The following is a 56428-nucleotide window of genomic DNA, read 5'->3' as shown; positions in this document are numbered from 1 at the left end:
GGTCCCAGCCGATGAACCAGCCCACCAGCTCGCCGAGCACCGCGTACCCGTAGGTGTAGGCGGAGCCGGCCTTGGGGATCAGGCCCGCGAACTCCGCGTAGCTGAACGCGGCGGCGGCACTGGCCACGCCCGCGATCAGGAACGAGAGCAGTACCGCGGGACCGGCGGTGCCGTTCGCCACCGTGCCGGCCAGGGTGAAGATGCCCGCGCCGATGATGCCGCCCACGCCGATGGCCGTGAGCTGCCACAGCCCGAGCGTTCTGGTGAGCTGGGTGGCGACGTCCGCCGCGGGCCCTTTCTCGTCGATGTGCTCGATCGGCTTGCGGCGCAGTACACCCTCGCCCACTCGGAGCCTTGCCATGAGTCACCTCTCCGCTGACGGCTGTCCCTGACGGACGCTCATGATGGCCCAGGCGGAGCCGGTGCGGAGGACGGCGTGCCGTCCGGCGGAGCGGAGGATTCCGCGACGTCTACGGGACCACCGTGACGGGCCAACGGCCCGCCTTGACCAGCCGGATCGCCACCGAGCCGACGAACCGGTGTCCGGCCGACTCCGAAGCGCCCACGACCACGGCATCCGCCTTCAGCTCGTCCGCCGCGGTCACGAGCCCGTTGTAGGGGTCGCCGCGGAAGGTGTGGAACTCCCAGCGCACATCCCATATGTCCTTCATCCGCCGGGTCGCCTCCCGGATCTCGCTCACCAGCCCCTCCGCGACCTCGCCGGTCGTATCGGCGATCGGCGCGCCGAGCGCGGCCCCCGCGGGCAGCACCGGCTGGACGTAGACGAGGGCAAGCATGGCGCCCTGGCGGCGGGCCAGCCCCGCAGCGTAGGCCGCGGCACGCATGGAGGAATCGGACCCGTCGAGGCCTGTGACGATCACTTTCGGACCGTCAGTGCCACGTTCGAACTTATGAGGCTGCGGTTCTGTCACGGCAGTGAGGCTATCCGCTGTCCGGGCCGACTCCGGAGCGGGCCGGGGCACGTTCTCGGCCGGGGCTGCCGGATGCCCTGCCGGGGGTCCCTCCATCGGGTGCACATCCGTCTGCGGCCGGTGTCGATGGCGGGGCCGGGACCGGGACCGTGCGAGCAGTTGGTCATGAAATGTGATCAGAGGCTGCCGGGGCGCAGGACGCTGCTGCGACTGGCCGCCGGACTCGGTACGGCCGCCGCCGTGCGCATGATCGTCGCGGATCCGGCCAGGACGCCGGCCCGGTACCTCGACCCGCCCACGGCCGGGGCGGCAGGGCCTCCCCAGGCCGTCCGGGCCCGGCCGGCCGGCTACCGCCTCCAGCCCATGACGGCCGGTACCCCGAACCGCTTCCGCCCGGCGGCGCCGCCGGTCCGTACGAGGCCGATCGAGGAACTGCCCGAGATCGGCCAGGCCATGGTGCTCACCTTCGACGACGGGCCGGACCCGCTCTACACCCCGCACATCCTGGCGATCCTGCGCGAACACGATGTCCGCGCGATGTTCTTCCTCTGCGGAGAGATGGCCAACGACAACCAGGACCTGGTGCGGGCCATCGCCGAGGACGGGCACACCATCGGGAACCACTCCTGGACCCACCCGCTGGTCACCAAGCTCTCCCGGGCCGGTGTCCGCGACGAGCTCGGCCCCACCAGCGAGGTGATCGAGAAGATCACCGGCGCCGCGCCGCTCTGGTACCGGGCACCGTACGGAGCGTGGAACCGCAACTCCTTCGAGATCGGTGCCGCCATGGGAATGGAGCCCATGGCCTGGACCGTCGACACGCTGGACTGGACCGAACCCGGTGTCGGCACCATCGTCCGCCGGGTCCGGGAGGGTGCCGCCCCCGGTGTCGTCGTGCTGTCGCACGACGCCGGGGGCGACCGTTCGCAGAGCGTGACCGCACTGCGCCGGTACCTGCCCGAACTGCTCGACGACGGCTACCGGATCACGGTGCCCCGGCGTCGCTGAGCACGACCGGACCGGGCGCTTCGCCCCGGGCCTCGGCATGGTCGACGACCGCCGACGGGGAAGGGCGTACGGGTGGTGCCCCGGCGGCCCGGTCCATCGGGTGCGCCCGGCTGCGCAGGAGCCGCGAAATGCGCGGGGCCGACGATCCGGTGAGGGCCCGTCAGCGGCGGCGTTCCCGTCGATCCCGCCGGGACGGACACCAGCAGCCGGCCCGGCACGCCCGTCGCCCCGAGTCCCGTATCGGGACCCGGGGCGACTTCTCGGTCGGCACTGCCCCTGCCATCAGTGCGAACGGCTCTCCCTGCGACGGCGCGCCACCTGGACGGCGCCGGCGGCCGCTGCCACCGCCAACGCCGCTCCGGCGGCGATCTTCACGCCGTTCATCGTGCCGACGGCGTCGCCCGGCCCGCCTTGCGGACCGGCCGCTGCCACCGTGGAACGGGTGGTCGGTGCCGGAGCCGCGGCGATGGTGAGACCGGACTTCGCCGTGGAGTCGGACGACGTGCCGCAGTTGAACGTCACTTCGTAGGAGACGCCGGGTCTCGCGTCCCAGTCGACCGTGGCGCTGACGGAGCCACCCGCGGGAATGGTGACGGTGTCGAAGACGCCCGAGCCGGCGGTTGCGGTTGTGGAGCACCCCCGGGCGGCCAGGGTGACCTGGCTTCCCGGCGTGATCACCGACGGAGTGACGGTGAATCCGGTCGCGGAAGACGCGCCTCCTGACGTTTCGGCGTACGCGGTTGCGGACGGAGCGGTCAGGGCGAGAGCGGCGGCGCCGAGCAGGGCGACGGGTGCGACGCCTATTGCGCGCATGGATGAGTCCTCCGGATCCCCGAGGAGCACTTGCGGAACGAGTTTCCACAAAGCGTCAGAAATGCACCTCGACGCGCCAAACGCTAGGAGCCGTGCACAACGCTCGCGATCGGAGTGCGCCGCTCGGGCAACGGGTTCGCCCGAGCGGCGCACCGCCCGTGTTCCGGCGGACCGCTATCCGCCCGCCGCACGGGGGAACAGATCGAGGAACGGCGCCGCGGTGGCCGAGATCTCCCGGCCGAAGGGGGAGTCGAAGTCCCAGATCAGGAACAGCAGAAAGGCGATCAGAACACTGAAGAGGCCAGCCAGCAGGAGTTCGCGGAAGGTTCTGCGGATCTGCAGGGTGAACATCAGCCCCACGGTCACCAGGGCTCCGATGATCAGGCCGAACCAGACCACGCCCGGCATGGTCGCACCGGCGCTCTGCCCGCGTGCGCTGCGAGCGTCGTCGGCCGCGGCCACCTCGTCGACCAGTGGCTGATATGCCTGCCCCTCGTGGTCGTTCCTCGGCCGGTACTGGGTGACATCGGTGCGCACCTTGGCCAGTAGCCGGGTGCCCTCGTCGGTGAGGGCGCCGTGCTCGCTCATCGCCCGCCACTCGTCGTGGACGACGTGGTGGACGTAGGCATCGACATCGGCGCGGATGCGAGAGCGCACATCGGCCGGGTAGACGGCTGAGCGGACACTCACCTCGTGCAGTGCCTGGGCCTCCTGACGTACGTATTCCTGCGCGGCGCCGCGTCCCTCCCAGACGCCCGCGATGGCGAGGCCCAGCACGATCGCGTAGACCACGCCGATCATCATCGTCATGTACTCGATGACGTCAGGGGTCTCGGACGGGTCGTCGTCCTCTCCGATCCGGCGGTTGTTGAGCACGGCGATGGTCAGGACGACGGCGCTGGCCGCCGCCATGGCGAGGGCGAGAACAAGCCATTCCGACATGGTGATCCTCTGGAGGTCAGCGGGAGCGGGGACGCAGCACGGCGACGGCGAATACCGCGGGCGCCGTGATCAGCAGGGTGAGGTTGACCAGGGAGGTGCCGCGTCGCCCGACCTTGCGCGGTGGCTTGCGGTAGGTGGGCAGCGCCACGGGCCGGGGTGTGGGGCGTACGGACGGCGAGGGGGAGGGCGACGGAGGGGGTGTGGGCGACGGCGTGGGCGTGGGCGACGGGGCGGGCGGTGGCGGCACGGGCGCCGGTTCGGCTCGCGGCGGTGCGGGCGGTGCGGGCGGTGGCGGTGGCGGAGGCGGCGGGGGAGGGGGAGGGGGTGGCGGAGGCGACGGCCGTGGGGTGCGGGGTGGCGTCGGCTCGGGAATCGGGCCCGCGTGGCAACTGCCGTCGCCCGACGTGGCGACCGACGAACTGCCCCCGTTCTCACCGATGGAGGCGTATGCGCAGCTGTCCGCGACGGCGGGCGCCGGGGCGGAGAGCAGCCAGAGAAGGGCGACGGCTGCCGTGAGCCGTCCTATGAGTGATCCGTACACGACCGGGAGCATGTTCCGGCCGGTCGCGGGACACGCGGGCAGTGGGTGTGTTTCGCCTGATGGTGGGGACCTGGGGTGTCGGGTGTTTGCCGCCGGGAGAGTGCCCCGGACCAGCGCGGACCCGGCGGGGACGGGACGGGTGCCCGACGCCGTGGGCGGCGCAGCGCCCCCGCGCAACTGGTGTGAGCCGTACGGAGGTTGACGCGGATCCCGGCCGGAACGGTGGACCGGACCTGTGCCGGCTCCCGTTCCACGACGCGGCCGGTCACGCGACCGGTCGAGCGAACGATGAAGCTCCCGTTGAAGCGTCCGATGAAGCGCCCGATGAAGCGCCCGTTGAAGTGACCGGGCATTGCCTCATTGGTAAAGAATGCTTCCAAAGGCGTCACGGCCAAGGCATTTGTCACCATCAATCGACCCGGTGGACTCAACTGCCGGGACATCGGCCGCCATCCGGTCCAGACCTAATCCCTGATGTGAAACCGGCTGCGTCACCGGATTCATCAACGGCCGGTACTGTGACGGCGCCTGGTGCCCGGCATCACCTCCGCCGGACCCGTTCGGGCGTCGAATGTCACACGCAGCGACGGCCTGGTTGCACACGCCACTGGTGTGTGACCAATAACGGACGGCTAATTTCCGTTTCCGCTCGCTCTCTTGGCAGCCGATCAGTAGCCTCTGGTCAACACTGACCATGAACATGGCCGGATCGCCGTGGCGACTTGTTGGAGACATTGATGGAGCGTCCCGCCTGGGCACCGCAAGGCATAGACATTTCGGTGCCGAGCGTGTCTCGCATGTACGACTTCTATCTGGGCGGATCGCACAATTTCGAGGTGGACCGGGAAGCGGCGCGCAAGGCCATGGAGTTCATGCCTGGACTCCCCAAGGTCATGCAGGCGAATCGCGCCTTTATGCGCCGAGCCGTGCGTTACGCGGTGAGCCAGGGCATCAGTCAGTTTCTGGACATCGGTTCGGGAATACCGACCTTCGGCAATGTTCACGAAGTCGCTCAGGCGGCCGACCCGGAGGCCCGGGTGGCGTACGTCGATCACGACCCGGTCGCGGTCGCGCACAGCCGGGCCGTACTCGAAGGAAACGGCCGGGCGGTGATCGCCGCCGCCGATCTGCGCCACCCGCAGGAGATCGTGAAAAGCCCGGAGATCACCGGACTGCTCGACCTGGACCGCCCGGTGGCCCTGCTGCTCGTCGCGGTGCTCCACTTCATCGAGGACTCCGACGACCCGCAGAGCGCGGTCGCCGAACTTCGCGAAGCACTCGCCCCCGGCAGCATCGTCGTCATGACCCACGCCTCGTACGAAGGTATTCCGCTCACCCGGGAAGAGGCGGGCGGCACGGTCGAGGTCTACAAGAACATCCGCAACCCCCTGGTCATGCGGTCCCGCACCGAGATCGCCCGCTTCTTCGAGGGGTGCGAGATGGTCGAACCCGGCCTCGTGTCGATGCCGCACTGGCGGCCGGACGCTCCGGTGGTGACGGAGCAGGAGGACCCATTCGCGTTCTCGGGCTTCGCGGGAGTGGGACGCAAGGCGTGAGCATCCCCGCCCAGTCGTCCGGTGTGCCGGACACGGAACCCGACGGTCCCGAGGACCGGCTCCGGAGATTCGCCACCATATGGAGCCGGGCCATCTTCCCCTCGACGGCCACCTCCTTGACGCGCACCGAGTTCGAACAGCATCTGCTGCCGCTGGCCCGCGATCTCAGCGACATCCTGCACGCCCGGCCCTTCGACGCGGCATCGGCGGGCGAAGTGGGCGCCGCTCTGGTCTCCGCGCACTGCACCGATCCGGACGCGCTCAGCAGCACGCTCGGCGTGATCGACTCGTATCTGGTGCTCTACTGCGGAAGCAACGGCGTGACGGCGTTGTCGACCGAGGACAGCAGGGCCCGCTGCGCCCGGATCCAGCACACCCTCGCGGGTGGCTTCACCCAGGCGCTGCGCGAGCGCACCCTCGCCGAACAGGAGGCCATCGCGCGTTCCGCGCTGACCGCCCGCACCGACGCCGAACACGCGCTGCACGCGACCGAGGCACGGTTCCGCGCCGTCTTCAAGGACGCGGCCATCGGTATCGGCATCGCCGACCTGGACGGCAATGTGCTGGAGGTCAACGACACCCTCACCCGGATGTTCGGCGGGCTCGACCACCATGTGCGCAGCCACAAGGTCAACGAGTGGGTCCACCCCGAGGACTCGCCGCACGTGTGGAAGTACTACGACGAGCTGGTGCGCGGCGAACGCGAGCACTACCGGGTCGAGAAGCCGTACTACCGCAACGACGGCACCGTGCTGTGGACCAATCTGACCGTGTCGCTGCTGCGTGACGCCGAGGGCGAGCCGCAGTACCAGCTGGCGCTGATGGAGGACACCACCGAGCGCCGGCTGCTCAATCTGCGGCTGCGGTACGAGGCCACCCACGACGCGCTCACCGGCCTGCCCAACCGGACGCTGTTCTTCGAGCGGCTGGAGAAGGCACTGTCCGCCGAGGACGGCAGCCGCTTCGGCCTCTGCTACCTCGACCTGGACGGCTTCAAGGCGATCAACGACAGCCTCGGCCACGCGTCGGGGGACCGGCTGCTGGTCGAGGTCGCCGACCGGCTGCAGAGCTGTGCGACCGCGCCCGGCGAGATGGTCGCGCGGCTCGGCGGCGACGAGTTCGTGGCCCTGACCACCGGACGCGAGACCGAGACGGAGGTCGTCGAACTGGCCTGCCGCATCCTCGGCGTGCTCGGCACCCCGATCCGCCTGGACGGCCGTGAGCTGACCGTACGGGGCTCCATCGGGGTCGTGGAAGGGCCCGCCCGCGAACGCAACGCCGCCGAGGTGCTGCGCAGCGCCGACATCACGATGTACCGGGCCAAGTCGGCGGGCGGCAACCGGTTCGAACTCGCCGATGCCGAGGCCGACGCCCGCGCCATCACCCGGCACGGGCTGACCACCGCGCTGCCGGCCGCCCTGGAACGCGGTGAGTTCTTCATCGAGTACCAGCCGCTCGTCCACCTCGGCGACGGCACGGTGCACGGTGCGGAGGCGCTGGTGCGCTGGTGCCACCCGCAGCACGGGGTGCTCGGCCCGGACCGGTTCATCCCGCTCGCCGAGCACACCGGACTGATCGTGCCGCTGGGCCGCTGGGTGCTGGAGGAGTCCGTACGGCAGGCCAACGTCTGGCAGCAACGGCACACCGACGGCGGCCCGCTGCGGATCAACGTCAACCTCTCACCGACCCAGCTGCACCATCCGCGGCTGGTCGCCGAGACGGTCGACGTGCTGGAACGCTCGGGGCTCGAACCCGGGGCGCTCTGCCTGGAGGTCACCGAGTCCGCGCTCATCGGCGCGGACGACGACCTGCTCAAGCCGCTGCGACAGCTGGCCGAAATGGGGGTCGACATAGCGCTCGACGACTTCGGCACCGGGTACTCGAACCTGGCGAATCTGCGCCGGCTGCCGGTGAGCGTGCTCAAACTGGACCGTTCCTTCACCATGGGCATGCAGCAGCATCCGGCGGACCCGGTCGATCTGAAGATCGTCGAGGGCATCGTCTCCCTGGCGCACAGCCTGGACCTCGCGGTCACGGTCGAGGGCGTGGAGACCGGCGCCCAGGCCGAGCAGCTGCGCAAGCTGGGCTGCGACACGGCGCAGGGCTGGTACTACGCCCGGCCGGGCGCGCCGGACCGGATCCACTCGCTGCTGCTGGCCGACGCGGTGTGAGGCGGGGCGGGCCCCGCGCCCGCCCCGCTCCCGCTTTCGCCGGACGGGCCGGCTCAGGCCCGTCCGGCGGCGAGCAGCACCTTCTGCAGCTCGCGCGCCGCGCGCGGCGGAGCCACGTCGCTGCGGTGCGCGAGCGCGATCGTGCGCCGCAGCCCCGGACGGGCCAGCGGGGTGGTCCGCAGTCCGTGACCGGACCGGACGGCCACCATGCTCGGCACCACCGCGATCCCGAGCCCCGCCCGGACGAAGCCGAGCACGGCGTCCATCTCGCCGCCCTCCACCGTGAACGACGGCTCGAAGCCCTCGGCCCGGCAGGCGGCGACCGTCAGCTCCCGCAGGTCGTACCCGTGCCGGAACATCACCAGCGGTGCGCCCTGGAGATCGGCGATCCGTACGCTCCCGCCCCGGCCGGGCCGCGGGGCCCGCGCGGACGACACCACGACCAGGTCCTCCTGGAGCAGCTCCACCGTCGTGAGCGCGGGAGACGCGGCGGGCAGCGGCAGCACCACCAGCGCGAGGTCGAGCGCGCCGCGCGCCAGCTCCCGTACCAGGTCGAGCGAGCCACCCTCCTCCAGCAGCAGCTGGATCCCCGGATGCCGGTCGTGGAAGGCGCGCAGCACGTCGGGGAGCAGACCGGTGCAGAGGCTGGGGGTGGCACCGAGCCGGACCCGGCCCCGGCGCAGCTGCGCCAGCTCCTGCACCTCGTGGCGTGCGGTGTCCGCGTCCGCGAGGATCCGGCGGGCCAGCGGCAGCAGGGCCTCGCCCGCGTCGGTGAGCGTGATGTTGCCGCGCGCCCGGCTGAACAGCTCGGCCCCCAGCTCACTCTCCAGCGCCCGGATCTGCTGGGAGAGCGAGGGCTGCGAGACATGCACCTCCTCGGCGGCACGGGTGAAGTGCCGGGTCTCGGCCACGGCCACGAAATACATCAGCTGCTGGAACTGCATACGTCCACCTCGATCGGCCATGATAGTCCAAGCCTATGAACATGAGCCATTCCATGACTTGGACTGATGGGGTGGATCGGTCCTAGCGTCGTGTCCATGGCATTGGCAACCCGGACGGACCGACGGCCGTCCATGACGCGTACGCTCTGGGACTCGTCCCTCGGCAAGAAGACGGTCATGGCCGTGAGCGGCCTGATCATGCTCCTCTACTTGGTCGTCCACATGATCGGCAACCTGAAGATCTTCTTCGGGTCCGGCGAGTTCAACCATTACGCGCACTGGCTGCGGACCATGGGCGAGCCCTTCCTGCACTACGAGTGGGCCCTGTGGATCGTCCGCGTCGTGCTCGTCGCGGCAGTCGTGCTGCACGCCGTCTCCGCGTACCAGCTGAGCCGCCGCGACATCAGGGCGCGCCCCGCCAAGTACGTGCACAGGAAGCCACGCGCCGGCTATGCCACCCGCACCATGCGCTGGGGCGGGATCATCCTCGCCCTCTTCGTCGTCTGGCACATCCTCGACCTGACGACGGGCACCGCGCACCCCGGCGGATTCCAGTCCGGGCACCCGTACCAGAACGTCATCGACACCTTCTCCACCTGGTACGGCAACACCGTCTACATCGTCGCCATGCTCGCCCTCGGACTCCACGTCCAGCACGGCTTCTGGAGCGCCGCCCAGACCCTCGGCGCGGGCAACGCCACCCGTGACCGGGTCCTCAAGACCATCGCCAACGCCCTCGCCGCGGTGCTGACGCTGGGCTTCATCTCCATACCCGTCGCCGTCATGACCGGAGTCGTGAGCTGACATGACCGACTACTCGCACTACGAGACCGGCGCGCCCATCGCCGACACCAAGGCCCCCGAAGGCCCCATCGCCGAGCGCTGGGACACCCGCCGCTTCCAGGCCAAGCTGGTCAACCCGGCCAACCGCCGCAAGCACACCGTCATCGTCGTCGGCACCGGCCTGGCCGGCGGCTCGGCCGGTGCGACCCTGGCCGAACAGGGCTACCACGTCGTCCAGTTCTGCTTCCAGGACTCGCCCCGCCGCGCCCACTCGGTCGCCGCCCAGGGCGGCATCAACGCCGCGAAGAACTACCGCAACGACGGCGACTCGATCCACCGGCTCTTCTACGACACCGTCAAGGGCGGCGACTTCCGCGCCCGCGAGTCCAATGTCCACCGGCTCGCCCAGATCTCCGTCGAGATCATCGACCAGTGCGTCGCCCAGGGCGTCCCCTTCGCCCGCGAGTACGGCGGCCTCCTCGACAACCGCTCCTTCGGCGGCGTCCAGGTCTCCCGCACCTTCTACGCCCGGGGCCAGACCGGACAGCAACTCCTGCTCGGCGCCTACCAGGCGCTGTCCAGGCAGATCTCCGCGGGCAACGTCGAACTGCACGCCCGCACCGAGATGCTCGACCTGATCGTCGTCGACGGCAAGGCCCGCGGGATCGTCGCCCGCGACCTCGTCACCGGGAAGATCGACACATACTTCGCCGACGCGGTCGTGCTGGCCAGCGGCGGCTACGGCAACGTCTTCTACCTGTCGACGAACGCCATGAACTCCAACGCCACCGCCGTCTGGCGCGCCCACCGCCGCGGCGCGTACTTCGCCAACCCCTGCTTCACCCAGATCCACCCCACCTGCATCCCGCGCACCGGCGACCACCAGTCCAAGCTGACCCTGATGAGCGAGTCGCTGCGCAACGACGGCCGGATCTGGGTCCCGAAGGCCAAGGGCGACGACCGCCCCGCCGGCGAGATCCCCGAGGACGAGCGCGACTACTACCTGGAGCGCATCTACCCCGCCTTCGGCAATCTGGTGCCCCGGGACATCGCCTCCCGCGCCGCGAAGAACGTCTGCGACGAGGGACGCGGCGTCGGCCCCGGCGGCCAGGGCGTCTACCTGGACTTCGCCGAGGCCATCCAGCGGATGGGCCGCGACAAGGTCGAGGAGAAGTACGGCAACCTCTTCGACATGTACGCGCAGATCACCGCGGAGAACCCGTACGAGACCCCGATGCGGATCTACCCGGCCGTGCACTACACGATGGGCGGTCTCTGGGTCGACTACGACCTCCAGACCACCGTCCCGGGCCTCTTCGCCATCGGCGAGGCCAACTTCTCCGACCACGGTGCCAACCGGCTCGGCGCGTCCGCGCTGATGCAGGGCCTCGCCGACGGCTACTTCGTCCTCCCGTCGACGATCAACGACTACCTCGCCCGCAATCCGCACCACGAGCCGGTCGACGCCTCGCACCCCGCCGTCGAGGAGGCCGTCGCCGACACCGAGGACCGGCTGAACCTGCTGCTCGCCGTCGACGGCGACCGCACCCCGGACTCCTTCCACCGCGAGATCGGCGAACTCATGTGGGAGTACTGCGGGATGGCCCGCACCGAGGACGGACTGCGCACGGCGCTCGAACGCATCCCGCAGATCCGCGAGGAGTTCTGGCGCCGGATCAAGGTCCCCGGCACCGGCGACGAGTTCAACCAGTCGCTGGAGAAGGCCAACCGCATCGTCGACTACCTGGAGCTCGCCGAGCTCATGTGCCTCGACGCACTGCACCGCGCCGAGTCCTGCGGAGGCCACTTCCGCGAGGAGTCGCAGACCCCGGACGGCGAAGCCGCCCGCCGGGACGAGGAGTTCTCCTACGCCGCCGCCTGGGAGTTCTCCGACACCGGCCGGGCCCCCGTCCTGCACGAGGAAGACCTCGTCTTCGAGTACGTCCACCCCACTCAGCGGAGCTACGCATGAAGCTCACCCTGCGCGTCTGGCGCCAGAAGAACGCCGACGCACCCGGCGCCATGTCCACCTACGAGGTGGACGGCATCTCGCGGGACATGTCTTTCCTGGAGATGCTCGACACCCTCAACGAGGAACTCATCCTCGCCGGCGACGACCCCGTCGCCTTCGACCACGACTGCCGCGAGGGCATCTGCGGCGCGTGCAGCCTCGTCATCAACGGCGACGCCCACGGCCCCGAGCGCACCACCACCTGCCAGCTCCACATGCGGTCCTTCGAGGACGGCGACACGATCGACATCGAACCGTGGCGCGCCTCGGCCTTCCCGGTCGTCAAGGACCTGGTCGTGGACCGCTCGGCCTTCGACCGGATCATCCAGGCGGGCGGCTACATCTCCGCCCCGACCGGCACCGCCCCGGAGGCACACGCCACCCCGGTGCCCAAGCCGGACGCCGACTTCGCCTTCGAGCACGCCGAGTGCATCGGCTGCGGCGCCTGCGTGGCGGCCTGCCCCAACGGCTCGGCGATGCTCTTCACCTCGGCCAAGGTCAACCACCTCAACGTGCTGCCGCAGGGCGCCCCGGAGCGCGAGACCCGGGTCCTCGACATGGTCGGCCAGATGGACAGCGAGGGCTTCGGCGGCTGCACGCTCACCGGCGAGTGCGCCACCGCCTGCCCCAAGGGCATCCCGCTGCCGTCGATCTCGGCCATGAACAAGGAGTGGCTGCGCGCCACCCGCAAGGTGCGCCGCTAGGGCCGCAAGGGGCACTGGAGCCGCTCGTCCGGGGCGAGGGGCCCGGGCGGCCCCGTTGCCGGGGCCGCCCGGTGACTACACGGCCGGCGTGGCCTTCGCGGAAGCGTCCGGCAGCGGCTGCCCGAGCCGCTCCAGGAGACCGGTGGCTTCGGCACGGTACCGGGCGACCGACGCCATCTTGATGTCCTCGTACCCCCGCACCATGTCGGGCAGTTCGGCGAGTTCGACGGTCAGGGCGTGGTTGTCCGGACCCAGTTCCAGGCACGCCCGGGCGATCATGTCCTCGTACTCGACGACCAACGCCCGTTCGACCCGGCGCACCCGGGCGGCACCGAACGGGTCCAGCCGGGTGCCCCTGACATGGCGCATCGCCGCGAGGGCACGGAAGACGGGCTTGAACCACGGGCCGAGCACGATCTTCCGTTCCATCCCGAGCGCCCGGAGCACGGGCGGGTGCAGGCGGTAGGACATCCGGGCGCCGTCCCCGAACCTCGCCCGTACTTCCCGCTCCACGGCCGGATCGAGGGACAGGCGCGCCACCTCGTACTCGTCCTTGTAGGCCATGAGCTTGTACAGGTGACGGGCCACCGCCTCGGTCAGCGCGGTCGAGCCGGGGACCCGCTCGGCCTCGATCCGGCGCACCCGCTCGACGCCCTCGGCGTACCGCGTCGCGTAGGCCGTGTTCTGGTAGCCGATGAGATCCGGCACCCGGACCTCCAGCAGGCGCCGGAGCTCCGATTCCGCGGCGGTGTCCACCAGCGCGATCACACCGCGTGCCGCGGCGGGGGCGGCCGGCTCCGGCGCCGGGGAACGGCCCTCGCGCTCCAGGGCCGCGGCGAAGCCGGCGGGGTCGCCGACGGCCTGCCGGCCGAGCCGGAATGCCTTGAGGTTGTCCTCGACCCGCACTCCGTTGAGGGTGATCGCCTCCTCGATGGACTCCGCGGGCAGCGGCAGCGCACCGGTCTGGTAGGCCGCCCCGGCGAGCAGCAGATTGGCGAACTGGTCCTCACCCAGCAACGAGTTGGCCAGCTGTCGCGCGTCGAGGAAGACGGCCCGGTCGGCCACTGCGCGAATGCGTTCCTTGATCGGTTCGACGGCGGGGAACGACACCGTCGTGTCGGTCACCATGTGTCCGGTCGGAACCTCCGCCGTGGAGACGACCGCCACTGTTCGCGCCGGGGTCGCGGCGGACAGCTGAGCAGGGTCCGCGGCGACCAGCAGGTCGCAGCCGAGATAGAGATCGCACTCCTCGTCGGCCGCCTTGTTCGACTGCGCCACCGGCTCCCGGGTGATCTTGATGTCGGAGACCACCGCACCGCCCTTCTGCGCCAGGCCGGTCTGGTCCAGGGCCCGGACGTGACGGCCGGCGAGTGACGCGGCGGTGCTCAGAATCTGCGCCAGGGTGATGACTCCGGAGCCGCCCACCCCGGTGATGCGCGTGGTGTGCGAGGCGGGCTCGCCGCCCGGCGGCTCGGGGAGAGCCGTGGCGTCCGGCATCGGCACCGGGGTGAACGCCGCTCTCCCCTTGGCGGGGACGACGGTGAGGAACGAGGGGCAGTCGCCCTTCAGACAGGTGAAGTCCTTGTTGCAGGAGGACTGGTCGATCCGGGTCTTGCGTCCGAACTCGGTGTCGGCGGGCTGGACCGACAGACAGTTGGACTTCTGCCCGCAGTCCCCGCACCCCTCGCAGACCCGCTCGTTGATCACCACCCGTTCTACCGGGTCCGCCGCCAGCCCGCGCTTGCGCTTGCGGCGGAGTTCGGTGGCGCACTCCTGGTCGTGGATGAGCAGGGTCACGCCGGGAACCTGCGCGAGGGTCTCCTGCGCCTCGGTCAGCCGGTCGCGGTGCCACACCTGAACGCCCTTGGGGAGCTTCACCCTCCGGTAGCGCGAGGGGTCCTCGGTGGTGACGATGATCCGCCCGACCCCCTCGGCGAGGAGCGCCGAGCAGATCGCCGGCACGGGCATGACGCCGACGGGCCGCTGCCCGCCGGTCATGGCGACCGCCGAGTTGTACAGCAGCTTGTAGGTGATGTTCACCCCGCCGGAGACCGCCGCCCGGACGGCGAGACTGCCGGAGTGGTGGAAGGTGCCGTCCCCCAGGTTCTGGATGAGGTGCTTCCGTTCGAGGAACGGCTCCATGCCGATCCACTGGGTGCCCTCGCCGCCCATCTGCGTCATGCCGATCACGTCTCCGGCCTGGGCCGGGTCCATCAGCGTGACCATGGCGTGGCAGCCGATCCCGGCACCGACGGTGGATCCCTCGGGTGTCTGCGTCGAGACGTTGTGCGGGCAGCCGGAGCAGAAGTAGGGCGTACGGGTCAGCAGTGGCAGCCGCACGCGGTGGGGTCGCGGCCGGGAGTTCTCCGACCAGCGCCGTACGGTGGGGAAATCGCCGATGGACACCAGCCGGGCAGCGAGCCGGGCGGCGATCAGATCGGGGCCCAGCTCACCGTCCCCGGGGATGAGCACGCTGCCGTCGGGCGCGCGCTTTCCGGAGACGGCCGGCATGGCGGCCCTCCCGTAGAGCAGGTCCTTGACCGCGGTCTCGATCAGCGGACGCTTCTCCTCCACCACGATGATGTGGCTGAGACCGGCCGCGAACCGTTCCACCACCGACGGTTCGAGCGGGTGAATCATGCCGAGGTGGAGCAGCCGGATCCCGCGCCGCTCCAGTTCGGTGTCGTCGAGTCCGAGGATGCGCAGGGCCTGGCGAAGGTCGAGGAAGGTCTTGCCGGGGGCGATGATGCCGACGCGGTCGTCCGGGCCCTGCCGGGTGATCCGGTTGAGGCCGTTGGCAGCGGCGTAGCGGCGGGCGATCTCCAGCCTGACGCCGTCCCGGCTGCGCTCCAGCTCGCCGAGCGTCGGCTGCACCATATGGGCGGTCACCCGGTGCCGGTACGGTGTGTCACCGGCCGTCGGCGCGGGCGCGAGGGGCGAGACGCGCCCGGCCCGTACGTCGACGGTGCCGGAGCCGTCGGCGACGGCGGTCACGATCTTCAGGGCGACCCACAGCCCGCTGGCACGGGACATGGCCACGCCGTGCAGTCCGAAATCGAGGGCTTCCTGCGGGTCCGACGGGTAGAGGGTGGGGATCCCGAGGTCGGCCAGGAGCAGTTCGGATGCTCCGGGCACGGTCGAGGACTTGGCGGCCGGGTCGTCGCCGACCAGGGCGAGTACGCCGCCGTCGGGGTGGGTGCCCATCAGGTTGGCGTGCCGGATGGCGTCCGAGGCCCGGTCCAGGCCGGGGGACTTGCCGTACCAGATGCCCGTGATGCCGTCGATCCGCTTGTCCGGCTGCATCGCGGCCAGCTGTGTGCCCTGGACCGCGGTGGCGGACAGTTCTTCGTTGACCCCGGGGCGGAAGAGGATGTCGTGCGCGTCGAGTTGTGACCGGCAGCGTTCGAGTTCCATGTCGTAGCCGGCCAGGGGCGACCCCTCGTACCCGGACACGAAACCGGCGGTGCTGCGGTCGGCGCGCAGGTCCGACCGGCGCAGGTCGAGCGGGAGCCTGGCGAGTGCCTGGATCCCGGTGAGATGAAGGGTGCCCTCCTCACGCGTGAATCGGTCCTGGAGCGTGGGCCGTGCTGTTTTCTGAGTCACCACGTGCTTTCCTCCGAAGGTGCATCGGTGGTCCGCAGCGCCGGTCCTTCGGGAGGCCCCCGAAGGACCGGCGCTGCGCGAACCATCCGGCTCGAAGCGGTTATGCGGACCGGGGCGAGGCGTCCGGTACTTCGCAGAGGGCGGTGCCGAGCGACAGGGGCGAGCCGTCGCCGCTGCGCCACGCGATGTGGCTGTCGGGGCGTACGAGGACGGCTCCGTCCTCGGTGATCCCGAGGCGTTCCAGAAGGGAGTCGTCGACGACGGTGATGTCCCGGCCCACGACGACCGTCCGGGCCGGAACCTCACCGGCCGTCTCCGCGAACGCCGCTGCCCACTGCGCGCCGGCGGGCCCCGTGATCAGCGTGAAACCCGGGAAGAGGAGATCGAGCGTCGACAGCAGGGCACCGTCGCGTTCGACCCAGGCGTGCGGGAGCCGTGCCCCGAGCACCGGGGCGGGTGAGTACTCCGTCGCCGGGAGCGGGCCACTGCTCTCCCTTTCCGCGCGCCCGCCGGCTCCGTAGACGTATCCGATCTCCTGGCCGAGGGAGTCGAAATGCGGCCGCTGCGGAGGGATGGCCGCCGCGAGCCGCCGGCGCTCGGCCGCGGCGATCTCCGGGTTCGGGCTTTCGAGCCGGGCGGCGATGCCGGCCGTGTCCGGCCCGATCCCCGCCTCGGCCATCTTCGTCGCGTTGCGGACGCTGTGGCGGGCGTTGTCGACGGCGACCGGGCGGCGTTCGCTCTCGTAGCTGTCGAGTACGGATTCGGGAGCCCACCCGCCCAGCACCGCGGCGAGCTTCCACCCGAGGTTGTCCGCGTCGGCCAGACCGGTGTTCATGCCCAGACCGCCGGTCGGGGGGAACTGGTGGGCGGCGTCGCCCGCGAGGAAGACCCGGCCGCTCCGGTACCGGTCGGCGGTCCGCGCCGCCATCGTCCAGGGGCCCACGGACCGGATGTCCACCTCCAGTTCGGCCACACCGACGGCCTCCCGGATGATCCGGGCACACCGTTGGGGCGAGTAGTCCCCGGGCGACTCGGTGGCCGGATCGAAGCTCCGCTGGAACGTCCATCTGCGGACACCGTCCATCCCGATGAACACACCGGGGGAGGTGGTGTTGATGGCCCAGATGAGCAGGGCCGGATCCGCCTCGGTCCAGGGGGACAGGTCCGCGTGGAAGTAGATGTTCAGCTGATGGCCGAGGACCGGCGAGCCCTCGGTCGTGATGCCGAGTGCCTCCCGCAGGCCACCGGCCGCCCCGTCCGCGGCAACGGCGTAGCGGGCACGGAGCGTCTGTTTCCGCTGCCCGCTCTCCACGGTGACATCGACCGCGTCGCCCCGGTCCGCGATGTCGAGGACCGTGGTGTCGTAGCGGACGGTCGCCATGCCCTGCGCGAGGACCGCGTCGAGCAGGTGCTGCTGTACGCGGTCCTGGGCGCAGGAGGTAATCATCTCGGGGGAGGCGTCGATGCGCCGGAGTATCTGCTCGCCGTGCCCCTCGCCCATGCTGATCCGGCCGAGTCCGGAACCCGAGAGGGTCTGTTTCCACTGGATGTTCAGCGCCCACCTGGGGTCCACCGAGTCCTTGCGGACCGCGTCCGCGATTCCCCAGCTCCGCAGCAGTTCCATCGACCGGGTGTTGACGACATGGGCACGGGGATGCGGATTGACGCCTCCGTACTGTTCGCACACGACGCTGGGCACGCCGTGCCGGCCCAGCACCAGCGCCGTGGCCAGTCCGACGGGACCGGCGCCGACGACGACCACGGGGGTGTCGGTGGCCGTCATGAGCGCTTGACCAGCTCGGCGAAGGACTCACCGGACTCGAAACGGCGGACCAGCGCGTCGGGGTCGAAACGGGTACCGATCGGATCTTCCTCGAAGGCACCCGAGGCGAACCACTCGTGGAGGGCCTCCTCGGTGGCGAAGTTGTCGATCTGGAGTTCGATGTGATTGCCGTCGGGGTCCTCGAAGTACATCGAGGTGGTCGGACCGTGGTTGACGCACCAGAAGGGGTGGATCCCCTCCGCGTTCAGCCGCTGGTAGGTGCCGAGCAGATCCGCGAGCGTGCTGTACGTGAACGCCGCGTGGTGCAGGCCGGTGTGTCCTTCCCCCGGACGCTCCGAGGCTCCGGTCGAGATGAGCGCGATCCGGTGGTGTTCATCGTCGTACGTGAGGAAGGCCAGGGAATCGTTGGCGAAGGTGACGCGCCCTTCCAGGACGCGTACGTACCACTCGGTCATGGTTGTCAGCTGACCGGTCTTGAAAACGACATGGGCGAGTTTGCTCGGAGAAGCCATGGGAGCGACCTCCTGGTCGTAGGCATGACGCCTTCTTGTCTGGCATGCAAGAGCAGCATAGGCGCGTTCTTGTATGGCAGACAAGAGGGGGTCGCGTACGGGTCGTGAGGTGTCCGGAAGGTGACGTTCCGGCTGTCCAGGGACGCTCGGCTCGATGTCGCTCCTGCTCTGTGGGGCGTATGGGTGCTCGTTCCCTACTCCGTGGGGCGCGCGGGTGCTCGTTCCCTCATCCGCCGGTGCCGCAGCGTGCGGCCGCGGCCGCCGTGAGTGCCTCGGTCAGGAGCTGGACGACCTCCGCGGTGGGGCGGTCCAGGCGCCGGACGCTGACGAGCAGGCCCTCGAAGAGCACATGGGCGGTGTCCGCGATCAGGCCGACATCGGCGTCGGCCGGCAGTTCGCCGGTGATGGCGGCCAGCAGGCGCCCTTCGAGCCACTCCTGGATCTGCCCGTACGTTGCGGCGAGCGCCTCCGAGTCGCCGATCCGTTCGTAGGCCTCCCGGTGCAGCCCCCGGTACGGCTCCATGTCCAGCAGGAGCGCCACCAGTTCGCGCCGGGGATCCCCGGCGAGGTCCTCGTCGACCTCGATGTGTTCCCGCACCTGTGTGACGTAGTGATCGAGTGCGGCGGCGAAGAGGTCGTCCTTGGTGGGGAAGTACCAGCGCACCGCGTTGGCCGCGACGCCCGCGGCGCGCCCCACCTCGGCCAGGCTGGTCCCCTTGTATCCGCGGGTCGCGAAGAGCTCCCATGCGTGGTCGACCAGCGCGGCCTCGCGCTCGGCCTTCGGAATCTGCTGTCGATTGCGTGGCATGGTACGGAAGCCTATGCCGGGAGTGCCCCGCGCCTGCGGGCGGCGGGTGGCGCCTCGTGGCCTCCGGCTCACCTCTTGACTCTCGTACAAGATATCTCTTGACTTGGGGGCAAGAGAGCGTGGGCCGGTCGAACGAGGGAGTTCGTGATGCGTCTGTACAACACCGATCAAGGCATCGCCAGGGAGGACCGACCGGGGGAGCTGTCCCTGCTCGATCTGCCCTACGACGAGCTGGGCGCGCTGTTGCGCGGTCCCGGCGTCGTGGCGGCGCGATCGGCGAGGACGGTGCGCCGGGTCGCACTCGGCGAGGTGCGGGTCCTCGCGCCGGTTCGCCGTCCCGGCAAGGTTCTCATCGTCGGCCTCAACTACCGCAGCCACGCCGAGGAGGCGATGGAGATGCTGGCGGCGATGGGCAGGGGCCACGTCCGCATGCCGGAGGAGCCGAACTTCCAGGTGGTGGCCGGATCCGCGGTGATCGCGCCGTCGGAGCCGATCGTCCTTCCGGCCGTCGCGGCCGCCGAGGTCGACTACGAGGGCGAGGTGGCCGCGGTGATCGGCCGCACCGCCGCGGCTGTGGAGACGGCGGACGCCGGAAAATATCTTGCCGGTCTGACGGTCGTCAACGATGTCTCGGCCCGGGACATCCAGCGCCGCGCCATGTCCGGTGATCCGACCGCGTCCATCGGTGTCTCCAAGAGCTTCGACACCTTCAAGCCGCTCGGGCCCTGTCTGGTGACCGGGGACGAGTTCGCCGAGCCGTTCGACCTGCGCATCCGGACCCGGGTCAACGGTGAGCTGCGCCAGGACGACCGCACCAGCAGCCTCATCCATCGCCTGCCCGAGCTGATCTCGTTCCTCTCGCGGTATCAGACCCTTGAGCCGGGCGATGTGATCTGCACCGGCTCGCCGCGCGGTGCGGGCGTCTTCTCCGACCGCTTCCTGCGGCCCGGCGACCTCGTGGAGGTCGAGGTGGAAGGCATCGGATCGCTGCGCAGCGGCGTGCTGGCGGCCTGAACGCCGAACCGCCCGGGAAGCGGCCCCGGCGCGGTGCCGTTCCCGGTTCCGGAGGCCGCCCGCCTCCGGAACCGGGAAGTCCCGGACGGCTCGCGGGGTCAGGAAGTCACGGAGAGGTCGTCCGCGTACACCGTGCCCTGCCCGTACCAGCCGTGCAGGTAGACGGTCACCTTGCCGGTGGAGCCGGTGGTGAAGGCGGCCGACTGCTTGGCGTAACCGCTCGACGAGCCCCAGACGCTGGCCGTGGCGTCGCCCCGCACGCCGAGGTAGCCGTAGCTGCCCTGCACCCAACCGCTCAGTGTGTACTTGGTGTCGGGTGACAGGGTGAGTGTCTGCGCGCATTCGCCGGACTGCGACGCGGTGGCCGCCGCGGCGAGTGCGTGCGTACCGCCGTGCACCGGGGTGGAGACGACCGAGCCACCGGACTCGCAGGTCCAGGGGCCGAGCGAACCCGACTCGAAGTCACCGTTGACCAGGGCCCCGGTGCCGCCGCCCGGGCCCGACACCGTGAGGGTGAGGGCCGACGCGTGGCTGAGCGTGCCCGCCGTGCCGGTCACCTCGATCCGGTACGTGCCGGGGGCGGCGGACGCCGAAGCGGCGACCGTCAGCTTCGACGTCCCGCCCGCGGTGACCGAGGTCGGGCTGAGCGTCACCGTCACACCGGCGGGCGCCCCGCTCGTCGTCAGCGCCACGGTCTTCGCGTTGCCGGAGGTGACCGCGGTGTTCACCGTCGCCGTCGTGGAGCCACCGGGGGCGACCGTCGCCGAACCCGGGGCCACGGCCACCGAGTAGTCGTCCGTCACCGGACCGGTGCCGCCGCCCGTGAACGGGGCGAAGGTGTGGGTGAAGTACCAGGTGTCCTGCGCGATGCCGGAGCAGGTGTCGCTGCCCCCGGTGCCGGGGCAGCCGCCGTTGTCGCGCTGGAGTGCCCAGAACGACAGGGTGCTGAGGCCCTTGCCCACGGCCCAGTTGTAGACCGAGGTGGCATCGGCCGTGGTGAACGTCTCGGCCGGGCCGTAGTCGTCGATGCCCGGCATCTCGATGATGCCGGTCATGCCCCACAGCTGGGCGTCGGTCTTCGACGGGTACAGATCGGCCAGCTGGTCCTTGAGCCCGGTGATCGCCGTCTGGGTGTCCTGAGCCATGTTGTGCGAGGCGCCGTCGTAGTAGTCGAAGGTCATGAGGTTCACGACATCGACCTTGGCGCCGTTGGACACCGCGTTCTCCAGCACCGCGAGACCGCTGTCGGCCAGACCGCTCGTGGTGGTGGGCAGGGTGTACGAGATCTGCACCGAGCGCCCGTTGGCGGCGGCCCAGTCCTGCACCTTCTTGATCGCCTTGTTGCGGCGGTCGATCCCGGCGCTGTTCTCCAGCGATTTGTCCTCGATGTCCATGTCGAGACGGGACACGTCGTAGGTCGTGATGACCTTCTCGTAGGCCGCCGCGATGGAGTCGACACTCGTACAGCTGTCGGCGATCTCGGTGCCGCCGTTGTCGGCCGTGTAGCCGCCGAAGGACGGGATCACATCGCCGCCGCGGGACCGCATGGTGGTGAAGTCGGCGCCGAACTCGGACTGGGCGATGGGAGTGCCCGAATCGCCGTTCCAGTAGGGGGTGCAGGAACCGCGGGTCTCCGTCTGGATGAAGGCCATGGTCAGGTACTTGGCGCCGGACGCCTGCGAGAGCGCGGCCGGGCTGTCGCCGTTCCACGCCTCGAAGTACGGGGCGAAGACGTGCGCGGGCAGGGGAGTGGCGGCGGTCGCGGCGGCCTGTGCGCCGGCGCCCGATCCGAGGATCAGACCTGCGGACGCGACGACGGTGGCCAAGGCGCTCAGGACGGCGCCGACTCTTCTTGGACGTCTCATGGGGCAGCTCCCAGCGGGGTGAGACAACGGGCGGATCGCGCGGCTCGGCCGCGCCCGTCGAGGGGCGCGGCCCGTTCCTGTGATTCCCGGCCGGGGTCACGTGCCGCACGGCGAGGAGCGGCCGTGAGGCATGCCCATAATTGGTCTGGACCAGATGACTGTCAATGTTCTTTACCGTTTCATTCCCCTTTGCTTGCCTGGACCAGCAACTCGCTTGGCAAGCGGGGGAGTTGGCGACGATCCGGCGATCAGTCGCGACGGAGTGCGGCCCGGAGGTACGGAGCCGTACGGCTCTGCGGCACCCGGGACACCTCCTCGGGCGTCCCCGCCGCCACGATCCGGCCGCCCCGGCCGCCGCCACCGGGGCCGAGGTCGATCACCCAGTCGGCGCCCGCGACCACCGCCATGTCGTGCTCCACGACCACCACCGTGCCGCCCGCGTCGACGAGGCCGTGCAACTGCCGCATCAGCACCTCGACATCGGCGGGATGCAGCCCCGTCGTCGGCTCGTCCAGTAGATACAGGGTGTGGCCCCGACGGGTGCGCTGGAGTTCGGTGGCGAGCTTGATCCGCTGGGCCTCACCGCCGGACAGCTCCGTCGCGGGCTGACCGAGCCGCAGATAGCCGAGCCCGACATCGAGCAGGGTCCGCAGACTGCGCCCGGCGGCCGGCGTACCCGCGAAGAACCCGGCCGCCGACTCCACCGTCAGATCCAGTACCTGCGCGATGTCCAGGCCCCGCAGCGTGACTTCCAGGGTCTCCGGGTTGTACCGCGCACCATGACAGTCCGGACAGGGCGCGTACGTGCTGGGCAGGAAGAGCAGCTCCACGGAGACGAACCCCTCGCCCTGGCAGGTCGCGCACCGCCCGCCCGCCACGTTGAAGGAGAACCGGCCGGCCTTGTAGCCGCGCTCCCGAGCGGTCTCCGTATCGGCGAACAGCTTGCGTACGACGTCGAAGAGCCCGGTGTACGTGGCCAGATTGGACCGGGGGGTACGGCCGATCGGCCGCTGGTCGACCTGGACGAGACGGTCCACCGCCTCCAGCCCCCGCGCCGAGGCGCACCAGGGCACCGGGCGCTCCGTGGCCGGGTTCTCCCCGGCACCGCCCTGCCGGTCGGCGAGCGCACCGGCCAGGACCTGACCGACCAGCGTCGACTTCCCCGACCCGGAGACCCCGGTGACGGCCGAGAAGACGCCGAGCGGGAACGCGGCGTCCACCCCCCGTACGTTGTGCCGCTCCACCCCACTGAGCCGCAGCCACCCGGAGGGCGCACGCACCTCCCGTACCGGCACGGGCTCTTCGTCGAAGAGGAAGCGTCGGGTGGCCGACTCCGTCACTTCCGCGAGCCCGGCCGGAGGGCCGCTGTGCAGCACCCGGCCCCCGTGCTCACCGGCCAGCGGTCCCACGTCGACCAGCCAGTCGGCCCGGCGCACCACATCCATCTGGTGCTCCACGACGAAGACCGAGTTCCCGGCCTCCTTCAGCCGTCCCAGCACCCCGAGCAGCGACTCGGTGTCCGCCGGGTGGAGACCGGCCGACGGCTCGTCCAGCACATAGACGACCCCGAAGAGGCCGGAGCGCAACTGGGTGGCCAGACGGAGCCGCTGCAGCTCGCCGGAGGAGAGCGTCGGAGCGGTGCGGTCGAGGCTGAGATAGCCGAGGCCGAGTTCGGTGACCGTCTCGATCCGGGCGAGCAGATCCGCCGTCAGCAACCGCGCCGTGTCGCTGCCGCCCGCGGTGCGCAGCAGCTCGGACAGAGAGGTCAGCGGCAGTGCGGCCAGCTCCGCGATCGTACGGCCGGCGAAGGTGACGGCCATCGCCCCGGGGCGCAGCCGGCTGCCGCCGCAGGCCGGGCACGGGGCGCTGGTCAAGAACCGCTCGGCCTTCGCCCGCAGGGTGCGGCTCTTGGAGTCCGCGAAGGTGTGCATCACATAGCGGCGGGCGCTCATGTACGTGCCCTGGTAGGGGCGTTGGATGCGGCCTGCCTCCCGCACCGGATGGACCGTCACCACCGGCTGCTCGTCGGTGAACAGGATCCACTCCCGCTCCTCGGCGCCCAGCTCGCCCCACGGCCGGTCGATGTCGTGACCCAGCGCGTCCAGCACATCGCGCAGGTTCTTGCCCTGCCACGCGCCCGGCCAGGCCGCGATCGCACCGTCCCGGATCGACAGTGAGGGATCGGGTACCAGTAGCTGCTCGGTGGTGCGGTGGACGAGGCCGAGCCCGTGGCACCGAGGGCACGCCCCGGCGGCGGTGTTCGGCGAGAAGGCGTCGGAGTCGAGCCGCTCCGCACCCGCCGGGTAGTCACCGGCCCGCGAGAAGAGCATGCGCAGGAAGTTGGAGAGCGTGGTGACCGTACCGACGGACGAACGGGCCCCGGGCGACGAGCGACGCTGCTCCAGCGAGACGGCGGGCGGCAGCCCGGTGACCTCACCGACCGCGGGCGCGCCGACCTGATGGATCAGCCGTCGGGCGTACGGGGCGACCGACTCGAAGTAGCGGCGCTGGGCCTCGGCGTAGATCGTTCCGAACGCGAGGGAGGACTTCCCGGAGCCGGAGACCCCGGTGAAGACCGTGAGGGTGTCGCGCGGGATGTCGACCGAGACGTCCTGGAGGTTGTGCTCTCGGGCGCCGCGCACCCGGACGTACGGATCGTGGGGGGTAGGCATCTGCGCGGGGACTCCGTACGGATCGGGGCAGGGCCGGCGCACGGCCGACGGCCTGGGGACAAACACTCCGATTCTAGGCATCGGACGCCATCGCGTGATGTCGGCCGTGATTCCGGCGCCTCGGTCGGCGCCCCGGCCGGACCGGCCCTGCGGATCGGTGGTGAAGACCCCGGACCTACCGGGAGGGCCGCAGTACGCGCTTGATCGGCCTGCCCACGACGCTGCGGGCCCGCTGGTACGTGGACCGCTGGGCGGGCAGCGAGGCGTTCTTCAGGAGCTTCCGCTTGAGCTGGGCGTTCTCGGCGGTGAGTTCCGTCAGCTGGCTCTGGAGCCAGTTCAACCGGGGTGCCATCGTGGCGGGGTCGGAGCCGACCCAGGGCCGGACGCCCGGCGGGAAGGACAGCCCGCTCATCTGCTTGTCGAAGGCCGCACCGCCGTCGCCGTGGGTGAAGGTGTTCTCCAGACCGTTCTTGTCGAGGAAGTTCACGAAACGGTCGAACCGCTCCTGATGACCGCGCATCAGCGGCCCGAAGTCGGCGGTGGCGTGGAGGTCGGCGGGATCGAGGTCGGCCGGGACCTTGGAGAGCATCCGGTGCGGGATGTCGAAGTAGCGGCACAGCTCCAGCGTCCGGGAGTCGCCGCAGAGCACCGTGGCCGGCGTTCCGGCGAGCAGCGCCGCGATGTTGCCGTGGATCCGGGAGCCGAAGGAGAAATCGAAGCCCCGCAGGTCGTCCATCCAGGTGACCGGGTCGATGTAGACCCGCACCTTGCCCTCCCCGTACATGGGGTGGTCGGGGTGGGTGGGGATGCCGGTCACCGCGGCGTTCTGGTGGGACAGGTCGCGCCAGTGCAGCTGACGGGCGTCGGAGAGGTTCTGGCCGATGAACCGCAGGTGCGGGTAGCGCGCGTGGGTGCGGTCGATGATCTGCCCGAGCTTGTGCTTGCGCACCGCGTCGTGCGATCCGTTGACGGCTATGCGGGACTCGGGCCCGAGCTCCCGGCCGTCCTCCCGGACGACGAGCCGGCTGCCGCCCAGGAACATCGAGGGGCAGCCGATGACGTCCACGTCGCGGAATCCCATGTCCCTCAGATACCGCTCGGTGAACTCCCCGCGCACACCGATGGAGGCGCTGTGGTCGAGTACGGCGGAGACGAAGGCGTAGACCGTGGGCTGCATAGGCTTCAGCCGGTCCGCGGAGTAGTTGATGCCGGTCTGGGCGCCGACGCCCGGGACCACCACCGGTATCTTCAGCTTCGAGATGAGCTGGGTCAGCCGCTCCAGCTGCCGTTCGAAGGAGGGCCGGAAGGCGTTGGCGAGCGGGATGACGAAGACGTCGTACTCGCTGTTGATCCGGTCGGCGTCGGCGACCCGCGTGGTGATGCCGTTCGACACCACCTTGGCGCGCGGCGTCTCAAGGATCTTGTGAGTGGCATCGCTGAAGATCAGGTTGCCCGAGTTGGTGGCGAACACGTCCTCATGGAGAGCGCGCTCGACAGGGACGACGTCGTAGGGGCTCTTCCCTGAACGCAGGAGTATTCGCTTCACATCATTAACGGTGGATGCCACAAACCTGAATATAGCTTTACAAACGCCTGTCGATCCATGTGGATCCTGTACAACCTTTTGCGATCGGTCCGGAACGCGCCGGGCGGATCGCCCATCCGCGCGCAAGCGGGCGTGCGCGCGGTGGAGTAGTGACAGGTGCCCGGTGCGGCGCCCACGACCTTCCCCGTGCGGCCCTCTTGAGCCCCCGGCGGCCCCGCCCGTACGCTGCCTCGTGCGCGCCGGCGCGCCTACCGGGGAGGTGGAAGCGCCATCATGGCCGACTCACTGTCCGACGACGAAATCCTGGAAGCGGTCGCCCGGCACATCGGCCGTCCTGGGCAGGGGCCGCGGTTGCGGCAGGACGGTGCCGACATCTCCCGGCTCCCGATGCTCGAACTGCGCATCGTCCGCTCCATGGAGACCCGCAGCACGCGACCGGAGTCCAGACCCGGCAAGTACGACATATCGGAACGGGTGACGTACGAAGGCGAACTTCGCGACCATCCGGTCGAGCCGCCGAAGGACCCGGCCCGGTCACGGAAGGTGGAGTTGGTGCTCCACGGTTCGGTACGGACGGTGGCCTGTGGCTGCGACGAGGGCCGGCAGCCGTGCTCGCGCTGCCGGGCCAAGGGGAAGCTGAGCTGCGAGACCGGCCCGTTGTGTCCGGCATGCAAGGGTGTCGAACCGTGTACCTGGTGCGACGGCACGGGCCGACGCCGCAAGGACCGTGTGCCGGCCGGTTCGTCGCCGGAACGCAACGTTGCCGGACGGACCACCTGCCTGAAGTGCCGCAAGCCGCGCACCGCCTGCCCGCAGTGCCAGGGACGGGGCACCGAGAAGTGCCCGAAGTGTGACGACACCGGCTTCCGGGACTGCCCGGTCTGCGAGGGTGAGCGGTCCACGGAGCACACCCCTTGCGAGGGCACCGGGCTGGTCACCCGGTGGACGGGCGGATCGGTCGGCCACGCGCCGCGGCGGAGCACGGTGAAACTGCCGGACCCGGCGCCGCCGCTGCGGGTCCGCCGGCAGACCGGACGCACCGGTGCGTGGCAGCGGGCCACGCTGACCTCGGCCGACGAGCCGATACCCGAGGCTCTGGACCCCGCCCATGCCAAGGCCGTCGAAACGGCGCTCGCGCCCCGCCCGGACGAGGTGGCCAGACGGGCCGAGATCGAGTGGCTGCAACTGGTGGCGGTCACGGTCCCGGACGACCCCGACCACGTCTTCCACGTCTTCCCCGGGCCCGACGGTCCCGAGGTGCTCCCGATCTGGTCGAGGCGCAGGTCCCTGCGGGTCGCCGCGGTGGTGGCCGGGGTCGTGGTCGTGCTGCTCCTGGTGGCCGCGCTGGTCTGATTTGCTGGTGGCATGAGAAGCGATCACCGGCCCCTGGCCGTATTCGACTTGGACGGCACGCTCGCGGACAGCGGCCACCGGCAGCACTACCTGGAGGGCCGCCGGCGCGACTGGAACGGCTTCTTCTCAGCGGCCGTCGACGACCCGCCGCTGCCCGAAGGCGTACGACTGGCACTCGACAGCGCCGGGAGCTGCGAGCTCAGGTACCTCACCGGGCGGCCCGAGCGGTGCCGCCGGGACACCGTGGCCTGGCTGGCGGAGCACGGACTGCCCGAGGGGCAGGTGTACATGCGCCGCGACGACGACCGCAGGCCGGCCCGGTACACCAAGCTGGAAATTCTGAAGCGGCTGGGCCGGGAGCGTGAGATCCGGATGCTGGTCGACGACGACGAACTCGTCTGCGACGCGGCGGAGCGGGCCGGATTCACCGTGGTGCGGGCCCGCTGGGCGCAGGCCTCGGCCGCGCTCAAGGACGCGCAGGAGCGCGAGGGCCGTACCTGAACCCGGCGGATGCGACCTGCCGGACACCGCCTCGGTCCGGCCGCGCCGCGCTGCCGGCGTCCCCGTCGGCGCGGGGACTCGGCGTCGGCGCCGGATCCGGTGCCGGTCGCCGGAATCAGCTCGTCTCGTCGAGCCGGAAGCCCACTTTCAGGCCGACCTGGTAGTGCTCCACCCGGCCGTCCTTGATCTCGCCGCGCACCTGTGTGATCTCGAACCAGTCGAGATTGTGCAACGTTTCCGAAGCTCTTGCGACGCCTCTGCGGATGGCATCGTCGACGCCCTCGTGCGAGGTTCCGACGATTTCGGTGACCCGATAGGTGTGATTTGACATCTTATGTCTCCTCTCGTCCCTACCACGGTGCCCCACCCGGACCGAGTCCGCGAGGGATCGAAGTGCAGAATGTGCCGTGAACGGGCCTTGACCAAATCAATGGTCCATACCAAAATCCAGCCACGCCCGTGCGAGCGCCGCCCGCAGTCCCCCACACCGGGTCCTGAATTAAGTCGTGCCGTTTCGCAGAAGGTGAACCTGGTGAAGAACCGCATACTCGTCGGAGCCGTCGCGCTCGTTTCCACCTTTGCGCTGGGGGGATGCGGCCTGGGCTCCGGCTCGGAGGCGTCCGGAAGCAAGAAGGTCACGATCTGGCTGATGAAGGACAGCGTCTCCGCCGATTTCCTGAAGCGGTTCACAAAGGCCTATAAGGACGAACACCCGTCCATCGAGCTCGACTTCAAGTTCCAGAGCTGGAGCGGAATCGGCCCCAAGGTCATCGGCGCCCTCAAGGGCAAGGACACCCCGGACGTCATCGAGGTCGGAAACACTCAGGTGGCCCAGTACGCGGAAAGCGGCGGCCTGCGCGATCTGACCCTGGAGTCCGTGCGTGACCTCGGCAGCGAGGAGTGGCTGCCGGGCCTCGCCGACCCGGGCAGCATCGACGGCATGCAGTACGGCATTCCCTGGTACGCGGCCAACCGAGTGGTGATCTACAACAAGGAACTCTTCGAGCAGGCAGGCATAAAGAACCCGCCGAAGACCCGGGACGAGTGGATCGCGGACAGTCAACTGCTGAACCACAACGGAAATCAGGGGATCTACCTCGCGGGCCAGAACTGGTACGTCCTGGCCGGATTCATCTGGGACGAGGGCGGCGAACTCGCCGATGAGAAGGGCGGGCAGTGGGAAGGCGCCCTGGACAGCCCCGCCGCGCTGCGCGGCATGGGCTTCTACAAGGAACTCCAGGCGCTCGGTGACGGTCCCAGGGACGCGGACGAGGAAAAGCCCCCGCAGGCCGATGTGTTCGCCGAGGGGAATGTCGCACAGATCATTTCGGTGCCCGGTACCGTCGCGCAGATCGAGAAGAAGAATCCCGAACTCAAGGGAAAACTCGGCTACTTCCCGATTCCGGGCAAGACCGCCAAGGTGCCCGGCTCCGTCTTCACCGGCGGATCCGACCTGATCGTCCCGGACAAGGCGGACCAGCGCGCCGAGGGCATCGAAGTGATCAAGGCGCTGGCGGGCCGGAAGTGGCAGGAGGAGCTCGCCAGAACGATGAGCTACGTGCCCAACAAGCCCGCACTCGCACGTGTCATCCTGGGACAGGAAGGCACCGCGGCGATGGCCCGCGGCGCCACCCAGGGCCGTGCGACCCCCAACTCGCCGCAGTGGGCCGACGTCGAGGCCGACAACCCGATCAAGCCCTACATGACGGCGGTGCTGGAGGGCGGCGACCCGCAGCAGGAGGCGAAGTCCGCCTCGGCGAAGATCACCTCCAAGCTCGCCGGGGGCTGACCCGCACGGCCCACCGGACCGCACCCGGCTGTTGTGGTCCGGCGCAGACCGTTTCCGGTGTTGTGGTCCGGTGCCGGTCACTGCCGGGTGTCGTGGTCCGACGGCGGCGGCGCAGTGTCCAGCCGTCGGCCACCCCCGGGATTCAGCCTTCGCACATTTCGGCTCTCCCGAGCGGTCATGTCGAATCCAGCCGGTCACGGAAGAAGTAAGGGGCCGGGCCGTCGCACCCAGTGCGACGGCCTGGCGGCCGCCCTTGCCGATCCGTCCCCGGAGACCGTCATGAACGCGCTGCCCGTCACCTCCCTCCCCACCGCTCCCGTCGTTCCCGCGCAGCCCGTCGCCCCCGCCCCGCCGCGCTACCGGGTGTCCCTCGCCGCCGACCAGGACGAGATCCGGGCCGCCCAACGGCTGCGCCATCTGGTCTTCGCCGGTGAGCTGGGCGCCAGGCTGGAAGGGCCCGAACCCGGCCTGGACAGCGACGCGTTCGACGCGTACTGCGACCATCTGCTGGTCCGGGAACAGGCCACCGGCGACGTCGTCGCCACCTACCGCGTGCTGCCGCCCGACCGGGCGCGGATCGCCGGGCGCCTCTACGCGGAGAGCGAGTTCGACCTCGGCAGGCTCGGCCCGATCCGTGACGACCTGGTCGAGGTCGGACGGTCCTGCGTCCACCCGGCCCACCGCGACGGCGCCGTCATCGCGCTGATCTGGGCCGGACTCGCCCGCTACATGGAGCGCACCGGCCACAACTGGCTGGCCGGCTGCTGCTCCATCCCGCTCGCCGACGGCGGCACCGCCGCGGCCGGCGCCTGGGAGACCGTACGGACGAAGTACCTGGCACCCGAGGACCACTGGGTCACCCCGCACCGCCTCTGGCAGCCCACCCCGGCCGCCCAGGCCGCCCCGCCCACCGGTCTCGCCACGCTCCCTCCGCTGCTCCGCGGCTATCTGCGCCTCGGCGCCCGGGTGTGCGGGGCACCCGCCCACGACCCCGACTTCAACGTCGCCGACCTGTACGTACTGCTGTCACTGCGCCGCACCGACCCGCGCTACCTGCGCCACTTCCTCGCCCTCGCCCCGCTGCGATGAACCCCTGGCTGCCCACCGCACCCTGCACCCCGGACACCTGCGCCGGCCACGAGGGCCCCGTGCGGGGCCGCCCGGCCGCCGCGGCCCTGCTGCTCGCCGGGTGCCTGTGCATCATGGCCGGGGCGCTGGGCGCACCGTTCGTGGCGGTGCTCGGCGCGGCACGGCGGGAACGGCTGATCAGGCGCTGGGCGTACGGCGTCGTGCGCGCCTTCGGGGTGCGGGTCCGGACCGTCGGCACACCGGCCGAGCCCGGCGCGGCACCCGGGGCGGCGGGCACGCTCGTCGTCGCGAACCACATCTCCTGGCTGGACATCCCGCTGGTCGCGGCCGTGTTCCCCGGCCGGATGCTCGCCAAGAGCGAGATACGGGGCTGGCCGCTGCTCGGCCCGCTCGCCGCCCGGGGCGGCACGCTCTTCGTCGAACGCGACCGACTGCGCGCACTGCCCACGACCGTGCGCACCATCGGCTCGGCGCTGCGCGGCGGTTCACGCGTGGTCGTCTTCCCGGAGGGCACCACCCGGTGCGGGCGCGGCTCCGGCGGCCGCTTCGCACCGGCCGCCTTCCAGGCAGCGATCGACGCGGGTGCCACGGTCCTGCCGATACGCCTCAGCTACCGCGTCGAGCCGCCGCGGACCACCGCGACGACCGGCCGGACGGGGCCCGAGAGGGGCTGCCGCCCGGCCGGCCACGAGAGCACCGCCCCGGCCGGTGCGGCCGCTTTCGTCGGCGACGATCCGCTCATCGCCTCACTGTGGCGGGTGGTGACGGCGGCGGGCCTGACCGCCGAGATCCGCGTACTTCCGCAGATCCCGGCGGCCGGCCGGCCGGACCGCCGCGACCTGGCCCGCCGGGCTCAGACCGCCATCGCCAACGAGAGCGCGAACCGGCCGCCGGAATCCGTCCACCACTGATCCAGCCGCAGCCCGGCCGCGTCCAGCTCCGCCCGGACACCCTCCTTGCGGAACTTCGCCGAGACCTCCGTACGCAGCTCCTCGCCGGCCTCGAAGGGCACCACCAGATCCAGCTCCGGGATCTTCACGGTGTGTGCCCGACGGGCCCGCAGCCGCATCTCGATCCACTCGTGCTCCGGATTCCAGAGCGCCACATGGTCGAAACCGGCGGGGTCGAAGTCCGCCCCCAGCTCCCGGTTCACGACCCGCAGCACGTTCCGGTCGAACTCCGCGGTGACCCCCGCCGCATCGTCGTACGCGGCGACCAGCACCTTCTCCTCCTTCACCAGATCCGTGCCGAGCAGCAGCGCGTCGCCGGGGGAGAGCAGCGACCGTACCGACTTCAGGAACACCGCACGCTCGTCGGGCAGCAGATTGCCGACCGTGCCGCCCAGGAACGCGATCAGCCTGGGCCCCGGCGTGCCCGGCAGCGCCAGACCACCCGTGAAATCGGCGATCAACGCGTGCACGGACAGCTCGGGCCGTTGCGCGAGCAGCGCCTCGGTGGCCCCGCGCAGCGCGCTCTCGCTCACATCGACCGGTACGTAACTGTGCAGCGCGTCCAGCGCGTCCAGCAGGTGCCGGGTCTTCTCGGACGAGCCGGAACCCAGCTCGATCAGGGTCCGCGCCCCGGACACCCGGGCGATCTCGTCGGCGCGGTCGATCAGGATCTCCCGCTCGGCACGGGTCGGGTAGTACTCGGGCAGCCGGGTGATCTCCTCGAACAGGTCACTGCCGTGCGCGTCGTAGAACCACTTGGGCGGCAGTGTCTTCGGGTGCCGGGTCAGACCGTGCAGCACATCGGCGCGCAGCGCCGCGTCCGTCGCGTCCACCGGCAGGGTGCGGGTCAGCAGAAAGGGACTCACGCAGTGGGCTCCTTGAGCGGGGTCAGCAGAACGTCGGCACGGGTAGCCGTCAGCAACGTGCGGTCGGGGACCGTGCGCCAGCGCGGATCGTCGTCGTAGGGCTCCGAGGCCACCACCGTGCGAAGACCGGGCTCGGCGAGGTACGACAGGGTGTCGCCCCAGGCCGTCGCCACGATCGTCGCGCCGTCGGTGAGCAGCAGGTTCAGCCGGGATTCCGGCGCCGCGACCGCCACGTCGACCACGGTGTCGGCGACGGCCTGCGGCAGCGGGTCGCCCCCGGCCAGACGGTGCCGTACGAGGGCCCAGACGAGGGCCGAGTCGCAGCGGGCGGTGAGGGAGAGCAGTTCGGCCGGTGGCAGCGCCGCGGCGAGCGGGGCCACGGAGTGCGGCCAGCCCTTCACCGCACCGTTGTGGCTGAACAGCAGCGGCCCGGCGGCGAACGGCGCGGCCGCCGCCTCGCCGTCGGCGTCCGCCCCGGTGGCATCACGGACGGCGGCGAGCAGCGCCGCGCTGCGCACCACCCTGGTCAGGTCGGCGAAGGTCTGGTCGCCCCAGACCGGTCCCGGGCGCCGGTAGCGTCCGGGCACCGGATCGCCGTCCGCGTACCAGCCGACACCGAAACCGTCGGCATTGACGGTCCCGTGCCGCTGGCTTCTCGGTTCCCAGGACTGGCGTACCAGTGAGTGCGGCGGCGAGGTCAGCAGTTCGCACAGGGGCACCGACGGCCCCAGATAGGCGATATGACGGCACATCACAGATCCCTGGCGGTGCGGAAACCGGAGAAGATCTGCCTTCGCACCGGCAGGTCCCAGTTGCGGAACGTCCCCCGGCACGCCACCGGGTCCACGGCGAAGGAACCGCCGCGCAGCACCTTGTGGTCCGGCCCGAAGAACACCTCGGAGTACTCGCGGTACGGGAACGGCGAGAAGCCGGGATGGGGGAGGAAGCCGCTCGACGTCCACTCCCACACATCACCGATCAACTGCCGTGCGCCGCAAGGGGACTGTCCCTGCGGGTACGCACCGGCCGGTGCGGGCCGCAGATGGCGCTGCCCCAGGTTCGCCAGCTCCGGGGACGGGTCCTCGTCGCCCCAGGGGTAGCGCCGGGAACGCCCCGACGCCGGGTCGTGGCGCGCGGCCTTCTCCCACTCCGCTTCCGTGGGCAGCCGTCGCCCGGCCCAGCGGGCGTACGCATCGGCCTCGTACCAGCTGACATGGAGCACCGGCTCGTTCGCGGGCACCTGCTCGGTGATCCCGAAGCGGCGGCGCAGCCACTGACCGGCGTCCCGGTGCCAGAACAGGGGAGCGGACAGTTCGTGCTCACGGACCATCGCCCACCCCCCGGGCTCCCACCAGCGCCGCTCGGTGTAGCCGCCGTCCTCGATGAACGCCTGGTACGCACCGCAGGTGACCGGGGTCGTGTCGATGAAGAAACCCGGGACGTCGCGCACATGCGCCGGGCGTTCGTTGTCCAGGGCCCATGGCTCGGTGGACGTCCCCATGGTGAACGGGCCGCCCGGGACGAGGACTTCGGCCGGAAGGCCCGCGGCGTCAGTGGCGGCGGGCGGCACGGGAGCGGTCAGCACGGCCGTCCCCGACCGCAGCTGATGGGTGATCAGCATCGTTTCATCGTGCTGCTGTTCATGCTGGGCGATCATGCCGAAGGCGAACCCGGAACGCACCAGCGGACCGCCGCCGTCCAGCGCGGCACCGTCGAGGACGTCCAGGGCCCGGCCACGTACCTCCGCGGCATACGTACGTGCCTCGGCGGGGGCCAGCAGCGGCAGCGAGGGGCGGGTCGCCCGGGGATGCTCGAAGGCGTCGTACAGCCCGTCGATCTCCGGACGCATCGCCTCCCGCCCGGCCACCGCGCGCAGCAGCCACAGCTCCTCCTGGTTGCCGATGTGCGCGAGGTCCCAGACCAGCGGGGACATCAACGGCGAGTGCTGGGCGGTCAGTTCATGGTCGTCCACACTGTCGGTGAGCAGCGCGGTGCGTTCCCGGGCGGTGAGCAGGGCGGCGAGGGCGCGCTGCCGCAGCGCCTCGGGGTCCGCCCCCTCGGGTGCGGAGCCGGTGGGTGTGGCGGAATCGGTCATGAGCGGGACCCCTCCCAGGGGCGGCCCGGACCGCCGGGCGAGCCCGGCGCGAGCAGTTCGGGAAGATCGTCGGCCGGACATCGGCCCCGGGCGACGAAACGGTCGTTGAAGCCGGCCACGGCGTCCTGTACGGCGGTGGTGGCGCCCAACCGGGGCAGCGCCTCCAGCGCGGCCCCGAAGCAGGTGACCGCCGCCGCCCGCAGTTCGGGATCGGCCAGGCCGTCGCGGGCGGCGCCGACCCAGAGCGGATTGCGCGGCGCCGGCTCCGCCCCGGCCGTCTCGGCCAGCGGTTTCACAGCGCGGTACACGGTCTCGGCGGCCTCCGGATCGTCGAACAGGGCAGTGGTGACGGCGAGCGGCACCAGCCACCCGTCCGCACCGCGCTGTGCGTCGATCATGCGAAGCTCCAGGTGACCGCGCGGCCGCACGGGCGGGAAGAGCGTGCTGATGTGGTAGTCGAGATCGGCGCGCACCGGTGGTCTCGGCGCGCCGGTACGGATCCACTCGCGAAATGTCAGCCGCTCCGGCACGGACCAGGGGCCGGCCTCCTCCCGGACGCACATCACCGGGGTGTCCAGCACATGTGCCGTCCAGGCGTCGCGCGGCGGCAGCAGGCCGGGCGGTGCCAGGGGCCGCCACGGATCGAGGTCGGCCCACAGCGACTGCCGGGCGGACCGCCAGGGGGTCGGGCGGCCGAGCCGGAAGGAGGAGTTCGCGAACGCCGCCACCAGGACCGCGCCCAGCAGGTGGGACAGCTGCCAGCGCCGCCCGTAGCCGAGCGGACCCGGTTCCTCCTCCCCGGCGTCCAGACACACCTGGACGGACGCGGTGGTGCACATCATGGCGCGACCGGCCGGTCCCGACCGGTCGAAGGAGACCTCCATGGCGTCGTAGCGGGGTTCGCGCAGCAGACGGCGTGGCGGGTGCCACGGGTCGACGCCGAACCCCACCGGCACGAGACCCGCCTCATCCAGGGCGTCGCGTACCGCGGTGAGATCGGTGGCGGTGGCATCGATGCATGCCATCAGGGAGTCGGCCGGGCGCGAGCTGAGCTCCAGCTGGCCGCCGGGCTCGAAGGTGAGCCCCGCGCTCAGGGGCAGGCCCCGGACGATGCCGGCGGCCGCGTCGAGACGGTGGTGCGGGACCGGGACGTGAGGCCGGTCCCGGTCGTGGATGAGCCATTCGAGTTCCACACCGACCTTGCGGGGCGGTCCCGTCTTGAAACAGATGCAGCGCAGTAAATCCTCGGCCTCACCCTCGCCGAGCGGCGGGGGCTGGCCGGGCGGGCCGTGTTCCCAGGGGGTGTCGGACGACATGCCGGGCCTCCTTCTCTCGGTGCCTCCCCACCACCCAAACCCCTGCGGATGGATCGCACAAGAGTGCCCCTGCGGATCGGAAATCCGGTTGCGGCCATGCCGCCGGAGCGCCGAGCATGCCCCGTATGCACCACACGGGGGAGTACCGATGAGCGCACGACTGCGCGGCATCGCGCGTGAGACCGAGGCCATCGTCGAGGCCGGCCGCTACCGCACACCGGACGGGCGCGAGGTGAGCATCGAGCGCGCCCTGACCACCGCACTCTCGGGAACCAGGCTGTACGGCCCCGAGCCGGTGCCGGTCGCGGCGCTCGACTCCGACCGCACCACGGCCGTCGAGGTCACCGGCGAGAGCAGCCTGCGGGCGGCACACCGGATGACCGGCGAGGGCCCCGGCAAGGTCGCCGTCCTGAACTACGCCTCCGCCCGCAATCCCGGCGGCGGATACCTCAACGGCGCCCAGGCCCAGGAAGAGGCGCTGTGCCGGGGCTCCGCCCTGTACGCCACCCTGCTGCGCGCCCCCGACTACTACGCCCACCACCGCGCGGAACCCAGCGCCTTCTACACCGACCGGGTGATTCACTCACCAGGCGTGCCGGTGTTCCGCGACGACCGCGGGCGGCTGCTCGACACCCCGTACACCGCGGGTTTCCTCACCTCCCCGGCGCCCAACGCCGGAGTCATCAGCAGCCGCACCCCCGAGGAGGCCCACCGCATCCCCGCCGCGCTCGCGTCCCGGGCGGAGCGGGTGCTGGAGGTCGCGGCGGTGCGCGGGTACCGCCGGCTGGTGCTGGGCGCCTGGGGCTGCGGAGTGTTCCGCAACGATCCGGCACAGGTGGCCGGGGCGTTCCGGGCGCTGCTCCTGGACGGCGGCAGGTTCGCCGGGCACTTCGAGCAGATCGTCTTCGGCATCCTCGACCGCAGCCCCCGAGCCACCACCCGGACCGCCTTCGAGCGGACGTTCGGCCAGGGCCCGGGGCCCTACTTCCAGCCGTAGCGCTCCCGCAGCCGGCCGGCGACCAGGTCGAACCTGTCCCGGTCCAGCGCGCACGCCTCGCGCCGCATCCCGTCCTCGTGCACCCGCAGGACCCGGTCCAGATCGACCCACGACTGGCGGCCGGAGCTGTCCCAGGGGCCGGCCCCGAGCGCCACCCACTCGCGGTCCTGGTCGTGCCGCTTGCTGGAGAGCTGCACGGCGAGCAGCGTTCCCGCCGCCTCGCGGGCCACCACCAGGACCGGACGGTCCTTGCCGCGCCCGTCGTTCTCCTCGAACGGCACGAATGTCCAGACGATCTCGCCGGGGTCGGGGTCGCCGTCCCGGTCGGGGGCGTACGAGGTGCGGACCGGCCCCACGTCGCGCGGGTCGGCCTCCGAGGTGGCGGTCGTGCCGGTGCGGCCGGGGAAGTCCGCCGAGGTGTCGATGCTGTCGTCACGGTGCTGGATGGTCATCCCCACACCGTAGGACCTGTGTGGCCGATTCCGTGGAGCGGGGCCGGTGCGCGCCCGGATCGGGGGCACACCGGCCACGGCCGGCCGGTCAGGTCAGGTCAGTCAGGAAGGCGAGCCGTCCTCCTGATCACCCGTCACCGGAATCCGCTGCTCACGCGGCGAGGGCCCAGTGGCCGGAGCCACCCCGTTCACCCGCGGCGCAGGTTCGGCCGGGTCGCTCTGGCCCATTGCCGCGAGCAACTGCCGGGCCAGCCCCAGGCCCGTGCCGCCCATGGTCAGCGCCTTGGCGAACATGTCCGACATGCCGTCGGCCCCGTTCAGCAGCACCATGTGGTCCACACTGCCGAAGGCACTCGCGCCCGCCTGGACGATCTCCGGCCACTTCTCGGCCAACTGCTGCGCGACGACCGCCTCCTGGTTCTCCGCCAGGGCCGCGGCCCGCGCCTTGATCGCCTCGGCCTCGGCGAGGCCCCTGGCGCGGGCCGCCTCCGCCAGCGCGAGCCCCTTGGCCCGGTCGGCGGCGGCCTCCGCCTCACCCGTCGCCCTGGTCGCCGTCGCGGACGCCGCGCCGCGCGCCTTCGTCGCCTCGGCCTCCGCGAGCGCCGCCGTCTTCACACGGTTGGCCTCCGCGACCGCGGCGAGCTCGGTCTCCCGCGCCTGCGCCTCGGCGGCCGAGATCCGGGCGTCCCGCTCACCCTCGGCCAGGGTGCGCTTCTCGTACGCCTGGGCATCGGCGGGTTTGCGGACATCGGCCTGGAGCTGCTGTTCACGCCGCTGGGCCTCCAGCTCGGCGACCCGGGTCTCCTGGACCACCACCTCCTGCCGGGCCGCCGCGTCGGCCAGCGGGCCCGCCTGCCGGGAACTGGCCGCCGCCTTGTCGCGCTCGGCCTGGTACCCGGCCTGGAGGATCTCGCTGTCCCGGGTCGCCTCGGACATCCGGGCGGCGGCCTGCTGCTCCGCCTCGGTGGCCAGTCTGTTGGCCTCGGCCTGCGCGATCCGGGCGTCCCGCTGCACGGCCGCCGCGTGCGGCATCGCCAGGTTCTTGATGTAGCCCGTCGGGTCCTCGATCTCATGGATCTGGAGCGAATCGACGATGAGCCCGAGCTTCTCCATCTCGGTGCCGCACGCGGCCCGGGTCTGCCCGGTGAGCTTCTCCCGGTCCCGGATCATGTCCTCGACCGTCAACCCGCCCACGATGGACCGCAGATGTCCGGCGAACACGTTGTGCACCCGCTCCGACATCAACTTCTGCTGATGGAGGAAACGCCGGGCCGCGTTGGCGATCGACACGAAGTCGTCACCCACCTTGAAGATGACAACGCCCCGCACCCGCAGCGGAATCCCCTGATGCGTGACGCAATCGACCGACAGCTCGGTCTCGTTGAGATCCAGGGACATCTTCCGCACGGCCTGGACCCCGGGCAGGACCAGAGTGCCGTGACCGGTGACGATCCGGAACCCCATGCCCTGCCCCAGGCCCTCGGTCCTGTGCTTGGAACCCGAGATGACCAGTGCTTCGTTCGGCTCGGCCACTCGCCACATCAGTTTGAACAGGCCGAACAACACCATGATGGCGGCGAGTGCGAGACCCGCCGTGACGCCGATGACCATCGGCATGCGCCCCCTTATCGCGGCACCCCGTCGGCACCGCTGAACACCGGGGAGTCTTCTCCTGCTCGCCACGGCGCAGAAGACGCATGCGGATCCTTGCCGAATTCTTGACGACGAAAGCCGTCAAGAGGCCCCCGTTCGGGCATCAACTCCCGTACGCGGGAGCCACATAGACCGTGCGCGGCGGCAGATGCTCGATCACCGTCACCACCGTGCCCACTTCGATGCGCTCCTTCGCGGAGGCCGGATGCGCGAGAAAGTGCTCGGCGCCGCCCCGGATCCGTACCATCACCTCGCCGACCAGTCCCGGCCCCACCGTGCCGGTCACCCGGCCGACCAGCCCCACCATCGAGGATTCATCCATGCCCCGGAGCGTACCCATGCACAACGGGTCTGGAAGACTGCCCGACGCCATGAGCCAGTTACCGAACCAGCCCGCCCAACGCCCCGTCCCCACCAGCGCCGACGTCGCAGCGCTCGCCGGGGTTTCCAGGGCCACCGTCTCGTACGTGCTGAACAACAGCCCCACCGTGCGGATCAGCGAATCCACCCGCCGCCGGGTCAGGGAAGCAGCCACCGAACTGGGCTACGTGCCGCACGCCGCGGCCCGCAGCCTGCGCGCCGGACACACCCGGATGGTGCTGCTGCCCACCGTGGCCTTCCCGACCGGCCCGCTCCACCACCGGTTCTTCCACGAACTGGAATCGGGGCTGCGCCGCCTCGACTACACCGTCGTCCAGTACGGCAGCACCGGCCTGGACCCCGACGACGCACCCCGCGTCTGGGCCGAACTGCGACCCGTCGCTGTGATCGCCCCCGGCACCATCCCCCTCACCCCGCAGGGGACGAGCCTGCTCAGACGATCCGGGGCCAAGGCCGTGATCACCCTCGGCCCCCGTCCGGTGCCCGGCGCCCACGCACTGGTGATGGACCAGCGGGAGGTCGGCAGCTGCGCGGTGGGCCTGCTGCTGGAGCGCGGCCGGCGCCGGATCGGTGTGGTCATGCCCGAGGAGAACGGCCTCGCCCTGTTCTCCGAACCCCGGCTGACCGGGGCCCGGCAGGCCGCACAGCTCCACGGGGCCCGGATCGAACCACTGCCGCTGCGGTACGAGGAGGAGTCGGCCGCCCGTCTCGCGGACCGCTGGCGCACCCTGGGCCTCGACGCGGTGTTCGCCTACAACGACGAATACGCGATGCTCCTGATGCGGGCCCTTCAGGACGCGGGCATCGACGTGCCCCGCGAGACCGCCGTGGTCGGCGCCGACGATCTGATGCTGGGCAGGCTGCTGCGGCCCCGGCTCAGCACCGTACGGATGGAGCTGGCCACGGCCCAGCCGCTGGCGGACCTCGTCGACCGGCTGGTGCGGCATCCCGGCGGCGCCCCCGAACACCACGACCTGCTGCGGGTCGGGGCGGTCGGGCGCGAATCCGCCTGAGGCGCCGGGGACGGGCACGGCGGGCCGGACCGCACTGTGCGCCCGCGCGGCAACGTGCGCACCACCCGCCGCATGCCTAGCGTCATGACCATGAGCCATCCGCAGAGTTACGAGATCCTGCTGGTCCCGAGCTTCGCCGACGACGCCACTGCCGAGGACACCACCGCCGAGGACGCCGAGCGCGACGCCGCCGAGTCCGATGACGCTGAGCCCGACGATGTCGAGTCCGATGCCGTCGAGCCCGATGATGTCGAGCCCGGCGGGGCCGTCCGCTCGGCCGTCGTGTCGGCGACCGGTGAGACGGGGGCGTCGGGTTACCCCCGGTACTCCGGCGACGGCATCGTCGCGGACATCGACCCCGAGACGCACACGGTGGAGGCCCTGCTGGTCGACGGCGCCGAGCTGTCCTACGGCCTCTCGGCCCGGATCCGGGAGAGGGACGCTGACGCCGGAGCCGACGCGGACCGCTGAGACCGCACCGGCACTCCGGGACCCGGGCGGACCCGGGGACACGACGAAGGACCCGGCCTGACCGGCCGGGCCCCTCACCCGCGCGGAAGACGCGGTGAGCGCGGTGAGCGCGGAAACGCGGGAAGCGCAGGGAGCCCAAGAAGCTCCGCCGGCGTAAGGCGCCTACTGCTCGCCCTTCTGCTGCTCCTCGACGGACTTGCGGACCTCGTCCATGTCCAGCTTCCGCGCCTGCCCGATCAGATCCTCCAACGTCGCCTCCGGCAGCGCTCCGGGCTGCGCGAACACCGCCACGTTCTCCCGGACGATCATCAGCGTGGGGATGGAACGGATCTCGAAGGCCGCCGCCAGCTCCTGCTGCGCCTCCGTGTCGACCTTGGCGAAGACCAGGTCGTCGTGGCGCTCCGAAGCCGCGTCGTAGACCGGCGCGAACTGCCGGCACGGGCCGCACCAGGAAGCCCAGAAGTCGATCAGGACGAAGTCGTTGTCGCTGACGACCTGATCGAAGTTTTCCTTGGTGAGCTCAACGGTGCTCATTGTCTGTACCTCTTCCTGTGCCCGCTCGGATGTCCGAACAACGGTGCCTGTACTTGCGCTATTCCGCCTGCCCATGTGGCCGCAGCGCACACCCACGACCAGACTGTCCCCATGACAGATCCTTCAGTGAACGCCGAATACGACGTCGTGGTCATCGGAGCGGGTCCGGTGGGCGAGAACGTCGCCGACCGGGCCCGCGCGGCCGGGCTCAGCACCGCGGTCGTCGAGGCGGAGCTCATCGGCGGCGAATGCTCCTACTGGGCGTGCATGCCCAGCAAGGCCCTGCTGCGCCCGGTGGTCGCCCGTGCCGACGCCCGCCGCGTCCCGGGCCTCAGCGACGCCGTGCAGGGGCCGCTGGACACCGCGGCGGTTCTCGCTCACCGTGACAAGTACGCATCGCACTGGAAGGACGACGGACAGGTCGCCTGGCTGGAGGGCGTCGGCGCGGACATCTACCGCGGCCGGGGCAGGCTCACCGGTACGAAGACGGTCTCCGTCACCGCGCCCGACGGCACCGGGCACCGGCTCACCGCCCGCCACGCCGTAGCCGTCTGCACCGGCAGCCGCGCCGTCGTGCCCGACCTGCCCGGCATCGACGGGGCCCGCCCCTGGACCAGCCGGGAGGCGACGAGCGCCAAGAAGGTGCCCGGCCGCCTCGTGATCGTCGGCGGCGGCGTGGTCGGCGTGGAGATGGCCACCGTCTGGCAGGCCCTCGGTGCCCGGGTCACGATGCTGATCCGCGGCAAGGGCCTGCTGCCGAAGATGGAGCCCTTCGCCGGCGAACTGGTCGGGCAGGCGCTCACCGAGGCGGGCGCCGACATCCGCACCGGGGTCTCGGTCGCCGCCGTGCGGCGCGCGGTCCCGGACGGCCCGGTCACCGTGGAACTGGACGGCGGCGAACAGGTCGAGGCCGACGAGATCCTCTTCGCCACCGGCCGGGCCCCGCGCACCGAGGACATCGGACTGGAGACGGTGGGCCTGGAGCCCGGCACCTGGCTCACCGTCGACGACAGCTGCCGCGTGGACGGCACCACCTGGCTCTACGCGGTCGGTGACGTCAACCACCGGGCGCTCCTCACCCACCAGGGCAAGTACCAGGCGCGCATCGCGGGCGCCGCGATCGCCGCCCGCGCCGCCGGCGTACCGCTGCTGGAGACCGACCGCTGGGGCGCCCACGCGGCCACCGCCGACCACGCCGCCGTCCCGCAGGTCGTCTTCACCGACCCGGAGGCCGCCTCGGTCGGCCTCACCCTCGCCGAGGCCGAGCGGGCCGGCCACCGGGTCCGGGCCGTCGACCAGGACCTCGCCGCGGTGGCCGGCTCCGGCCTGTACGCGGACGGGTACCGGGGCCGCGCCCGCATGATCGTGGACCTCGACCGGGAGACCCTGCTCGGCGTCACCTTCGTGGGTCCGGGCATCGGCGAGCTGCTGCACTCGGCGACGATCGCGGTCGCGGGCGAGGTTCCCGTCGACCGGCTGTGGCACGCCGTTCCCGCGTACCCGACGATCAGCGAGGTCTGGCTGCGGCTGCTGGAGGCCTACCGCGACGTGTAGGCCCGTGCGACGGGTCCGGCGGCACCCCCGTCACCGGTGGTCCGACGGACCACCGGCAGATCGTGCGGGACGAACAACAGCACCGTTCCCGGGCGGGGTCGGGCGTCGTCGAGCAGATCCGGGACCGGCCGCCCCCGGGGCGGGCCGTGCGGTCAGGCCGGTGGCCGGAGATCGCTGGTGGTGACCCGCACGTGGTCGACGACGAGCTGCTGCGGGAAGGAGGTGCTGCCGTCGGGGTCGCCCGGCCAGTAGCCGCCCACCGCGAGGTTGAGGATCAGGAAGAACGGCTTGTCGAACACCCAGCTGTTGCCGCCGAGGTCGGCGGGCGTACGGCGCTGGTAGATGTTTCCGTCCACCGACCAGGTCACCGAGCCGGGCGCCCAGTCGATGGCGAAGGTGTGGAAGTCGTCGGCGAACGCCTGGCCGCCGGGCAGGGTGTACGCGGCGCCGATGCCGCCGGAGCCGGAGTAGCCCGGGCCGTGCAACGTGCCGTGGACCGTGGACGGTTCGAAGCCGACGTTCTCCATGATGTCGATCTCGCCCGAGTTCGGCCAGCCGACCTGGCCGATGTCGTCGCCCAGCATCCAGAAGGCCGGCCACATGCCCTGACCGCGCGGCACCTTCATTCTCGCCTCGACGTGACCGTACGTCTGGGTGAACCTTCCGGAGGTGTTCAGCCGTGCCGAGGTGTACTCGCAAGTCCCGTACCAGCACTGGTAGTTGTTCGGGCTCTCGCGGCGCGCGGTGATGACCAGACGGCCCTGGCCGTCGAGTGCCGCGTTGCTGTTGCCGGCCGTGTAGTACTGCCGTTCATGGTTGTTGACGTTGTCGCCGGTCTCGATCTGCCACTTGGCGCCGTCCACGGCGGAGCCCGCCGGGCCGTCGAAGTCGTCGGTGAAGGTGGCCGCAGTGGTGCGGGGCCCGGGTGCGGGCGCTCCGGACGCGAGGGCGGACGAGGCGGAGACGAGAGCGAGCGCGGAGAGCGCGGCCGCCAGCAGGCGGCGGGGAGAGGTCATGGGGGGTCCTTCCCGTGCGGAGTGGGGCGATTGAGTACATGTCATGGCTATGACAAAAGCCCGTTGTGGGGGAGCAGGGAGAGGTCTTGGTTCTCCATGCGATTTAAGAAGTGAACCAAGGTGCTGTCAATACCTTGGTACGGACCACACTTCTTGCACCCAGCCGTGGCCGGTCCGGTCGGGCGCGGCCCGGCATCGCGCGGCACGGCACGGCCCGGGGCGGGCGCCGAACGGGCACCCGCCCCGGGCCGCGGAGCCGTCAGCGCAACCGTCGCCCGGCGGTGCCGGACAGAGTCGCCCGCACCTCGGCGGCCGCCGAGACGAGGTGCTCCAACGAGGCACGCACCTCCGGCCAGCCCCGGGTCTTCAGGCCGCAGTCGGGATTGACCCACAGCCGCTCGGCGGGAATCGCTTCGAGGCCCTTGCGCAGCAGGGCGGCCACCTCCTCGCCGCCCGGCACCCGGGGCGAGTGGATGTCGTACACGCCGGGGCCGACCTCCCTCGGGTAGCCCGCCGACGCCAGCTCGTCGGCCACCCGCATGTGCGAGCGGGCCGCCTCCAGGCTGATCACATCCGCGTCCAGATCGTCGATCGCCCGGATGATGTCGCCGAATTCCGCGTAGCACATGTGTGTGTGGATCTGGGTGTCCGGGCGTACGCCGCCGGTGGCCAGCCGGAACGCCTCGGTGGCCCAGGCCAGATGACCGGCGCGGTCGGCAGACCGCAGCGGCAGCGTCTCGCGCAGGGCGGGCTCGTCCACCTGGATCACCGAACTGCCCGCCGATTCAAGGTCGTTCACCTCGTCCCGCAGCGCGAGGGCGATCTGACGCGCGGTGTCGCCGAGCGGCTGGTCGTCGCGGACGAAGGACCAGGCGAGCATGGTGACGGGGCCGGTGAGCATGCCCTTGACCGGCCGGCCGGTGAGCGACTGCGCGTACGTCGTCCAGCGGACCGTCATCGGCTCCGGGCGCGAGATGTCCCCGGTCAGGATCGGCGGCCGCACATACCGAGTGCCGTACGACTGGACCCAGCCGTGCCGGGTGGTGAGGCAGCCGGTGAGCCGCTCGGCGAAGTACTGCACCATGTCGTTGCGTTCCGGCTCGCCGTGCACCAGTACATCGATGCCCGCCGCCTCCTGGAAGGTGATCACTTCCTGGATCTCGGCCTCGATGCGTTTGTCGTACGCGGCCGCGTCGATGTGTCCTGCCGTCAGATCGGCTCGTGCGGTGCGCAGTTGGGGCGTCTGCGGGAACGACCCGATCGTGGTCGTCGGCAGCGGCGGAAGCCGGAGGCGGTCGCGCTGGGCCACCGCCCGCTGCGGATAGGGCAGTTCACGGCGCGCGTCGGCCTCCGTGACGGCCGCGGTGCGGGCCCGTACCGCCGGATCATGGGTGATCGCGGAGCCTGCCCGGGAAGCCAGATCGGCCCGGTTGGCGGCGAGTTCGGCGGCGATCGAGGCGGTGCCCCGGGCGAGCCCCCTGGCGAGGGTGGCGATCTCGGCCGACTTCTGCCGGGCGAAGGCCAGCCAGCGCCCCACCTGTGGGTCGATGTCGCGCTCGGCGGCCAGGTCGAGGGGCACATGCAGCAGTGAGCAGGAGGCCGCCACATCGACCCGTCCGGCCAGACCGAGCAGGGTGCCGAGGGTGGCCAGGGACTGCTGGAGGTCGTTGATCCACACGTTGCGGCCGTCGACGACCCCGGCGACCAGCCGCCTGCCCGGCAGACCGCCGACCCCGGCGAGATCCCGCAGATTGGCGGCTGCCGGACCGGTGAAGTCCATCGCGAGACCCTCGACCGGAGACTTCGCCAGTACGGCGAGTGCGTCACCGAGCCGGTCGAAGTACGAGGCGACCAGAAGCCGCGGCCGGTCGGCGAGCGCACCGAGATCGCGGTAGGCGCGGGCGACGGCGTTCAGCTCCGCGGGGGAACGGTCCTGCACCAGCGCGGGCTCGTCGAGCTGAACCCACCGGGCACCGGCCGCACGCAGATCGGCCAGCACCTCGGCGTACACCGGCAGCAGCCGGTCGAGCAGGGTCAGCGGTTCGAAGTCGGCGGCGACACCGGGAGCGGGCTTGGCCAGCAGCAGATAGGTCACCGGACCCACCAGCACCGGCCTGGCGTCGTGCCCGAGCGCCAGCGCCTCCCCGAACTCCTGGACCTGCTTGGTGGAGTCGGCGGCGAAGACGGTGTCGGGGCCGAGCTCCGGCACCAGGTAGTGGTAATTCGTGTCGAACCATTTGGTCATTTCGAGGGGCGCCACGTCCTGCGTACCGCGCGCCATCGCGAAATAGCCGTCCAGCGCGTCGGTCGCGACGGCTTCACGGTGCCGGACGGGCACGGCACCGACCATCACGCTGGTGTCCAGCACATGGTCGTAGTACGAGAAATCGCCGGTCGGGACCTCGTGGATGCCGTCCTCGGCGAGCCGTTGCCAGTTGGCGCGGCGCAGTTCCTCGGCGGTCTCCCGGAGGGCGGCGGCGGTGACGCGGCCCTTCCAGTACCCCTCGACGGCCTTCTTCAGCTCCCGGTCGCCCCCTTGGCGGGGGTAGCCGTACACGGTGGCCCGGGCTGCCGCGGCTGCGGACTCGGTGGTCACGTGACTCTCCTTCGCGAGCGTGTCCTGGTGCGACCCCGGGACGGATCGCAGGCGCGAAGGGATGACGGACCGGGCGGATCCGCGGCGTCGTGCCGACGCGCGTGACCTGCCCGATATGTACGCCGACCCGCCCACGAGGTCACCGGGATCACCGTGCGCGTCCGACGCGCACGGGCAGTGGCAGGTCTTCGGACTCGCGGGCGCGTCTCGCGTACGAGACACCTACTGGCCGTCGCTTCCCGGACCCGTCGGGTCCAGTGCTCGATGACGGCGGTCGTTCCCACTCACCGCTGCGGGGCAGTCCCGGATTCCCACCGGGTTCCCTCTTGCGACGCGCCTGCCTGACTGACAGGGCGAACCAGCTGCACCCACCACCATAGGGGGTCCGCTCCGGATCCTGGACAGTGAATTCGGATCGGCAGGATCGGCAAGGCGGGCAGGATGGCATCGGCGGGCCGGCCGGCCGTATCGGAGCGGACCGGATCGGCCGGATCAGACGGCGGGGCCGGGCGCGGGGGACAACTGCTGCCCGCACCGCAGGTTCCACCGGCCGGAACGGCCGCTGAGCGCGGTCAGTGTCAGCGGGGCGACGTCCAGCCGCCAGAACGCCTCCACCGGCAGTGCGAGTGCCCCGACGACCACCGCCCGGACCACCGCCGGCTCGACGACCGCCAGCACGCGGCGGCCCCCGCCGTCCTCGGCTGATTCCAGCGCCGCCAGCCAGCGTCCGGTCCGGGCGCGGAGTTCGAGCAGGGACTCGCCGCCGTGCGGAGCCGCCGAAGGGTCGGTCAGCCAGGCCGAAACAGCCGCCGGCTCGGCCGCGCTCACCGCCGCCAGCCGCCGGCCGCTCCACCGGCCCATGTCCCAGTCGCGGACGGCCGGTTCGGGCCCGGCCCGCAGCCCCAGCGCGTCGGCCGTCCCGGCGCATCGTCCGGACGGCCCGCGCAGATACCGGTCGGCGTCGGGCACCCCTGCCGCGACGGCCCCCGCTCGGCGGATTCCTGCCGCGTCCAGTGGCGCGTCACCGTCGAAACGGGCCTCGCGCAGCGCGGCGTTGATCGCCGGTGAGATCAACATCACCTGAACCGTCATGACCCGGTCAACTCCCTGAACTCCGGCCCCTTGGTGCGCCCACCATGGCATCCGACCGGTCGGGCCCGGTCACCGGCACCATGGCGGCACTTGTCCCCAAGCGGTATGGTCACGGCGAACATGACGTAGGTGTGACGGAAGTCCGGTGAGAATCCGGCACGGTCGCGCCACTGTGAACCCGCACCTGTGCGGGAAGTCAGACCCAGCACCCACGTCTCAGGCACCACGATCGGGACGCGTGTTCCCCAGGAGGTTCTGTCATGGCACAGACTGCTGCCCCCGCCACCGCCATTCCGGCGATCACCCCCATCTCCCTGAAGGCCATCGCCCCCTGGGCGGTCTTCTTCGGCATCCTCATGCTCGTACTGCTGTACTTCGTCGGCGCCGAGCAGGGCGCCACCGCGGTCATCTCCGGCGAAGGTGTCCACGAGTGGGTCCACGACGGCCGCCACCTCCTCGGTTTCCCCTGCCACTGACGTACCGTCCGATCCTGGGGAAACCTCATGAACTCCATATCTGTCAGAGCCCTGCTCGTCCGCGGCATGCTGGCCGGCCTCGCCGCGGGCGTACTCGCACTGCTGGTCGCCTACTTCCTCGGTGAGTCGCGTGTGGACGCGGCCATCGCCCTGGAGGAAGCGCACAGCCACCACCATGACGGCGGCGAGGAACTGGTCAGCCGCACCATGCAGTCCACGGCCGGCCTCGCCACCGGTGTACTGGTCTTCGGCGTCGCCATCGGCGGCATCGCCGCCCTCGTCTTCTGCTACGCCCTCGGCCGGATCGGCAGGTTCGGCCCCCGGGCCACGGCCGCGCTGATCGCGGGTGCGGCACTGCTGACGGTGTACGTCGTCCCGTTCCTGAAGTACCCGGCCAACCCGCCGGCCGTCGGCAACCCCGACACCATCGGCTCGCGTACCGGACTCTTCTTCCTGATGGTCGCCCTCAGCGTGCTGCTGGCCGTCGCCGCCGTCATCCTCGGCAAACGGCTGGCTCCCCGACTGGGCAACTGGAACGCGACGATCACGGCATCCGCCGCGTACGTCCTGGTGATCGGGCTCGCCTACGCGTTCCTGCCCTCGTACAACGAAGTCGGCAAGGACTTCCCGGCCTCCCTGCTCTGGGAGTTCCGGCTGAGCACCCTCGCCGTGCAGACCACCCTCTGGGTGACCTTCGGGCTCCTCTTCGGCCATCTGACGGACCGGCTGCTCGTACCGAGGACCGGAACGGTCACCACCGGAAGCGGCGGCGCGAAGCGCCCGGCCACCGCGGCCGGCTGACCGGCACCCGACACGCGGGCCGACGACCGGAACCCCGCCGGGACCTCCCGGCGGGGTTCCGGTCGTCGGCACCGGCTCACTCCTCGGGCTGCGGGCCCCAGTCGGTCCGGTAGTACTTCAGCCGCTCGTCCTGCTTCTCCAGACGCATGCCGACGGCTTCCATGACGCGCTGGGACGCGATGTTGTCCAGGTCGGTGTCACCGTGCACACGACGCACCCCCTGCTCACGGGCGAACAGCAGCAGGGCGCGCAACGCCTCGGAGGCGTAACCCATCCCCTGCGCCGAGGGGACGAGGCCGTAGCCGATCGTGACGTCCCCGTCCTCGTCCGGCGCGCCGTGGAATCCCATCCCGCCGATCACGAGTCCGTCCGTGCGGCGACGTATCTCGTACGAACAGAAGGGGCTCGGATCTCCGGTCGTCGCACAGGTCTCCAGGAAGCGCCGGGCCGCGGCGGTCTCCCCGGGTGACGGATAGCCGGGCGACCAGCGGGCCCCGTCACCGGGCGTGCCGGAGATCAACCGCAGGGCGTCGGAGCCGTTCATCGGGCGGAGCAGGAGGCGAGGGGTCTCAAGGTCGGTCATGAGCGAGTGAACTATCACGCGGGACGGGCGCACGGCATCCGAAAATCGGCCGGGCGGCAGCCGACGGCGTCGATGCCGATGTGCATACGACGCCGCAGCGGCCGCCCGCACCGTGCCCCTTCCGGACTCATGTGCCCGACGGCCCCTGAGTGCCCGCCCCGTCCGGAGCGAAGTCGAAGTCCCCGGAGAACGCCGCGGCCATCCGCAGATGACCGGCCGCCTCCGCGCTCCGCCCCTGGCGCTCAAGGGTGCGGCCGAGCATCAGCCGCGCGTAGTGCTCGACCGGGTCGCGCTCCAGCACCGCCCGCAGCTCCGTCTCGGCCCTGCCGAGCCGCGCCGAGTGGTAGTAGGTACGGGCCAGCAGCAGACGCGGCGACACCTGCTCCGGGACCTCCTCGACCAGCCCCTCCAGGATCCGGGCCGCGCTCATGTACTCCTTGGCCTCGAAGAACATCTGCGCACGGTCCCAGCGGTCGGCAGTTGTGCCGAACTCGTAGTAGGTGTCGCTCACTTGACCTCCTCAGTCACGGACCGTGCCGGGGTCTGCCCCGCTCCGTCCAACCGGTGGCCGAGCCGCTGCTCAACCACCCTGTGACTGCCCCAACGGCGCATGATGATTGAATATTCCACTAAATTATCGGCGTGGGTACCGGCACTCCCGGACCCGCTCAGGAATAGGTTGAGCGCCATGAGCAATCTCGATCGCCAGGCCGCACTCTCCGTCTGTGGAGGACGGGGTTTTGTCGTCGCCGAGCCCGTGCGTGAACTTCTCACCCCCCGCCACGTCCGGCTGGGCGAGTCCACCGAGGTCCGCAGACTGCTGCCCAACCTGGGCCGCCGGATGGTCGGCGCCTGGGCCTTCGTCGATCATTACGGTCCCGACGACATCGCGGACGAACCCGGGATGCAGGTGCCGCCGCACCCCCACATGGGCCTGCAGACAGTCAGCTGGCTGCACGACGGCGAGGTTCTGCACCGGGACAGTGTCGGCAGTCTGCGCACGATCCGCCCGCGCGAACTGGGGCTGATGACCTCCGGCCGGGCCATCAGCCACTCCGAGGAGAGCCCGAAGTCCCACGCGAGGTTCCTGCACGGCGCCCAGCTCTGGGTCGCACTGCCGTCCGCCCACCGCCACGTCGAGCCCCACTTCCAGCACCACGCCGACCTGCCGACCGTCTCCGCCCCGGGCCTCACCGCCACCCTGATCCTGGGCGAGCTCGACGGCACCATCTCGCCCGGTACCGCGTACACCCCGATCGTCGGCGCCGACCTCGCCCTGACCGCCGGCGCCGAGGCCCGGCTGCCGCTGGACCCCGACTTCGAGTACGCGGTGCTCTCCATGTCCGGCCGGGCCGAGGTCGACGGCGTGCCCGTGCAGCCCGGCTCCATGCTCTACCTCGGCTGCGGCCGCTCCGAACTCCCGCTGCGCGCGGACAGCGACGCGGGCCTCATGCTCCTCGGCGGCGAGCCCTTCGAGGAGGAGATCGTCATGTGGTGGAACTTCATCGGCCGGGACAACGCTGAGATCGTACAGGCCCGACGTGATTGGATGGAAGGCGCCCGATTCGGTGAGGTCCACGGTTACGACGGTGACCGACTGACTGCACCTGCACTCCCGGCCGGGCCCCTCAAGGCGCGTGGTCGGGTGCGTTGACGTGGCCTTTTGTGGCTCGCGTCGGCTCTTGAGTCTGTGAGCCGGCGCTGGTCGAGGCACCTCGCCCGAGCGGAATCGAATGAACCGGCCGCCGGTGGTCGGCAGGCGTCCCCGAGAGTCGTGGGTGTGGCCATCTGTGGCAGGGTCTGCTCGGATCAATGCTGACCCAATGCTGACTATTCTGATGGGTAGTCAGCTTCCGGCGTCGGGGTTGCGGCTCCCGCCAGGCGGCCATCGCGACCGCTTCGCGGCCCGGGGCGCTCAGCCCGCCATGGCGGTTCCCAACCGCGTGTCGACTGACGCCCGGCAACCTACGGCTCCTCCCTCCTGCACAATCTGGAGAGTCGCCTCCGCCTGGCTCTGTCACACCGCCGTGGTGCTGTACTGGACCCGTCGGTGGCCATTCCTCTCGGACGCTCATCGGCGTTCCGGGCTCCTCGGTCGTGGATGCAGGCGTGAATCCTGCGTCCCGGAGATCCCCGTCGGGTTCCATGGTGCCGATTCCGTGCGTGTTCGTCCCTCACATGAGCAGGTGACGATCGCCGTCCAGGCGTCGGCGTTCGAAGACGAGCATGACGGCGGCGGATCCCTCGCCGACGGCGGTGGCGACCCGCTTCACGCTGCCACTGCGTGCGTCGCCGACGCAGAACACGCCCGGCTCGCTCGTTTCGAAGGGCAGCGGTGCCCGGTCGGCTTCCCAGGCGCTGTCGAGATCGTGTCCGGTGAGCAGGAAGCCGTTGCGATCCGTCGCCAGTCGGCCGCCGAGCCAGCTGGTGCAGGGCGTTGCGCCGATGAAGACGAACACGGCGCCGGCCTCCAGGCGCGAACGCCGGCCGGCCTTCCGGTCGACGACGTCGATTGCGGTGATCTCCGAGTCCGCCACGAGGGCGACCGTCTCCGTCCGAAGCCACACCCGGGTCTTTGGGTTGGCCGCGATCGCCTCGATGAGGTAGCGCGATATCGAATGTTCCAGATCCTCGCCCCGGACCAGCAGATGTACTGGATCGGACGTCCGCGACAGGAACATCGCGGCCTGTCCCGCCGAGTTTCCCCCGCCGATGACAGCGACCGGCTTGCCGAGGCAGGACTGTGCCTCGGCGACGGTGGCGGCGTAGTGAACGCTGTTTCCCTCCCATGACTCGGCTCCAGGCACGGTCAGGCGCCGGTACTCGGCGCCGGTCGCGATGATGACGTCCTGGGCCCTGAACACGCGCCCGTCGTCGCAGGTTACGCAGTACCTGCCGGTGCGGCCGGCAAAGGCGGCAACGCGGGCGTTGCGGTGCAACCGGACGCCGAACTTGGCCGCCTGCACGGTGCCGCGGGCGGCGAGCTCGGCGCCGGAGAGACCTGCCGGGAACCCGAGGTAGTTCTCGATCCGCGAGGAGGTGCCGGCCTGGTCCCCGAAGGCCGCCGCGTCGAGCAGGGCCGTCTGCAGCCCCTCCGACGCGCCGTACACCGCCGCCGCCAGGCCGCCCGGGCCGCCTCCGACGACCAGCAGGTCGCAGACGTCCCGGTCGTCATCGTCGGCCTCGGCGGGTGGCTCCCCGAACTGAGAACCAGGGGGAGGGCTTCGACGAGGAAGAGACGTCCCGCACCACCGACTGGCCCCGGTTGCACGCTGTTGCAACACCTGCAAGGTCTGCAGCAGCTATGCTGCGCGGTCACCGTCGGCGCCTTGCCAGGCGCAGAGTTCGGCGCATGGTCCGGTATTCCTGGTCACTCAAATGCGAGTCGAGCGTCGGCTCGACCGCCTTGAGCGCATGGTCGAAGGCTTTGCCGGTGGCCGACGGCCAGGCATAGGTCAGCACACCTCGGCGAAACGGATGTAGTTGCCGCTGGGGCCTGTGATCGCTGCGTCCGTACCGGGCCGAACCAGCGCCGGCTGCGGCCCGTTGGCCACCGGCGCATCCGGCCCCGCGCCGACACCCGACAGGCCAGGGCGCGGGCCCGGCCAACCTTCGCCCTTCCTGCGTCGGGAAGGCACCCGGGGCGGTTCAGCCGGCTCGCGGACAGCTGTGATCAGAAGCGCGATGTGGCGAGCTCGGCGTTGGCGGCCCAGCGCACCGACATCGCGTCCTCGTAGGCACGCACAGCTTCGTCGACGCCGCCTTCGGTGACGAGCGCTTCGGCGAGGTCCGCGCCGTCCAGCAGGGCCGAATTTGCGCCGATATCGAACGACGGCATGAGATGGGCGGCGTCCCCCAGCAGGGTCACGCCCGGGACGTGAGCCCACATGTGGACGGGCAGGGCGTACAGGGGCCGGTTGACGAAGCCGCCGTTGTTGACACGCAGGAGGTCGAGGAGCCTCTCGTCCCAGCCGTCGTACATCTCCACCAGACGGGCAAGTACCACCCCGGCGTCTGACAAGTCGAGACCGATGTGCCAATCCTCCGGCGCCCGAAACGCAGCGCGGAGGCGCACGCGGCCGTTGCTGAGGCGCCGGGCCATCATGGCCTTGCCGCCCGCCATTGCCACCATGCTGCCGCTGCCGATCAGGTGCACGACGCCGTGATGACGAGCCTCCGGATCGTTGATGTACGTCTCGACGAACGTCCGCCCGAGATAGGCGGGAACCGCCTCGGACAGGGCCCGTCGGGTGCTCGACCAAGCGCCATCGGCGCCGATGACCAAGTCGAAGTCCTCGGTCGTGCGGTCGTCGAAGTGGACGCGGCTGGTGCCGTCAGGGAGCGGCACGACCCGGTCCACGGAGGTTCCCCACAAGACAGTGCCCTCGGTGAGAGCATCGAGGAGCAGTTGACGAAGCCGGTCGCAGTCCATGTCCGGCGCCCCGGTCCTCCCGCCGACAGGCGGCAGTCGATGCAACAGCATGGCATCGCTGCCAAACATGCGCACCTCCCGGCCATCAGGGCGGGCCAGGGCGGTGCTGTCGAGCAGGCCTGTCGCGCGCAGGGCGTCCTGGCCCATGCCGGGCTGCACACTGAAGGTGCCGCTTGGTGAGCGGACGTCGGCGGACCTCTTACGTTCGAAGACGGTGACAGCACGGTGGTGCTTCTGCAGGGTGCGGGCACAGGCCAGACCGCCTAGGCCAGCCCCCACAATGGCGATGCGGGGGTTGCTGTTGGCCTCGGCGGTCATGGCGCTGCTCCTGTCGGACTCATGAATGCGGCGGGGTGCACGCAACCGTCACACAGCCTGCCCCGATCAGCCCGTAATCGCGTTCAGCAAGGGCAGGTACCCTTCGCCGTGCCCGGCCTTGTTGGGGTGGTAGGACTCGTTGATCTTGTCCCACTCCAGGCTCGTCACCCAGACCTTGCCGTCGGAGCAGATGGTGTGCGGGTCGAACGCGGCACGCGGGTCGAGGAAGGTGAACCCGGCCTTCGCGGCCTGGTCCGCCATGACCGAGGCGAGGGTGTCGGCGGCCGAGTTGAGTGCTGTCCGTTCTCGGTCGCTCAGCCCGAGGATGCCGCAACTGCCGCCGATCGTGTACAGCCGGGGGTAGCCCACCACCACGACCTTGGCGTTCGGCGCCTTGGCCCGAACCGCCGCGTAGGTGCTTGCCAGAGCGCCCGGCAGACTGGTGGTCGCGGCGGTTTTCGCGGCCTCCACCCCGGCGATGCAGTCCTTGTCGTCGATGGTGAGAATGCAGTTCTTCAACACGTCGACGAATCCGACATCATTGCCGCCCACGTGCACCGTCACCAGCGTGGTGTCCGCGGTGAGCTGCGGCACCTGCTGGCTCGTCAGTTCCGCGGTGGTCGCCCCGGAGCACGACGCCTCCACGAAGGAGTATGAGGAGTGCTGTTGGGCCCACAGCCGGGAGTACGTCGACGGGCCACGACGGCACGGGTCGTCAGGGTTGTCGTATTCGCGTGTGCCGGGCGCCACGGCGTACGAGTCGCCGAGTGCAACATACTTGCCGGCGGCCGCCGGCTCGACGTCCGTGGCGTAGGCACTCGGGGCAGCCGGGACCGCGAGGCAGACGGCAGCCACCGCGAGGGAAAGGGACGCGAGGCGTCCGCGGGTTAACGAGCGCATGCTTCGCTCCTGGAGTGTGTGAGGGTGTTGGAAGACCTGCTGGAGCAGGCCCAGAGCGGGTGGTGCTGCGAAAGCGGGAGTTGGAGCCGGCCGCGTGCGGAACGGGGGCGTTCCCCAGGGCGGCCCTGGCACGATGCGCCGTCCATGTGGCTCGGCGCCCCCGCCCACGCAGGACTCCAACCGGTTGGAGTGTTCGAGGAGCGTCAGCCCTGGACTTCCGCGATCAGAGAGAGGGCTTTGGCCGCGCTCTCGTCGTACCGGTCCGGAAACGCCGATCGCTGCACGCTCTGCGCCAGTTCGCCCGCCGTGAAGTCCGGGTTGTGGGCGTCGTTCGGAATGGCCTGGTCCAGGAACGCGTTGGTGGCGTGCACCGGGTCCATGCACTCTTCCGGGGTACCCCAGCCCTGACTGGGGCGCTGCTGGAAGACGCCGAGAGAGTCGCGGTCTCCACAGTTCAGATTGTTCATGTGGGACTCCACCCAGCCCGTCTCGAACGCGGCGAGCAGCACCTTGTCGGTGACGCCGCGCTCGACCGCTATCCGGTACACGGTCTGGGTGATGTCCAGGTCACGGTCCGCTGGGACGGCGCAACGGGAACCCAGGATCTCGGCGTTGGCGTGGTGGCGGGGAGCCTTGGCGGTGTCTGCGAATGCGGCGCCAGCAGTCACGTTTCCCGCGAGCAGAACTGCCGCTGCCAGGCCAAACGCTGCACGCGTGAATGTCCTGGGGAGCCATAATCTCAAATTTTTGGGCAGGCTGGACATTGAAATGTCTCCTTCCGGATCCCGCCTCATGCTGCCGAAGCGGAAGCCGTTTGCGTGGGGGGTTTCGTGCCAATTCGGCGGACCGTATACCGACTGACATGCGCGCGTCAACAGTGAAACTGCCGGATCTGAGCTTGTTCTTTTTCTTCCAGGCTCGAACGGTGTCCCGAACGAGGTCACTCACCTGGGCATTCGCCGGACATGAGGGCGGCCTTCGTCTGATCCTGT

At 70.7% G+C, this 56428-nt stretch carries 51 protein-coding genes and 2 riboswitches (1 of these 53 cut by a window edge); of the genes, 19 read left to right on the top strand and 32 right to left on the bottom strand.

All coding sequences use genetic code 11. The features are described from left to right. Positions 1-361 carry the beginning of an amino acid permease gene (locus tag ABZ622_RS28390; RefSeq protein ID WP_360547886.1) on the bottom strand. Its footprint begins 1082 nt before the window's first position, so 361 of the gene's 1443 nt are visible here — the first part of the coding sequence; the start codon lies at positions 359-361; its stop codon lies off the left edge, out of view. A 109-nt stretch (positions 362-470) separates the two neighbouring features. Further along, positions 471-932 (bottom strand): universal stress protein, encoded by a 462-nt coding sequence (locus ABZ622_RS28385; protein ID WP_360547884.1) that lies wholly within the window; start codon positions 930-932, stop codon positions 471-473. Positions 933-1097: 165 nt separating this feature from the next. Between ABZ622_RS28385 and ABZ622_RS28380 the strand changes: the two genes are divergently transcribed. Continuing rightward, entirely contained in the window at positions 1098-1940 is an 843-nt protein-coding gene (locus ABZ622_RS28380) for a polysaccharide deacetylase family protein (protein ID WP_360547882.1), read from the top strand. Positions 1941-2222: 282 nt separating this feature from the next. Here ABZ622_RS28380 and ABZ622_RS28375 read toward each other — a convergent pair whose 3' ends face one another. The 3 genes from ABZ622_RS28375 to ABZ622_RS28365 form a co-directional block, all read right to left on the bottom strand. Continuing rightward, positions 2223-2753: a hypothetical protein gene (locus tag ABZ622_RS28375; RefSeq protein ID WP_360547880.1), complete on the bottom strand. Its 531-nt coding sequence runs from the start codon at positions 2751-2753 to the stop codon at positions 2223-2225. Between the two features lie 174 nt (positions 2754-2927). Next, positions 2928-3695 carry a hypothetical protein gene (locus ABZ622_RS28370; RefSeq protein ID WP_360547878.1) on the bottom strand — a complete coding sequence of 256 codons (768 nt, stop codon included), beginning with the start codon at positions 3693-3695 and terminating at the stop codon, positions 2928-2930. 16 nt (positions 3696-3711) lie between these two features. After that, positions 3712-3843 carry a hypothetical protein gene (locus tag ABZ622_RS28365; protein WP_360547876.1) on the bottom strand — a complete coding sequence of 44 codons (132 nt, stop codon included), beginning with the start codon at positions 3841-3843 and terminating at the stop codon, positions 3712-3714. Between the two features lie 1130 nt (positions 3844-4973). On the opposite strand from ABZ622_RS28365, the gene ABZ622_RS28360 reads away from it, so the two are divergent. After that, positions 4974-5792 (top strand): SAM-dependent methyltransferase, encoded by an 819-nt coding sequence (locus tag ABZ622_RS28360; protein WP_360547874.1) that lies wholly within the window; start codon positions 4974-4976, stop codon positions 5790-5792. Continuing rightward, positions 5789-7963 carry an EAL domain-containing protein gene (locus tag ABZ622_RS28355; protein WP_360547872.1) on the top strand — a complete coding sequence of 725 codons (2175 nt, stop codon included), beginning with the start codon at positions 5789-5791 and terminating at the stop codon, positions 7961-7963. Before ABZ622_RS28360 ends, ABZ622_RS28355 begins: the two co-directional genes overlap by 4 nt. 53 nt (positions 7964-8016) lie before the next feature. Here the strand turns inward: ABZ622_RS28355 and ABZ622_RS28350 are convergent, their stop codons facing one another. Beyond that, entirely contained in the window at positions 8017-8907 is an 891-nt protein-coding gene (locus ABZ622_RS28350; protein ID WP_259929004.1) for a LysR substrate-binding domain-containing protein, read from the bottom strand. Between the two features lie 96 nt (positions 8908-9003). On the opposite strand from ABZ622_RS28350, the gene ABZ622_RS28345 reads away from it, so the two are divergent. The 3 genes from ABZ622_RS28345 to ABZ622_RS28335 are packed head-to-tail and all read left to right on the top strand — an operon-like array spanning position 9004 to position 12405. Then, complete coding sequence (locus ABZ622_RS28345) at positions 9004-9711, top strand: succinate dehydrogenase (RefSeq protein ID WP_360547870.1); 708 nt, start codon at positions 9004-9006, stop codon at positions 9709-9711. A 1-nt stretch (position 9712) separates the two neighbouring features. Further along, positions 9713-11662, top strand: a complete 1950-nt coding sequence (locus tag ABZ622_RS28340) for a fumarate reductase/succinate dehydrogenase flavoprotein subunit (RefSeq protein WP_360547868.1) — start codon at positions 9713-9715, stop codon at positions 11660-11662. Further along, a complete protein-coding gene (locus ABZ622_RS28335; protein ID WP_360547866.1) occupies positions 11659-12405 on the top strand; it encodes a succinate dehydrogenase/fumarate reductase iron-sulfur subunit in 747 nt (248 codons plus the stop codon). The genes ABZ622_RS28340 and ABZ622_RS28335 overlap by 4 nt, the downstream gene beginning before the upstream one ends. 75 nt (positions 12406-12480) lie before the next feature. Here the strand turns inward: ABZ622_RS28335 and ABZ622_RS28330 are convergent, their stop codons facing one another. From ABZ622_RS28330 to ABZ622_RS28315, 4 genes are all read right to left on the bottom strand, one after another. Beyond that, the gene (locus ABZ622_RS28330; RefSeq protein WP_360547864.1) at positions 12481-16008 is read right to left on the bottom strand and encodes an indolepyruvate ferredoxin oxidoreductase family protein; all 3528 of its coding nucleotides are present in this window, start codon (positions 16006-16008) and stop codon (positions 12481-12483) included. 100 nt (positions 16009-16108) lie between these two features. Continuing rightward, entirely contained in the window at positions 16109-17791 is a 1683-nt protein-coding gene (locus ABZ622_RS28325) for an FAD-dependent monooxygenase (RefSeq protein WP_360547862.1), read from the bottom strand. After that, entirely contained in the window at positions 17788-18303 is a 516-nt protein-coding gene (locus tag ABZ622_RS28320; protein WP_360547860.1) for a VOC family protein, read from the bottom strand. The genes ABZ622_RS28325 and ABZ622_RS28320 overlap by 4 nt, the downstream gene beginning before the upstream one ends. Positions 18304-18529: 226 nt before the next feature. Next, positions 18530-19111 (bottom strand): TetR/AcrR family transcriptional regulator, encoded by a 582-nt coding sequence (locus ABZ622_RS28315; RefSeq protein WP_360547858.1) that lies wholly within the window; start codon positions 19109-19111, stop codon positions 18530-18532. Between the two features lie 147 nt (positions 19112-19258). Between ABZ622_RS28315 and ABZ622_RS28310 the strand changes: the two genes are divergently transcribed. Then, a complete protein-coding gene (locus ABZ622_RS28310) occupies positions 19259-20125 on the top strand; it encodes a fumarylacetoacetate hydrolase family protein (protein ID WP_360547856.1) in 867 nt (288 codons plus the stop codon). A gap of 98 nt (positions 20126-20223) precedes the next feature. Here ABZ622_RS28310 and ABZ622_RS28305 read toward each other — a convergent pair whose 3' ends face one another. The 3 genes from ABZ622_RS28305 to ABZ622_RS28295 form a co-directional block, all read right to left on the bottom strand. Continuing rightward, entirely contained in the window at positions 20224-21990 is a 1767-nt protein-coding gene (locus ABZ622_RS28305) for a glycosyl hydrolase family 18 protein (protein ID WP_360547854.1), read from the bottom strand. A 248-nt stretch (positions 21991-22238) separates the two neighbouring features. Then, a complete protein-coding gene (locus ABZ622_RS28300; protein ID WP_360547852.1) occupies positions 22239-24662 on the bottom strand; it encodes an excinuclease ABC subunit UvrA in 2424 nt (807 codons plus the stop codon). A gap of 175 nt (positions 24663-24837) precedes the next feature. Further along, positions 24838-26208: a polysaccharide pyruvyl transferase family protein gene (locus ABZ622_RS28295; protein WP_360547850.1), complete on the bottom strand. Its 1371-nt coding sequence runs from the start codon at positions 26206-26208 to the stop codon at positions 24838-24840. A 273-nt stretch (positions 26209-26481) separates the two neighbouring features. On the opposite strand from ABZ622_RS28295, the gene ABZ622_RS28290 reads away from it, so the two are divergent. Beyond that, a complete protein-coding gene (locus ABZ622_RS28290) occupies positions 26482-27561 on the top strand; it encodes a hypothetical protein (RefSeq protein ID WP_360547848.1) in 1080 nt (359 codons plus the stop codon). Between the two features lie 12 nt (positions 27562-27573). Then, positions 27574-28062 carry a hypothetical protein gene (locus ABZ622_RS28285; protein WP_360547846.1) on the top strand — a complete coding sequence of 163 codons (489 nt, stop codon included), beginning with the start codon at positions 27574-27576 and terminating at the stop codon, positions 28060-28062. Between the two features lie 115 nt (positions 28063-28177). Here ABZ622_RS28285 and ABZ622_RS28280 read toward each other — a convergent pair whose 3' ends face one another. Further along, a complete protein-coding gene (locus ABZ622_RS28280; protein ID WP_093546549.1) occupies positions 28178-28393 on the bottom strand; it encodes a dodecin in 216 nt (71 codons plus the stop codon). 201 nt (positions 28394-28594) lie between these two features. Between ABZ622_RS28280 and ABZ622_RS28275 the strand changes: the two genes are divergently transcribed. The 3 genes from ABZ622_RS28275 (at position 28595) to ABZ622_RS28265 (ending at position 31851) form a co-directional block, all read left to right on the top strand. Beyond that, on the top strand, positions 28595-29851 hold the full coding sequence (locus ABZ622_RS28275; protein ID WP_360547844.1) for an extracellular solute-binding protein: 1257 nt from the start codon (positions 28595-28597) through the stop codon (positions 29849-29851). A 279-nt stretch (positions 29852-30130) separates the two neighbouring features. Continuing rightward, positions 30131-30940 (top strand): GNAT family N-acyltransferase, encoded by an 810-nt coding sequence (locus ABZ622_RS28270; protein WP_360547982.1) that lies wholly within the window; start codon positions 30131-30133, stop codon positions 30938-30940. Beyond that, positions 30937-31851, top strand: a complete 915-nt coding sequence (locus ABZ622_RS28265; RefSeq protein ID WP_360547842.1) for a lysophospholipid acyltransferase family protein — start codon at positions 30937-30939, stop codon at positions 31849-31851. The genes ABZ622_RS28270 and ABZ622_RS28265 overlap by 4 nt, the downstream gene beginning before the upstream one ends. Here ABZ622_RS28265 and egtD read toward each other — a convergent pair. From egtD to egtA, 4 genes are read right to left on the bottom strand one after another with little or no spacing between them, the layout of a single operon-like run. Continuing rightward, complete coding sequence (gene egtD, locus ABZ622_RS28260; RefSeq protein WP_360547840.1) at positions 31794-32756, bottom strand: L-histidine N(alpha)-methyltransferase; 963 nt, start codon at positions 32754-32756, stop codon at positions 31794-31796. The two genes, ABZ622_RS28265 and egtD, sit on opposite strands and share 58 nt — an antisense overlap. Continuing rightward, positions 32753-33508: an ergothioneine biosynthesis protein EgtC gene (egtC, locus tag ABZ622_RS28255; protein ID WP_360547838.1), complete on the bottom strand. Its 756-nt coding sequence runs from the start codon at positions 33506-33508 to the stop codon at positions 32753-32755. The genes egtD and egtC overlap by 4 nt, the downstream gene beginning before the upstream one ends. Continuing rightward, positions 33508-34851, bottom strand: coding sequence for an ergothioneine biosynthesis protein EgtB (egtB, locus tag ABZ622_RS28250; protein WP_360547836.1), 1344 nt, complete (start codon positions 34849-34851; stop codon positions 33508-33510). Before egtB ends, egtC begins: the two co-directional genes overlap by 1 nt. Further along, the gene (egtA, locus tag ABZ622_RS28245) at positions 34848-36167 is read right to left on the bottom strand and encodes an ergothioneine biosynthesis glutamate--cysteine ligase EgtA (RefSeq protein WP_360547834.1); all 1320 of its coding nucleotides are present in this window, start codon (positions 36165-36167) and stop codon (positions 34848-34850) included. The genes egtB and egtA overlap by 4 nt, the downstream gene beginning before the upstream one ends. Positions 36168-36315: 148 nt before the next feature. On the opposite strand from egtA, the gene ABZ622_RS28240 reads away from it, so the two are divergent. Further along, entirely contained in the window at positions 36316-37164 is an 849-nt protein-coding gene (locus ABZ622_RS28240; protein ID WP_360547832.1) for a TIGR02452 family protein, read from the top strand. Here the strand turns inward: ABZ622_RS28240 and ABZ622_RS28235 are convergent. The 3 genes from ABZ622_RS28235 to ABZ622_RS28225 all read right to left on the bottom strand — a co-directional run bounded on the left by ABZ622_RS28235 (position 37149) and on the right by ABZ622_RS28225 (position 39591). Beyond that, positions 37149-37616, bottom strand: a complete 468-nt coding sequence (locus ABZ622_RS28235) for a type II toxin-antitoxin system PemK/MazF family toxin (RefSeq protein WP_266919880.1) — start codon at positions 37614-37616, stop codon at positions 37149-37151. The genes ABZ622_RS28240 and ABZ622_RS28235 overlap by 16 nt on opposite strands. A 102-nt stretch (positions 37617-37718) precedes the next feature. Next, a complete protein-coding gene (locus tag ABZ622_RS28230; RefSeq protein WP_360547830.1) occupies positions 37719-39233 on the bottom strand; it encodes an SPFH domain-containing protein in 1515 nt (504 codons plus the stop codon). 139 nt (positions 39234-39372) lie between these two features. Further along, on the bottom strand, positions 39373-39591 hold the full coding sequence (locus tag ABZ622_RS28225; RefSeq protein WP_266686978.1) for a hypothetical protein: 219 nt from the start codon (positions 39589-39591) through the stop codon (positions 39373-39375). A gap of 49 nt (positions 39592-39640) precedes the next feature. Between ABZ622_RS28225 and ABZ622_RS28220 the strand changes: the two genes are divergently transcribed. Further along, positions 39641-40663, top strand: coding sequence for a LacI family DNA-binding transcriptional regulator (locus tag ABZ622_RS28220; RefSeq protein WP_360547828.1), 1023 nt, complete (start codon positions 39641-39643; stop codon positions 40661-40663). An 84-nt stretch (positions 40664-40747) separates the two neighbouring features. Continuing rightward, entirely contained in the window at positions 40748-41134 is a 387-nt protein-coding gene (locus tag ABZ622_RS28215) for a hypothetical protein (protein ID WP_360547980.1), read from the top strand. A gap of 162 nt (positions 41135-41296) precedes the next feature. Here ABZ622_RS28215 and trxA read toward each other — a convergent pair whose 3' ends face one another. Beyond that, positions 41297-41668 carry a thioredoxin gene (gene trxA, locus ABZ622_RS28210; protein ID WP_360547826.1) on the bottom strand — a complete coding sequence of 124 codons (372 nt, stop codon included), beginning with the start codon at positions 41666-41668 and terminating at the stop codon, positions 41297-41299. Between the two features lie 111 nt (positions 41669-41779). Here trxA and ABZ622_RS28205 point away from each other — a divergent pair, with 111 nt between their 5' ends. Continuing rightward, positions 41780-43222, top strand: coding sequence for an NAD(P)/FAD-dependent oxidoreductase (locus ABZ622_RS28205; protein WP_360547824.1), 1443 nt, complete (start codon positions 41780-41782; stop codon positions 43220-43222). Between the two features lie 152 nt (positions 43223-43374). Here the strand turns inward: ABZ622_RS28205 and ABZ622_RS28200 are convergent, their stop codons facing one another. From ABZ622_RS28200 to ABZ622_RS28190, 3 genes are all read right to left on the bottom strand, one after another. Further along, positions 43375-44238 carry a glycoside hydrolase family 16 protein gene (locus tag ABZ622_RS28200; RefSeq protein ID WP_360547822.1) on the bottom strand — a complete coding sequence of 288 codons (864 nt, stop codon included), beginning with the start codon at positions 44236-44238 and terminating at the stop codon, positions 43375-43377. Between the two features lie 259 nt (positions 44239-44497). After that, positions 44498-46834 (bottom strand): 5-methyltetrahydropteroyltriglutamate--homocysteine S-methyltransferase, encoded by a 2337-nt coding sequence (gene metE, locus ABZ622_RS28195; protein ID WP_360547820.1) that lies wholly within the window; start codon positions 46832-46834, stop codon positions 44498-44500. Positions 46835-46995: 161 nt separating this feature from the next. After that, a riboswitch (cobalamin riboswitch) is annotated at positions 46996-47212 on the bottom strand. Between the two features lie 114 nt (positions 47213-47326). Then, on the bottom strand, positions 47327-47926 hold the full coding sequence (locus tag ABZ622_RS28190; RefSeq protein WP_360547818.1) for a histidine phosphatase family protein: 600 nt from the start codon (positions 47924-47926) through the stop codon (positions 47327-47329). A 109-nt stretch (positions 47927-48035) separates the two neighbouring features. Beyond that, positions 48036-48183, top strand: a riboswitch (adenosylcobalamin (AdoCbl) riboswitch). A gap of 3 nt (positions 48184-48186) precedes the next feature. On the opposite strand from ABZ622_RS28190, the gene ABZ622_RS28185 reads away from it, so the two are divergent. Together ABZ622_RS28185 and ABZ622_RS28180 are read left to right on the top strand one after the other, a co-directional pair. After that, a complete protein-coding gene (locus tag ABZ622_RS28185; RefSeq protein WP_360547816.1) occupies positions 48187-48402 on the top strand; it encodes a CbtB-domain containing protein in 216 nt (71 codons plus the stop codon). A gap of 27 nt (positions 48403-48429) precedes the next feature. Then, a complete protein-coding gene (locus tag ABZ622_RS28180) occupies positions 48430-49203 on the top strand; it encodes a CbtA family protein (RefSeq protein WP_360547814.1) in 774 nt (257 codons plus the stop codon). A gap of 76 nt (positions 49204-49279) precedes the next feature. On the opposite strand, the gene ABZ622_RS28175 is transcribed toward ABZ622_RS28180, so the two are convergent. Further along, complete coding sequence (locus ABZ622_RS28175; protein ID WP_360547812.1) at positions 49280-49786, bottom strand: GNAT family N-acetyltransferase; 507 nt, start codon at positions 49784-49786, stop codon at positions 49280-49282. A gap of 127 nt (positions 49787-49913) precedes the next feature. After that, positions 49914-50297: a tetratricopeptide repeat protein gene (locus tag ABZ622_RS28170; protein WP_360547810.1), complete on the bottom strand. Its 384-nt coding sequence runs from the start codon at positions 50295-50297 to the stop codon at positions 49914-49916. 177 nt (positions 50298-50474) lie between these two features. On the opposite strand from ABZ622_RS28170, the gene ABZ622_RS28165 reads away from it, so the two are divergent. Next, entirely contained in the window at positions 50475-51440 is a 966-nt protein-coding gene (locus tag ABZ622_RS28165; protein ID WP_360547808.1) for a pirin family protein, read from the top strand. A 520-nt stretch (positions 51441-51960) separates the two neighbouring features. Here the strand turns inward: ABZ622_RS28165 and ABZ622_RS28160 are convergent. The 5 genes from ABZ622_RS28160 to ABZ622_RS28140 all read right to left on the bottom strand — a co-directional run bounded on the left by ABZ622_RS28160 (position 51961) and on the right by ABZ622_RS28140 (position 56200). Next, positions 51961-53070, bottom strand: coding sequence for an NAD(P)/FAD-dependent oxidoreductase (locus ABZ622_RS28160; protein ID WP_360547806.1), 1110 nt, complete (start codon positions 53068-53070; stop codon positions 51961-51963). A 31-nt stretch (positions 53071-53101) separates the two neighbouring features. Beyond that, positions 53102-53248, bottom strand: coding sequence for a DUF982 domain-containing protein (locus ABZ622_RS28155; protein WP_360547804.1), 147 nt, complete (start codon positions 53246-53248; stop codon positions 53102-53104). Positions 53249-53459: 211 nt separating this feature from the next. After that, entirely contained in the window at positions 53460-54536 is a 1077-nt protein-coding gene (locus ABZ622_RS28150) for an NAD(P)/FAD-dependent oxidoreductase (RefSeq protein ID WP_360547802.1), read from the bottom strand. 66 nt (positions 54537-54602) lie between these two features. Next, positions 54603-55436: an SGNH/GDSL hydrolase family protein gene (locus ABZ622_RS28145; protein ID WP_360547800.1), complete on the bottom strand. Its 834-nt coding sequence runs from the start codon at positions 55434-55436 to the stop codon at positions 54603-54605. 203 nt (positions 55437-55639) lie between these two features. Then, positions 55640-56200, bottom strand: coding sequence for a hypothetical protein (locus tag ABZ622_RS28140; protein WP_360547799.1), 561 nt, complete (start codon positions 56198-56200; stop codon positions 55640-55642). Positions 56201-56428 lie beyond the last annotated feature (228 nt).

It is taken from the genome of Streptomyces sp. NPDC007164, from assembly GCF_040634135.1.
Classification (GTDB): Bacteria; Actinomycetota; Actinomycetes; order Streptomycetales; family Streptomycetaceae; genus Streptomyces; species Streptomyces sanglieri.
This window is presented reverse-complemented; position numbering and strand designations above follow the sequence as displayed.

Coding starts and splice junctions, on each gene's coding strand:
- ABZ622_RS28380 (WP_360547882.1), top strand. CDS start 1,098: ATGAAATGTGATCAGAGGCTGCCGGGGCGCAGGACGCTGCTGCGACTG.
- ABZ622_RS28375 (WP_360547880.1), bottom strand. CDS start 2,753: ATGCGCGCAATAGGCGTCGCACCCGTCGCCCTGCTCGGCGCCGCCGCT.
- ABZ622_RS28370 (WP_360547878.1), bottom strand. CDS start 3,695: ATGTCGGAATGGCTTGTTCTCGCCCTCGCCATGGCGGCGGCCAGCGCC.
- ABZ622_RS28360 (WP_360547874.1), top strand. CDS start 4,974: ATGGAGCGTCCCGCCTGGGCACCGCAAGGCATAGACATTTCGGTGCCG.
- ABZ622_RS28350 (WP_259929004.1), bottom strand. CDS start 8,907: ATGCAGTTCCAGCAGCTGATGTATTTCGTGGCCGTGGCCGAGACCCGG.
- ABZ622_RS28345 (WP_360547870.1), top strand. CDS start 9,004: ATGGCATTGGCAACCCGGACGGACCGACGGCCGTCCATGACGCGTACG.
- ABZ622_RS28340 (WP_360547868.1), top strand. CDS start 9,713: ATGACCGACTACTCGCACTACGAGACCGGCGCGCCCATCGCCGACACC.
- ABZ622_RS28335 (WP_360547866.1), top strand. CDS start 11,659: ATGAAGCTCACCCTGCGCGTCTGGCGCCAGAAGAACGCCGACGCACCC.
- ABZ622_RS28325 (WP_360547862.1), bottom strand. CDS start 17,791: ATGACGGCCACCGACACCCCCGTGGTCGTCGTCGGCGCCGGTCCCGTC.
- ABZ622_RS28320 (WP_360547860.1), bottom strand. CDS start 18,303: ATGGCTTCTCCGAGCAAACTCGCCCATGTCGTTTTCAAGACCGGTCAG.
- ABZ622_RS28315 (WP_360547858.1), bottom strand. CDS start 19,111: ATGCCACGCAATCGACAGCAGATTCCGAAGGCCGAGCGCGAGGCCGCG.
- ABZ622_RS28310 (WP_360547856.1), top strand. CDS start 19,259: ATGCGTCTGTACAACACCGATCAAGGCATCGCCAGGGAGGACCGACCG.
- ABZ622_RS28305 (WP_360547854.1), bottom strand. CDS start 21,990: ATGAGACGTCCAAGAAGAGTCGGCGCCGTCCTGAGCGCCTTGGCCACC.
- ABZ622_RS28300 (WP_360547852.1), bottom strand. CDS start 24,662: ATGCCTACCCCCCACGATCCGTACGTCCGGGTGCGCGGCGCCCGAGAG.
- ABZ622_RS28290 (WP_360547848.1), top strand. CDS start 26,482: ATGGCCGACTCACTGTCCGACGACGAAATCCTGGAAGCGGTCGCCCGG.
- ABZ622_RS28285 (WP_360547846.1), top strand. CDS start 27,574: ATGAGAAGCGATCACCGGCCCCTGGCCGTATTCGACTTGGACGGCACG.
- ABZ622_RS28280 (WP_093546549.1), bottom strand. CDS start 28,393: ATGTCAAATCACACCTATCGGGTCACCGAAATCGTCGGAACCTCGCAC.
- ABZ622_RS28270 (WP_360547982.1), top strand. CDS start 30,131: ATGAACGCGCTGCCCGTCACCTCCCTCCCCACCGCTCCCGTCGTTCCC.
- ABZ622_RS28265 (WP_360547842.1), top strand. CDS start 30,937: ATGAACCCCTGGCTGCCCACCGCACCCTGCACCCCGGACACCTGCGCC.
- egtC (WP_360547838.1), bottom strand. CDS start 33,508: ATGTGCCGTCATATCGCCTATCTGGGGCCGTCGGTGCCCCTGTGCGAA.
- egtB (WP_360547836.1), bottom strand. CDS start 34,851: ATGACCGATTCCGCCACACCCACCGGCTCCGCACCCGAGGGGGCGGAC.
- egtA (WP_360547834.1), bottom strand. CDS start 36,167: ATGTCGTCCGACACCCCCTGGGAACACGGCCCGCCCGGCCAGCCCCCG.
- ABZ622_RS28240 (WP_360547832.1), top strand. CDS start 36,316: ATGAGCGCACGACTGCGCGGCATCGCGCGTGAGACCGAGGCCATCGTC.
- ABZ622_RS28235 (WP_266919880.1), bottom strand. CDS start 37,616: ATGACCATCCAGCACCGTGACGACAGCATCGACACCTCGGCGGACTTC.
- ABZ622_RS28230 (WP_360547830.1), bottom strand. CDS start 39,233: ATGCCGATGGTCATCGGCGTCACGGCGGGTCTCGCACTCGCCGCCATC.
- ABZ622_RS28225 (WP_266686978.1), bottom strand. CDS start 39,591: ATGGATGAATCCTCGATGGTGGGGCTGGTCGGCCGGGTGACCGGCACG.
- ABZ622_RS28220 (WP_360547828.1), top strand. CDS start 39,641: ATGAGCCAGTTACCGAACCAGCCCGCCCAACGCCCCGTCCCCACCAGC.
- ABZ622_RS28215 (WP_360547980.1), top strand. CDS start 40,748: ATGACCATGAGCCATCCGCAGAGTTACGAGATCCTGCTGGTCCCGAGC.
- trxA (WP_360547826.1), bottom strand. CDS start 41,668: ATGAGCACCGTTGAGCTCACCAAGGAAAACTTCGATCAGGTCGTCAGC.
- ABZ622_RS28205 (WP_360547824.1), top strand. CDS start 41,780: ATGACAGATCCTTCAGTGAACGCCGAATACGACGTCGTGGTCATCGGA.
- ABZ622_RS28200 (WP_360547822.1), bottom strand. CDS start 44,238: ATGACCTCTCCCCGCCGCCTGCTGGCGGCCGCGCTCTCCGCGCTCGCT.
- ABZ622_RS28190 (WP_360547818.1), bottom strand. CDS start 47,926: ATGACGGTTCAGGTGATGTTGATCTCACCGGCGATCAACGCCGCGCTG.
- ABZ622_RS28185 (WP_360547816.1), top strand. CDS start 48,187: ATGGCACAGACTGCTGCCCCCGCCACCGCCATTCCGGCGATCACCCCC.
- ABZ622_RS28180 (WP_360547814.1), top strand. CDS start 48,430: ATGAACTCCATATCTGTCAGAGCCCTGCTCGTCCGCGGCATGCTGGCC.
- ABZ622_RS28175 (WP_360547812.1), bottom strand. CDS start 49,786: ATGACCGACCTTGAGACCCCTCGCCTCCTGCTCCGCCCGATGAACGGC.
- ABZ622_RS28165 (WP_360547808.1), top strand. CDS start 50,475: ATGAGCAATCTCGATCGCCAGGCCGCACTCTCCGTCTGTGGAGGACGG.
- ABZ622_RS28150 (WP_360547802.1), bottom strand. CDS start 54,536: ATGACCGCCGAGGCCAACAGCAACCCCCGCATCGCCATTGTGGGGGCT.
- ABZ622_RS28145 (WP_360547800.1), bottom strand. CDS start 55,436: ATGCGCTCGTTAACCCGCGGACGCCTCGCGTCCCTTTCCCTCGCGGTG.
- ABZ622_RS28140 (WP_360547799.1), bottom strand. CDS start 56,200: ATGTCCAGCCTGCCCAAAAATTTGAGATTATGGCTCCCCAGGACATTC.